The 57,671-nt window shown below is 34.9% G+C and carries 56 protein-coding genes, 3 pseudogenes and 1 riboswitch (1 of these 60 running past the window's edge); of the genes and pseudogenes, 46 read left to right on the top strand and 13 right to left on the bottom strand.

Going from position 1 to position 57,671, the window contains the following annotated elements:
• From U860_RS0111455 to U860_RS0111445, 3 genes are all read right to left on the bottom strand, one after another.
• A protein-coding gene (locus tag U860_RS0111455; RefSeq protein WP_025148642.1) for a serine hydrolase crosses the window boundary here: on the bottom strand, positions 1–963 show its 5' portion. Its footprint begins 297 nt before the window's first position; 963 of the gene's 1,260 nt are visible here — the first part of the coding sequence; it begins with the start codon at positions 961–963; its stop codon lies off the left edge, out of view.
• A 99-nt stretch (positions 964–1,062) separates the two neighbouring features.
• On the bottom strand, positions 1,063–2,262 hold the full coding sequence (locus U860_RS0111450) for an MFS transporter (RefSeq protein ID WP_025148641.1): 1,200 nt from the start codon (positions 2,260–2,262) through the stop codon (positions 1,063–1,065).
• A gap of 15 nt (positions 2,263–2,277) precedes the next feature.
• Entirely contained in the window at positions 2,278–2,697 is a 420-nt protein-coding gene (locus tag U860_RS0111445) for a MarR family transcriptional regulator (protein ID WP_002172648.1), read from the bottom strand.
• A 188-nt stretch (positions 2,698–2,885) separates the two neighbouring features.
• Here U860_RS0111445 and U860_RS0111440 point away from each other — a divergent pair, with 188 nt between their 5' ends.
• From U860_RS0111440 to U860_RS0111415, 7 genes and pseudogenes are all read left to right on the top strand, one after another.
• The gene (locus tag U860_RS0111440; RefSeq protein WP_025148640.1) at positions 2,886–3,785 is read left to right on the top strand and encodes an alpha/beta hydrolase; all 900 of its coding nucleotides are present in this window, start codon (positions 2,886–2,888) and stop codon (positions 3,783–3,785) included.
• 108 nt (positions 3,786–3,893) lie between these two features.
• A complete protein-coding gene (locus U860_RS0111435; RefSeq protein WP_025148639.1) occupies positions 3,894–5,090 on the top strand; it encodes an MFS transporter in 1,197 nt (398 codons plus the stop codon).
• On the top strand, positions 5,074–5,274 hold the full coding sequence (locus U860_RS0111430; protein WP_000166302.1) for an NETI motif-containing protein: 201 nt from the start codon (positions 5,074–5,076) through the stop codon (positions 5,272–5,274). The genes U860_RS0111435 and U860_RS0111430 overlap by 17 nt, the downstream gene beginning before the upstream one ends.
• A gap of 189 nt (positions 5,275–5,463) precedes the next feature.
• Positions 5,464–5,671 (top strand): annotated as a pseudogene (locus tag U860_RS36350) (hypothetical protein); the annotation flags it as partial.
• 324 nt (positions 5,672–5,995) lie between these two features.
• Positions 5,996–7,231 (top strand): CapA family protein, encoded by a 1,236-nt coding sequence (locus tag U860_RS0111425; RefSeq protein WP_025148638.1) that lies wholly within the window; start codon positions 5,996–5,998, stop codon positions 7,229–7,231.
• A gap of 47 nt (positions 7,232–7,278) precedes the next feature.
• Positions 7,279–8,010 (top strand): M15 family metallopeptidase, encoded by a 732-nt coding sequence (locus tag U860_RS0111420; protein ID WP_025148637.1) that lies wholly within the window; start codon positions 7,279–7,281, stop codon positions 8,008–8,010.
• A gap of 711 nt (positions 8,011–8,721) precedes the next feature.
• Positions 8,722–9,048: a DUF3895 domain-containing protein gene (locus tag U860_RS0111415; RefSeq protein ID WP_025148636.1), complete on the top strand. Its 327-nt coding sequence runs from the start codon at positions 8,722–8,724 to the stop codon at positions 9,046–9,048.
• A 98-nt stretch (positions 9,049–9,146) separates the two neighbouring features.
• Here the strand turns inward: U860_RS0111415 and U860_RS0111410 are convergent, their stop codons facing one another.
• Positions 9,147–9,854 (bottom strand): DNA alkylation repair protein, encoded by a 708-nt coding sequence (locus U860_RS0111410; protein WP_025148635.1) that lies wholly within the window; start codon positions 9,852–9,854, stop codon positions 9,147–9,149.
• A 363-nt stretch (positions 9,855–10,217) separates the two neighbouring features.
• On the opposite strand from U860_RS0111410, the gene U860_RS0111405 reads away from it, so the two are divergent.
• A complete protein-coding gene (locus U860_RS0111405) occupies positions 10,218–10,676 on the top strand; it encodes a hypothetical protein (RefSeq protein WP_025148634.1) in 459 nt (152 codons plus the stop codon).
• 223 nt (positions 10,677–10,899) lie between these two features.
• Here U860_RS0111405 and U860_RS0111400 read toward each other — a convergent pair whose 3' ends face one another.
• A complete protein-coding gene (locus U860_RS0111400; RefSeq protein ID WP_025148633.1) occupies positions 10,900–12,132 on the bottom strand; it encodes an MFS transporter in 1,233 nt (410 codons plus the stop codon).
• 224 nt (positions 12,133–12,356) lie between these two features.
• On the opposite strand from U860_RS0111400, the gene U860_RS0111395 reads away from it, so the two are divergent.
• The 14 genes and pseudogenes from U860_RS0111395 to U860_RS0111330 all read left to right on the top strand — a co-directional run bounded on the left by U860_RS0111395 (position 12,357) and on the right by U860_RS0111330 (position 26,643).
• Positions 12,357–12,938: a TetR/AcrR family transcriptional regulator gene (locus U860_RS0111395; RefSeq protein WP_025148632.1), complete on the top strand. Its 582-nt coding sequence runs from the start codon at positions 12,357–12,359 to the stop codon at positions 12,936–12,938.
• A 386-nt stretch (positions 12,939–13,324) separates the two neighbouring features.
• A complete protein-coding gene (locus U860_RS0111390; protein ID WP_115610310.1) occupies positions 13,325–14,176 on the top strand; it encodes a DnaD domain protein in 852 nt (283 codons plus the stop codon).
• Between the two features lie 80 nt (positions 14,177–14,256).
• A complete protein-coding gene (locus tag U860_RS0111385; protein ID WP_025148630.1) occupies positions 14,257–16,647 on the top strand; it encodes a penicillin acylase family protein in 2,391 nt (796 codons plus the stop codon).
• Between the two features lie 137 nt (positions 16,648–16,784).
• Positions 16,785–17,852, top strand: a complete 1,068-nt coding sequence (locus tag U860_RS0111380; RefSeq protein WP_025148629.1) for a hypothetical protein — start codon at positions 16,785–16,787, stop codon at positions 17,850–17,852.
• Between the two features lie 89 nt (positions 17,853–17,941).
• Complete coding sequence (locus U860_RS0111375; protein ID WP_002172636.1) at positions 17,942–18,133, top strand: DUF378 domain-containing protein; 192 nt, start codon at positions 17,942–17,944, stop codon at positions 18,131–18,133.
• A 210-nt stretch (positions 18,134–18,343) separates the two neighbouring features.
• Positions 18,344–19,426: a 3-phosphoserine/phosphohydroxythreonine transaminase gene (serC, locus tag U860_RS0111370; RefSeq protein WP_025148628.1), complete on the top strand. Its 1,083-nt coding sequence runs from the start codon at positions 18,344–18,346 to the stop codon at positions 19,424–19,426.
• Positions 19,427–19,438: 12 nt separating this feature from the next.
• Positions 19,439–20,611, top strand: a complete 1,173-nt coding sequence (locus tag U860_RS0111365; protein WP_025148627.1) for a phosphoglycerate dehydrogenase — start codon at positions 19,439–19,441, stop codon at positions 20,609–20,611.
• A gap of 13 nt (positions 20,612–20,624) precedes the next feature.
• Positions 20,625–21,872 (top strand): DUF1015 family protein, encoded by a 1,248-nt coding sequence (locus U860_RS0111360; RefSeq protein WP_025148626.1) that lies wholly within the window; start codon positions 20,625–20,627, stop codon positions 21,870–21,872.
• Between the two features lie 130 nt (positions 21,873–22,002).
• Positions 22,003–22,380 carry an enoyl-CoA hydratase gene (locus U860_RS0111355; RefSeq protein ID WP_002172632.1) on the top strand — a complete coding sequence of 126 codons (378 nt, stop codon included), beginning with the start codon at positions 22,003–22,005 and terminating at the stop codon, positions 22,378–22,380.
• 15 nt (positions 22,381–22,395) lie between these two features.
• Positions 22,396–22,750, top strand: a pseudogene (locus U860_RS36345) (leucine-rich repeat domain-containing protein); the annotation flags it as partial.
• A gap of 227 nt (positions 22,751–22,977) precedes the next feature.
• Entirely contained in the window at positions 22,978–23,586 is a 609-nt protein-coding gene (locus tag U860_RS0111345; protein WP_025148625.1) for a CPBP family intramembrane glutamic endopeptidase, read from the top strand.
• A gap of 263 nt (positions 23,587–23,849) precedes the next feature.
• Entirely contained in the window at positions 23,850–24,527 is a 678-nt protein-coding gene (locus U860_RS0111340) for a response regulator transcription factor (protein ID WP_025148624.1), read from the top strand.
• Position 24,528: 1 nt separating this feature from the next.
• Positions 24,529–25,905, top strand: coding sequence for a HAMP domain-containing sensor histidine kinase (locus U860_RS0111335; protein WP_002172628.1), 1,377 nt, complete (start codon positions 24,529–24,531; stop codon positions 25,903–25,905).
• Between the two features lie 267 nt (positions 25,906–26,172).
• Positions 26,173–26,643, top strand: coding sequence for a DinB family protein (locus U860_RS0111330; RefSeq protein WP_025148623.1), 471 nt, complete (start codon positions 26,173–26,175; stop codon positions 26,641–26,643).
• Positions 26,644–26,870: 227 nt separating this feature from the next.
• On the opposite strand, the gene U860_RS0111325 is transcribed toward U860_RS0111330, so the two are convergent.
• Positions 26,871–28,130 (bottom strand): MFS transporter, encoded by a 1,260-nt coding sequence (locus U860_RS0111325; RefSeq protein WP_025148622.1) that lies wholly within the window; start codon positions 28,128–28,130, stop codon positions 26,871–26,873.
• Between the two features lie 69 nt (positions 28,131–28,199).
• A complete protein-coding gene (locus tag U860_RS0111320; protein WP_025148621.1) occupies positions 28,200–28,823 on the bottom strand; it encodes a winged helix-turn-helix domain-containing protein in 624 nt (207 codons plus the stop codon).
• Between the two features lie 184 nt (positions 28,824–29,007).
• Here U860_RS0111320 and U860_RS0111315 point away from each other — a divergent pair, with 184 nt between their 5' ends.
• Both U860_RS0111315 and U860_RS0111310 read left to right on the top strand, forming a co-directional pair.
• On the top strand, positions 29,008–30,072 hold the full coding sequence (locus U860_RS0111315; protein ID WP_025148620.1) for an ABC transporter permease: 1,065 nt from the start codon (positions 29,008–29,010) through the stop codon (positions 30,070–30,072).
• Positions 30,072–30,743, top strand: a complete 672-nt coding sequence (locus U860_RS0111310) for an ABC transporter ATP-binding protein (protein WP_025148619.1) — start codon at positions 30,072–30,074, stop codon at positions 30,741–30,743. Before U860_RS0111315 ends, U860_RS0111310 begins: the two co-directional genes overlap by 1 nt.
• Positions 30,744–30,828: 85 nt before the next feature.
• On the opposite strand, the gene U860_RS0111305 is transcribed toward U860_RS0111310, so the two are convergent.
• On the bottom strand, positions 30,829–31,947 hold the full coding sequence (locus U860_RS0111305; protein ID WP_025148618.1) for an LPXTG cell wall anchor domain-containing protein: 1,119 nt from the start codon (positions 31,945–31,947) through the stop codon (positions 30,829–30,831).
• Positions 31,948–32,097: 150 nt separating this feature from the next.
• On the bottom strand, positions 32,098–32,679 hold the full coding sequence (locus U860_RS0111300; RefSeq protein ID WP_025148617.1) for an ATP-binding protein: 582 nt from the start codon (positions 32,677–32,679) through the stop codon (positions 32,098–32,100).
• A 213-nt stretch (positions 32,680–32,892) separates the two neighbouring features.
• Here U860_RS0111300 and U860_RS0111295 point away from each other — a divergent pair, with 213 nt between their 5' ends.
• The 6 genes from U860_RS0111295 to U860_RS0111270 all read left to right on the top strand — a co-directional run bounded on the left by U860_RS0111295 (position 32,893) and on the right by U860_RS0111270 (position 38,117).
• Positions 32,893–33,813 carry a class I SAM-dependent methyltransferase gene (locus tag U860_RS0111295; RefSeq protein ID WP_081806686.1) on the top strand — a complete coding sequence of 307 codons (921 nt, stop codon included), beginning with the start codon at positions 32,893–32,895 and terminating at the stop codon, positions 33,811–33,813.
• 268 nt (positions 33,814–34,081) lie between these two features.
• Positions 34,082–35,077 carry a D-cysteine desulfhydrase gene (locus tag U860_RS0111290; protein WP_025148615.1) on the top strand — a complete coding sequence of 332 codons (996 nt, stop codon included), beginning with the start codon at positions 34,082–34,084 and terminating at the stop codon, positions 35,075–35,077.
• Positions 35,078–35,209: 132 nt separating this feature from the next.
• Entirely contained in the window at positions 35,210–35,854 is a 645-nt protein-coding gene (locus U860_RS0111285) for a class I SAM-dependent methyltransferase (protein ID WP_025148614.1), read from the top strand.
• Between the two features lie 301 nt (positions 35,855–36,155).
• A complete protein-coding gene (locus U860_RS0111280; protein WP_025148613.1) occupies positions 36,156–36,371 on the top strand; it encodes a hypothetical protein in 216 nt (71 codons plus the stop codon).
• Positions 36,372–36,580: 209 nt separating this feature from the next.
• Positions 36,581–37,210 carry a LysE family translocator gene (locus U860_RS0111275; RefSeq protein WP_000274249.1) on the top strand — a complete coding sequence of 210 codons (630 nt, stop codon included), beginning with the start codon at positions 36,581–36,583 and terminating at the stop codon, positions 37,208–37,210.
• 508 nt (positions 37,211–37,718) lie between these two features.
• A complete protein-coding gene (locus tag U860_RS0111270; RefSeq protein ID WP_025148612.1) occupies positions 37,719–38,117 on the top strand; it encodes a DUF1259 domain-containing protein in 399 nt (132 codons plus the stop codon).
• Positions 38,118–38,383: 266 nt separating this feature from the next.
• On the opposite strand, the gene U860_RS0111265 is transcribed toward U860_RS0111270, so the two are convergent.
• Positions 38,384–38,989 carry a hypothetical protein gene (locus tag U860_RS0111265; RefSeq protein WP_025148611.1) on the bottom strand — a complete coding sequence of 202 codons (606 nt, stop codon included), beginning with the start codon at positions 38,987–38,989 and terminating at the stop codon, positions 38,384–38,386.
• Positions 38,990–39,514: 525 nt separating this feature from the next.
• Between U860_RS0111265 and U860_RS0111260 the strand changes: the two genes are divergently transcribed.
• The 5 genes and pseudogenes from U860_RS0111260 to U860_RS0111245 all read left to right on the top strand — a co-directional run bounded on the left by U860_RS0111260 (position 39,515) and on the right by U860_RS0111245 (position 43,315).
• Complete coding sequence (locus tag U860_RS0111260) at positions 39,515–40,993, top strand: DHA2 family efflux MFS transporter permease subunit (RefSeq protein WP_025148610.1); 1,479 nt, start codon at positions 39,515–39,517, stop codon at positions 40,991–40,993.
• Between the two features lie 111 nt (positions 40,994–41,104).
• A pseudogene (locus U860_RS35035) lies at positions 41,105–41,274 on the top strand (YdhR family protein); the annotation flags it as partial.
• 464 nt (positions 41,275–41,738) lie between these two features.
• Positions 41,739–42,158, top strand: coding sequence for a MarR family winged helix-turn-helix transcriptional regulator (locus tag U860_RS0111255; protein WP_002172612.1), 420 nt, complete (start codon positions 41,739–41,741; stop codon positions 42,156–42,158).
• 320 nt (positions 42,159–42,478) lie between these two features.
• Entirely contained in the window at positions 42,479–42,829 is a 351-nt protein-coding gene (locus U860_RS0111250; protein ID WP_025148609.1) for a DoxX family protein, read from the top strand.
• Between the two features lie 180 nt (positions 42,830–43,009).
• Positions 43,010–43,315 (top strand): monooxygenase, encoded by a 306-nt coding sequence (locus U860_RS0111245; RefSeq protein ID WP_002172610.1) that lies wholly within the window; start codon positions 43,010–43,012, stop codon positions 43,313–43,315.
• 499 nt (positions 43,316–43,814) lie between these two features.
• Here the strand turns inward: U860_RS0111245 and U860_RS0111240 are convergent, their stop codons facing one another.
• A complete protein-coding gene (locus tag U860_RS0111240; RefSeq protein ID WP_025148608.1) occupies positions 43,815–44,138 on the bottom strand; it encodes a hypothetical protein in 324 nt (107 codons plus the stop codon).
• Between the two features lie 159 nt (positions 44,139–44,297).
• Positions 44,298–44,690 carry a VOC family protein gene (locus U860_RS0111235; protein ID WP_025148607.1) on the bottom strand — a complete coding sequence of 131 codons (393 nt, stop codon included), beginning with the start codon at positions 44,688–44,690 and terminating at the stop codon, positions 44,298–44,300.
• 113 nt (positions 44,691–44,803) lie between these two features.
• Between U860_RS0111235 and U860_RS0111230 the strand changes: the two genes are divergently transcribed.
• Both U860_RS0111230 and U860_RS0111225 read left to right on the top strand, forming a co-directional pair.
• Positions 44,804–47,113 (top strand): AAA domain-containing protein, encoded by a 2,310-nt coding sequence (locus U860_RS0111230; RefSeq protein WP_025148606.1) that lies wholly within the window; start codon positions 44,804–44,806, stop codon positions 47,111–47,113.
• Between the two features lie 75 nt (positions 47,114–47,188).
• A riboswitch (SAM riboswitch) is annotated at positions 47,189–47,290 on the top strand.
• Positions 47,291–47,378: 88 nt separating this feature from the next.
• On the top strand, positions 47,379–48,584 hold the full coding sequence (locus tag U860_RS0111225) for a M20 family metallopeptidase (RefSeq protein WP_025148605.1): 1,206 nt from the start codon (positions 47,379–47,381) through the stop codon (positions 48,582–48,584).
• Positions 48,585–48,714: 130 nt separating this feature from the next.
• On the opposite strand, the gene U860_RS0111220 is transcribed toward U860_RS0111225, so the two are convergent.
• Positions 48,715–49,155, bottom strand: coding sequence for an Lrp/AsnC family transcriptional regulator (locus tag U860_RS0111220; protein ID WP_025148604.1), 441 nt, complete (start codon positions 49,153–49,155; stop codon positions 48,715–48,717).
• Positions 49,156–49,323: 168 nt separating this feature from the next.
• Between U860_RS0111220 and U860_RS0111215 the strand changes: the two genes are divergently transcribed.
• The 9 genes from U860_RS0111215 to U860_RS0111175 all read left to right on the top strand — a co-directional run bounded on the left by U860_RS0111215 (position 49,324) and on the right by U860_RS0111175 (position 57,529).
• On the top strand, positions 49,324–50,088 hold the full coding sequence (locus U860_RS0111215; RefSeq protein ID WP_025148603.1) for an SDR family oxidoreductase: 765 nt from the start codon (positions 49,324–49,326) through the stop codon (positions 50,086–50,088).
• A 278-nt stretch (positions 50,089–50,366) separates the two neighbouring features.
• Positions 50,367–50,672, top strand: a complete 306-nt coding sequence (gene arsR / locus U860_RS0111210) for an arsenical resistance operon transcriptional regulator ArsR (protein ID WP_025148602.1) — start codon at positions 50,367–50,369, stop codon at positions 50,670–50,672.
• A 60-nt stretch (positions 50,673–50,732) separates the two neighbouring features.
• On the top strand, positions 50,733–51,170 hold the full coding sequence (locus U860_RS0111205) for an ArsI/CadI family heavy metal resistance metalloenzyme (RefSeq protein WP_025148601.1): 438 nt from the start codon (positions 50,733–50,735) through the stop codon (positions 51,168–51,170).
• An 18-nt stretch (positions 51,171–51,188) separates the two neighbouring features.
• Positions 51,189–52,229, top strand: a complete 1,041-nt coding sequence (gene arsB / locus U860_RS0111200) for an ACR3 family arsenite efflux transporter (protein ID WP_025148600.1) — start codon at positions 51,189–51,191, stop codon at positions 52,227–52,229.
• Positions 52,230–52,255: 26 nt separating this feature from the next.
• Positions 52,256–52,660 (top strand): arsenate reductase (thioredoxin), encoded by a 405-nt coding sequence (gene arsC / locus U860_RS0111195; protein WP_025148599.1) that lies wholly within the window; start codon positions 52,256–52,258, stop codon positions 52,658–52,660.
• A 161-nt stretch (positions 52,661–52,821) separates the two neighbouring features.
• Positions 52,822–53,652, top strand: coding sequence for a GNAT family N-acetyltransferase (locus U860_RS0111190; RefSeq protein ID WP_025148598.1), 831 nt, complete (start codon positions 52,822–52,824; stop codon positions 53,650–53,652).
• A 107-nt stretch (positions 53,653–53,759) separates the two neighbouring features.
• Complete coding sequence (locus U860_RS0111185; RefSeq protein WP_025148597.1) at positions 53,760–54,359, top strand: DJ-1/PfpI family protein; 600 nt, start codon at positions 53,760–53,762, stop codon at positions 54,357–54,359.
• A 169-nt stretch (positions 54,360–54,528) separates the two neighbouring features.
• Positions 54,529–55,587: an endonuclease/exonuclease/phosphatase family protein gene (locus tag U860_RS0111180; RefSeq protein WP_025148596.1), complete on the top strand. Its 1,059-nt coding sequence runs from the start codon at positions 54,529–54,531 to the stop codon at positions 55,585–55,587.
• Between the two features lie 427 nt (positions 55,588–56,014).
• Entirely contained in the window at positions 56,015–57,529 is a 1,515-nt protein-coding gene (locus U860_RS0111175; protein ID WP_025148595.1) for an FAD-dependent monooxygenase, read from the top strand.
• Positions 57,530–57,671 lie beyond the last annotated feature (142 nt).

The following is a 57,671-nucleotide window of genomic DNA, read 5'->3' as shown; positions in this document are numbered from 1 at the left end:
GTTATATTGACCGTTATTTAATAGTAGTTGACCGAACTTGGCCATATCTCTAGCAGTTGCATTTAAACCAGCGCTTGCTTGTTCTACTTTTGTTTCATCTGTAACGTAATAAGCGTTTTCTTCCATACCTATTTGAGACCAAATTCGTTCGCTTACATTTTCAGCTAACGATTTACCAGTGATTGTTCGAATAATCCAAGCGAGTGTTTCTGTTGATCCGTTATTGTAAGAAAAAGCTGAACCAGGCGGTGCAGTTTCTTCTGCTTCTAGTAACATATCATAAATTTTCATAGGACCGCTGTAGTTTTTACCTCGGGGTAAAATATTACTAGCTAAATATAGTTGTGCATCTTGATTTTCTAGTCCAGGCTGTACATATCCGTGCGTAGGGTATTCTACAGAAACTTGCATATCCATTAATTGCTGAAGCGTTGCTTTGCCGAACGGTGTATTTTTTAATTCTTTTATGTAAGTATCAGCTGTTTTCTCTATATCAATACGATTTTCTTCAGCGAGAGATTGTATGATTGCACCAGTAAACATCTTTGCTAACGATGCCATACCATGAGGCTCGCTCTCGTTATATCCATTGAAATATCGTTCATAAACAAGTTGTCCATTATGTACAATGACAAAAGCATCTGTTTTGTTTTCGTCTAAAAGCTTCTTTAGAGGGATCGTATTTCCAAATTCACGTTTAACTGCAAAATTGTCTAAGTTTTGTAACGCAGAAGGGAAGTGAGCAATTTGGTCAGGATTGTTTTTTACTTCATTAATTAAAGTGAATTCTTTCATATGTGTATACGACCAACGTAAGTAAGGGTCATTTAACCAGTTTTCTTTCGTGACATTATCTTTAGTTGGAGTCGTTTTATTATGTTTGAAGAAAGTAAACCCAAGCCCTGTAACTACGAATAGTAATACTAATAGCAATAATAGCAAGGGAGATTTCTTTATATTCATGTATGTACCTCCTTTTGTTTCTATTATAAGTATACGCTCGTCTTGAAAGAAATACAAAATAAGGAAAGTAAACGGGGAAGTTTACTTTCCTTATTAACGTTATGCGGATATTTTTCCGTCTGTACGTTGCTTTTTGAATTTTTGTTTTCGTCCGTGTAATCCATAATAAAGAAGTAAAGTGAACGCAACGATAATAGCTGCGATAAAATACATATTATGATAACTTGATTTGGCAGCGACTATACCTAAAATGAAAGAACCAAAGCCGATACCACTATCAAAGAACGAGAAGTAAGTAGCTGTCGCAGAACCACGTCGATGGTTTGGAGCGGCAGAAATTGCAATCGTTTGGAAACTTGGAATTAATGTTCCGTAACCTAAACCGATTAACATACCTGCGCCAAGGAACCAAAATGAAGTTTGCGCTTGGCTTAAAATGAACATTCCAATTGTGAAAATAATAATAGCTGGATAAATAAGTACATTTTCACCGAAACGATCAAAGATTTTTCCTGTGAATGGACGAGAAATTACAACAACAAGTGCGTATAAAATAAAGAAGTAACTAGCAACTTCTCCTAAACCGAGCTCTTTCGCATAAATAGGAATAAAGGATAAAATACCACTATAAGAAAAGGCTAAAACAAATCCTGTCAGAGCAATCGGAATAGAGGATGGTTCAATTAAGTCTTTCCATTTCATTTTTTCGCGTTTGTGTTTACTTACTGGTTTTTCATGTGGAATATTTACTACTAATCCTAATAAAAATGCGAGTAATGAAAATATCGAACAAACGATAAATAGTGCAGTAAATGAAAAATGAGAAATAATTGTTAAACCTAAAAAAGGACCAATTACCATTGGCAGACTCATGAATACGCCGTAATAAGCAAGTGCTTCACCGCGTCTATGAGCTGGTGCAACATCAGTTACAATGGTTCCAGTTGCTGTCGTTGCCATTCCGAAGCCAATACCATGTAAGAAGCGAAGGGCAAGTAATAAAAATAAACTTTGCGCTCCGAAATACATAACAGTAGCGGCTAAAAATAATGAAAGAGAAATAAATAGTATTTTCTTTCGTCCTAAATCATCAAGCCATTTTCCTGTGAATGGTCTGCATAAAACAGATGAAATAAGGAAAACAGTTGCGACTAAGCCAATTTCCTCAGGTTTTCCTTTTAGGCCGTCTATAACATAGACAGGCAGAGTAGTCATAAGCATGTAAAACGTTAAAAAGAGAAACAGACTACTAAAACAAGTTCCGAGGAAATCCTTCGTCCAAAGTCTCTCACTTTGCATCGTCATCCCTCCATATTAATGATCTAAATTTTTGATGATTTGTTGTAACAATTGAAATGCTTGATGTAAGTCTTCTTCTTTAATACCTTCTAGTGTTTTTTCTTCAAAGGCATCCACTTCTTCTTGCCATACTGGAATCATTTCTATTGCCGTTTCCGATAAGGAAATGAGCTTCTCACGGCGATCTTTTCCTTCTGTACGAATAATCCAGCCCATCGTTTCCATACGTGTTAACGTGCGAGTCATCGTTGGTGATTCAACATTTAAATACTGGCATAATTCTGTTTGGGTACAAGATCCAGTTTGATTAATGCGGAAAATAACAGCCCATTGTGCACTAAATAATCCAGTTGGAGATACACGTTCATTAAATTTCTTCGTAAACTTACGAGAAGTTTGACTGACGATGTGAAAAAAATGTTGTTTTTCGTCCATGTAGTTTGATCCTTTCAAATTAGTTACCTAGCTAACTATATACTTTTTTATAATAATTGTCTAGTAATAGACATGTTGTTTTATGTAAAAATTTCGTATAGATTTTATATTGAGAACATACATTCTACATGGTATCCTTGAAATAAGTAAATAGTTTTCTTTCTATTAAAAGAATGGGGGGACTTGTGATGATTAAGCCTGCAACGATGGAGTTTGTTTCATTATCGAATGGAGAAACGATTGCATATCAAGAGGTTGGAAGGCAAAATAAAGAAATACTTGTACTCATTCACGGGAATATGACATCGTCACAACATTGGGATTTAGTTATTGAGCAACTGCAAGATCAATATCATATTTACGCAATTGATTTAAGAGGATTTGGACAATCAACGTATAATAAGTCGATAGATTCATTACAAGACTTTGCAGAAGATGTAAAACTATTTATAGATCAATTAAAGCTAGAGAAATTTTCATTAATGGGATGGTCAATGGGCGGCGGTGTTGCGATGGAGTTTACAGCGAGTCACCCAACTTTTGTAGAGAAACTAATTTTAGTAGAATCGGTAGGAATGAAAGGATATCCAATCTTTAAAAAAGATATTAATGGGCAACCAATTGTATCGAGTTTATTAAAAACGAAAGAAGAAATCGCGCAAGATCCAGTGCAAATCATACCAGTTGTAGATGCGATAAAAAATATGAATAAAGTATATTACCGTACAGTATGGAATCTATTAATATATACACATAATCAACCTGAATCAGAGCGTTATGAAAAGTATTTAGATGACATGTTAACGCAGCGCAATTTCGTTGATGTAAATTATTCGTTAGTTACATTTAATATTTCAGATGAACATAATGGTGTTGTCCAAGGAAATGGGCATATTCATCGTATTCAAGCTCCAACACTCGTTATACAAGGTGACCGCGATTATGTTGTCCCGCAAGTAGTTGGCGAGGACTTGGCAAAACATTTGCCAAACGCGAAATTGACGATATTAGAAGATTGCGGACATTCACCGTTTATTGATTGTTTAGATGTATTTATACAACATGTGGAGAATTGGTTGGAAAATTAAAAAATAGGTATGGCAAAGAAGTTAGATAAAACATATCTAACTTCTTTCTTATTATATAATAAAACGTTTATAATGAGTATGGTGAATTGGAAAAGGGAGAGGTTAGGGATGTCAATACGATTTACATTTTGGATTATGGTTGGGATTGTAGCAATTTCCGGTTTATCACAAGGAATGTTACTACCTGCGATTGCCATGATATTCGAACAAGAAGGAGTCGGATCGAGCGTTAATGGTATTCATGCGACGGCATTATACATTGGGATATTATTTATTTCACCGTTTCTTGAAAAACCGATGCAAAGGTTTGGAATGAAACCAATTATTGTAATTGGTGGTTTTCTCGTTATTATTTCATTATTCTTTTTTACACAAACATTTTCATTTTGGGTATGGTTTATTCTTAGATTCCTAGTTGGCGTTGGAGATCATATGCTTCATGTCGGAACACAAACTTGGATTACGACAACGTCAGATCCGAGTAAAATAGGTAGGCAAGTATCGATATACGGTGTATTTTTCGGAATTGGTTTTGCAGTTGGCCCGTATTTAGCAAGCACTGTTCAGTACGGTCTAGCAACACCATTTATTGTATCTACTATACTTTGCTTAATAGGATGGCTTTTACTACTACCAACGAAAAATGCATTTCCAGCACAAGATGAAACGAAAGCTGAAAGTGAATCATCATTTTCTCGTTATAAACAAGTCGTTGGATTAGCTTGGATTGCATTAATCGGTCCGCTCGCATACGGTGTGCTTGAAGCGATGCTAAATAGTAACTTACCAGTATACGCACTTCGTAAAGGGTGGTCTGTATCAGATGTTTCCTTCTTATTACCAGCATTCGCAGTTGGGGGCATTATTACACAAATTCCGCTCGGCATGTTAAGTGATAAATACGGAAGAGACCGTATTTTAACGTGGACATTTAGCATAAGCACCGGCATTTTCTTACTCGCAGCAGTATTTGATCAATATTATTGGATTGTCTTTGCATGTATGCTTATAGCAGGTATGGTCATTGGATCATGTTTCTCATTAGGTCTTGGATTTATGACAGATTTATTACCGAGACACTTACTACCAGCAGGTAATATATTATGCGGAATCGCCTTTAGTATAGGAAGTATTATGGGGCCTGTATTAGGAGGCGTATTTATAGAAAAAATACAGTATACAAGCTTTTTTATTGCGGTTATGATTATAATGGGAATTCTCGCACTGTTATATATTATTCACATGAAAAATCAATTCGCATCAAGAAAAATAGAAAGTAGGTTAGGGCATGACAAAACAACCTAATAAGAAAAAATTTGAAGTACTAGAAAACGAAACAATTACAGATTGCTTAGCACGTATGGAACAAGAAGGATATGCACCTTCTCGTCGTATGGAAGAGCCAATCTTTCATGAAGTGAAGAAAGACGGGAAAACAGAAGTTGAACCGTGCGGTAGAAAAATTGTTTTTGAGGGGAAATTGAAGTAATACGAATTACAGATTTTCTGTTTTGGTATTGAATAAGCCATCCAATTCTTTGTGAGTTGGATGGCTTATTTTTTACAATTGATCACTGAAGGAAAAGATATTTTCTAGGAAGAACGAAAAGACATTGGTTGTTCTAGCCTCGTTAACATCTTTATCAATTGTACGATAGAGATAACGTCACTTCCTTTTTCATTTCTCCTAATTGGCTTCTTTATATGAATCGCAGAAAATATTGCTACTTTTTTCGGATATTGGTAAAATTAGTTCTTGGGTCTTACTTGTTGTTATCAGTATAATGATTGTCGCTCAACTTAAAGAAATTAGTTACAAAGATTTCGCAATATCTAAAGGGGGTACAGCAACGATTCCCTCTTTTTGGAGCCACTCACAAACGTAAAGCAAGAGAGGAGGCTATATGAACTATTCTCCTCTCTTGTTTAGATTAACCAGCTACTACAATTGGAACAGGTATATCAAATTCAATATCTGGAGGATGCTGATTAGAATCTAGTCGACATCCTGGTGGATAATGTTTTTCTAGCAATCTATCAATTCTGATGGAATCGATAGATTGTTAGAAAGTGGAAAACGATTATCCGCATATTCCGAAGCAGATGTAACAGATTGTCCTTCCATAATTAAGTGTAAAACCAAAATACGCTGTTTTAAAAAGTTATTTGTTAGAACTGGTTATAAGTAATAAAACAGAAAAGAGGATCACATGTTAGATAATTTACAGAGAAGTGAAAAAATTTTTTTATTATGTCTTATTTTTTTAGTGCTTTTAACCGCTTGCGGTAATACAGATGTTAAGACATCTAAAGCTTCATTACCACCGGCTCAATCCAATATAGATAAATCATTAAAAGCACCAAATTGGGTAGATAAAAGTCCTATCCAACAGTCTCCTAATTTTACGGAAGATAAAAAAGTAAAATCGGTTGTGAATTTAATAGCAACGGGTGATAATTTATATCATGACGCAGTAATTAAAGATGGCAAACAAAAAGACGGTTCATATGATTATCACTATATTTATGAAAATATCAAAAAAGCTGTTCAATCAAGTGATCTTGCTATAGTGAACCAGGAGACTCCAATTGCAGGAAATAATCTAAAAGTACAGGGATATCCTACTTTCAATACACCTGAAGAAGTAGGTCAATCTTTAGTGGATACTGGATTCAATATAGTGACTCAAGCGACAAATCATGCTATGGATATGGGTATCAAAGGTGTTATGAATACAAGAGAATACTGGAAGAAATATCCGGATGTTATCCCGGTAGGCATTAATGAGAGTCAAAACGAACGTAATGAAATAAAAACGATTACAAAAAATGGTATTCGTTTTGCGCTACTTAATTATACATATGGTACGAATGGAATTAAAATTCCAGTTGATAAGTCTTGGGCATTAAATTTAATTGATAAAAAAGCGATACAAAATGATGTGGAAAAGGCAAAGAATAGCTCTGATATGGTGATTGTTATGGTGCATTGGGGAGTTGAATATACCTCTACACCTTCAAAGCAACAAAAAGAAGTTGCTCAATATTTAACAGATTTAGGTGTAGATGTAGTAATTGGAAATCATCCACATGTAATTCAACCAATTGAGTGGAAACAAAATAAAGATGGACATCAAACGCTAATCTATTATTCTCTTGGAAATCTTATTTCTGCTCAAGAAAAATTAGAAACATTGGTTGGAGGACTATCTTATATACAATTCGTCAAGTATGAAGATAAAACTTTTGGTATACGACAAGCGGCAGTCGTACCGACAGTAACCGACTATGCTGATGGTAAGAAACATTTTAAAATTCAATTTTTAAAAGATTATTCGGATGAAAATTCTAAAAATCATGGGATTAAAGAATTTGTCGGCCCCGTTTCTTTGAAGGATTTCAAGGATATTCCTAGAGAAGTGTTGGGAAATTGGTATAAAGACTAATAAACAAAAAGGAATGAGATACAATTAAAAAATTTATAATTTTAGCATTGGTATTGGCATTGGGATGGAGCCTTGCTGCTTGTAGTGGAAAACAAACATCTCAGGAAACTACTAATCATAACGATAAAAATAAAGTTGAGATAAATGCGAATAAAAAAGATGTTTTACCTATTTCTGATCTTAATGATTGGAGAATTATTCTTGTAAATAGAGAACATATGTTATCAAAGGAACTAGGGATTGAATTAACAAGTATCACCCAAAATGCTAAGCCAAATATGAAAATAGATAGCAGAATTGCAACTAGCTATCAGGATATGGTAACAGCTGCAAAAAAAGAGGGCATTAACCTTTATTTAAGGTCAGGTTATCGAGCTATAAAATTACAACAAACTTATTATGATGCTTCAGTTAAAAGTTATAAATCTCAAGGTTTGTCGGATACAGAGGCTAGTGCTAAGGCATTGGAATATCTTCAGTATCCTGGCGCAAGTGAACATCATACTGGATTAGCGTTAGACATTATTTCAGTTGAATGGCAGAATACTGTAGAAGACTTAAATGCAAAATTTGAAACTACCGATGCATTCAAATGGTTAGATAAGCATGCTGCAGAGTATGGGTTTACTCTCCGCTATCCAAAAGATAAAGAGAATATTACTGGCATTAAGTATGAGCCATGGCACTATCGTTATGTAGGAAAAGAAGTTGCTATTTATCTAAAAGAAAATGGGTTAACTTTAGAAGAGTATTGCCAAAAAATTAAGTCTGGCAAGTAAAAATACAATTTGATTTTATTAAAAAGCCAGTGGACATTATTCCCTTCCTCAAAGGAAATAAATTATGCACTGCTACCAGAAAAGGCGGATTAGGAGGATGTGTTAATCTTCCTCCTAGTATTGCAAAAACTGTGTATGATAATTTAAGCACGTATGAACCGGTTATCGTGTACTAGTAAATAGCAACCTCGTGTGAAGCGATGTATGTACCAAGAACTTAAATTTATAAAAGAAGCAGTGAAAAAGGATCTGATATGAATATCAGATCCTTTTTCATTAGTAACATAGTATACTTGCTTACTGTATCTGCTTAACTAGACTTTAGAAACTGCTTGCTTTCCAGATGCTACAATATTAACCTCGTCATCTTTTTTGTTTTGTGTGTTCGCTTTTCTTAGCTTGATAGACATGTGGAGGTAGCCCAAACACTGCGATTGGTAGTGTTTTTTTATTTGGTTACATGTTTTATGGCAACTAATAAATAAGATAATGTTCACTACTAATTTCATTTCTGCTATAAAGAATTCTACAATAGATAGTAGAACGTATATTTGGTATAATCGAAACATACTACTTGAAACGATGTGCATAGTTTATGGAATTCATGTAATGAGATAAGGAATTCATGACAATAACTAAATTAAAAAGTTCCAGTACATATAGAATTCAGTTCATGTTATACAAATCCATTGTTAGAAAGGAAAAGATGTAATGAATCAAATTTCATTTGAAGATTTATTTGAAGAAGAAAAAGAAAAGGTGGAGGTAGCTGAGATGCCAGTATCTTTATCGCCACTGCAAAAAGATATATTGGGATTATTTAATTCTGAAGAAATAAGTGCATTAGAGCTATGCGAAGAATTAATACGATCTGGTAAAATATCAGATGAAAGATTTACAACGAATAAGCCGAAAGCATATGGACAAGTATGCTTAATATTAGAAGGCTTTGTGACAGAAGGAAAGCTTACTTTTATCAAAAATGATGAGAAAAGAGATAGGGTATATAAATTGAAAGAAGAAGTTTCTAACATATAAGGTGTACAGAGGAAAATGAATGGTTTTCAGGGAGATAGTTCATTTTCCTCATCAAAAAAAGGTGTCAATCTTTCTTGATTGACACCTTTTTTGATGATCTAACATCTAACATACTTACGTTTGAAACCAAGTCTTCCTCTACCAAGTTCTTTTTGAATACTTTCGTGAGCGTTTAACAAACTGCTTTTTTTGTTGTCACGTTTTACTTCTACTATACCAACTTCTTTTGCTGTCTCGACTGCCTTTTCGTGTAGTGGCACATATGAAATTGCCACAGTGTTTAGAAAATTATTCATAGCGGATTTTGTTCGTTCTGGCGAATCATGAATTGTATTTTTCACAATTTCAAGCATAGCGGAAATTGTGCTTTCGGAAAATTCATTGTCTTTGCGATTCCCTAAAAGCCAGCAGTAACAGCTCCAGCCTGCTGACATTCTCAGCTCGTCCCCACTTGCAATCCATTTATTGGCAACGTCTTGTGCAATATCTGATTCTGATAAAGTTACTGCTACTACATAATCAGAAAGCATATAAAAATAAGCCTCATCTATCCAACGATTAAAATCCGACTCATTCATAGCTTTTGGATCTGCAATAATACCTGCAAAGTACATAGCATCGTAGTTGCCTGTGGCATAAAGTTCCTCAGCTAACTCTTGATTTAATTTTATTTTCTTAGCAATTGGTTTCATAGCACCTGTAGCTACGCCAAAAACCGGCTCGTGCGCGCCATTAGATATGTATATTTTTTTCGTTCTTTCCTTACCGAGGGATTCAAGCTCTTGCATAACTGTTTTGCAATCCATAGTTGTGTACTTCCTTCCTTAATGTAAAGACCATTTTAATTGTAATTATCTAATTTATATTTTTTATCAAGTCTTCCATACTTCTCAATTTTAATACTAATTGTATGTGAGTAGGATGTCTACTTTCTATAATTCCTCGACAATTCAGTTAGTGATTTTGAAAGTCTAGCTATTTATAATTGTGAGGATACAACATGAAAATAAACGGGGGGACAATACAAATGTATAGCTTTCCACATAGATTTTTGAAGTGCCGGAATGTAAAAAAATGTGTTATCTTTGGCTCTTTCTCCGTAGTATCATGTTATTCTTTAATAAGGTAATAAATGGAGTTTTACATTAAGTATGTGAGGTTGGTTATAAATGATAAAGAAATTTACTAGAGTAGTATTAACTGCGGTGATGCCAATCAGTCTTATTACGGGTTGTGGGAATGCTGAAAAAACTGAAGCACAAGAGCCGAAAGCGGTACAAACGGATAAAAAGGACTATATGGATTACTCATATGGTAGCGCGGGTATATTAGTAAGCGGCAAAGCGAAAGAACGTCAACAATACGAGATTGGGTATATTGACGATAACATGTTAATTGGAATTAATGAAAACATTGAGGACTGTATTACTTTGGACAATAAAGAAGAAGCAAGCTTCATTTGGAAACAACTAGAGCGCGGATCTATTATTGAAGTGCAATACGGTAAGGATCGTAATGATATCGTAGGCGTGCAATTCGTAGAAGATCGTGAGCCATACGAAATTAGTGACAAGCTAGATCGAAATACGATAAACGAGATTGTCGGAAAAGTTAAAGGGAATTTGTAATAAATGCATGTCGCTAGTAGAGCGAGGATATGATTTATTGAAAGTCGTAAATGTACCGCGAAATGGTCCAATGAAATGGCGAATCGCATACATAAAAATTGGGAATCAACGGCATTTTTAATATGAAAATGCCGTTGATTTATTTTAAAAAGTAAATACTATTTTATAGTCTTGTAGAAAAACAATTATTAAAAAACGCACAAATGAATTACTCTTCTTTTATTTATGATGATCGTCGTAAGGTCATTGCCCAAAATAATAGAGCACAAGCACTAACGGATGCACCTAATATACATACTCCGTTCCATCCGTAGCTTGCATAAATGTTTGTTGAAAGAATTGCACCTGTAGCACTACCGATAGAATAAAAAATCATGTAACTAGCAGTGAGGCGACTTCTTGCTTCAGGACGCACTGTGAAAAGTATACTTTGGTTCGTGACATGTACAGCTTGCACAGCTAAATCTAAAAGGATAACGCCGATAACTAGTATTAATAGAGAGTGGTTAATAGATTTAATTAGGAACCATGAAAGTAATAATAAAGTTAAAGCTATGCCAGTAGTTCGTTCCCCTAATCCACGATCAGCAAGTTGCCCGGCCTTAGTGGCAGCTAATGCACCAGCAACTCCAGCAAGACCAAATGCTCCGATAGCAGTATGTGATAGATTATATGGTGAAGCACTTAGAGGTAAAACTAATGAAGTCCATAAAATACTGAAGGAAGTAAAAATGAGCAATGCTAATATTCCACGAATACGTAAGATCCTTTCTTCTACAAATAATAAGAGAACGGAACGTAATAAATTACGATAGGTCATAGCTGTTTTTTTATGTTCAAGATTAGGCAAATTACGATACAACAAACCAATTACGAAGAGCATAAGTACAGCAGAGGTAAGATAAACGGAACGCCATCCAGCTAGATCTGTTAATGTTCCGGCAAATGTACGTGCAAGGAGAATTCCTATTACGACACCACTCGTAACGAAACCTACAATTCGCCCACGTTCTGTTGGGTTAGATAAAATGGATGCATGTGCGACGAGTGTCTGTGTAACAGTCGCAAGAATTCCGACTAAGGCCATACCTATAAAAAGTACGGTACTTGAAGGAGCGACTCCGACCACAATTAAAGCGATAACGGATAAAAGCATTTGAACAATAATGAGTCTCTTTGTGTTTAACAAATCACCAAGTGGAACTAATAAAAGTAATCCGAGTGCATAACAAACTTGAGTGATCGTAATAACGACACCGATAGTTGAATGGTTAATTTTAAACTCATTTGATAAAGAATCAAGTAGAGGATGAGCGAAGTATATATTCGCTACAGCCATCCCGCAAGCTATTGAAAATAATAGAGTTATATAGCGAGGCATGATTGTATTGATAGGTGATTGGAACTGATCATTATTCTGAGTAAGAGCAGTTGTCATTTTTCCTTTAGCATTCATAACATCATCTCCTTTTGTATTTTTAAAAATAACGTACCGAACGGTATGTTATTTCGTAAGTAAAATATAATCAGGGAGAAGTTAATATGTCAAGTGAATTGTAAAATGATTTCAGTTTCTTTTGACATATTATTTATAATTTAATACGATATATAATATACTGATTGGTACATAAAATGGTGATTTATAATTTAGAAAACAGTTGAAGAAAGAGGAGAGGTTAAATGGCTCGACTACGCGAATTTGATGAAGAAAAAGCTTTGGATGCTGCTATGCAACTTTTTTGGGAAAAAGGATACGCTGCTACTTCATTAAGTGATCTAACTGCTAAAATGGGAATACAAAAACCGAGTTTATATTCAGCCTTTGGTGATAAAGAGGGTTTGTTTGAAGCTGCATTACGGAGATACACGAATTTACACGCGACTAGTATTCGAACAAAACTTCAAAAAGAACAATCTGTAAAAGAGGCCATTCGTACATTTTTTGAAAATATGGTGGAAGAGGAATATAAAAAAGAATCAAATAAAGGCTGTTTTTGTATTAATACGATGGTGGAGCTTGCTCCTCATAATGAAAAATTTGAAGTGTTGACTAGAGAACATCAAATGTATCTTTCGGTTATATTTCAAGAACTAATCGCTAAAGGTATTCAGTCTGGAGAACTGCAAAGTGATGTGAATGCTAAAGCATTAGCACAAACGCTAGTCACTTCATTAATTGGATTAACAGTGTTAATGAAATCTCGTCCAGAACGTTCAGTTGTAGATAATTCGGTATCTATCTTATTATCGTTACTCAAATAAATGTACTAGAATTGTATTTCAATCGACTGTGTCAATTATAGACACTATTATCTATAAACTTTCAATTTTAAAGCACTGAATTGTCTACGAAGGCAATAAGTGCTTTTTGCTTTCGGGTAAAAATGAGCAGGTGAATAATAATGGTTGACTGCAATGTATGAAGATTGCTCGGGACATATGTAATTAGAAATCAGATAGGAGATTACATTTCAATCTAATCTAGAATTATTAGATGGGAATAACAACACTATATAAGCCCCTTCCAAGCCCCTCATAAGCACCTACCAAGTAATAAATCACTAAGAAAAAACAAAACAAAAACAACTACAAGAACAAAACAAGCGCGAAAAAAATAAAACCGTCGTCGTAGTAGTAAAAAAAATTGAATGCCAAAACCGTTTGCTCATCCCTATATTTATATTGAAGGATTGAAAATTTCCTATTTACTAATAAAGGGAGGAGGGAAACATATGGCGGTGTACCGTAATATGCAGGTGAAGTTTTGGCAAGATGAATTCATCTTAGATTTAACGCCAGAAGAGCGTTATTTTTACATATATTTGTTAACTGGTACGAAAACAAAGCAATGTGGCATTTACATATTACCGAAGCGTTTAGCAGAGTTAGAAACTGGTTACAGTATGGAGACTGTTGAGAAGCTATTAAACCGGTTTGTTGAATACGGGAAGATTTTATATAATGCGGAAACGAAAGAGTTATTCATTATAAATTGGCTACGCTATAATCCTATTTTAAATACGAACGTAGAGAAATGTGTATTACGTGAGCTGAAAACGGTGAAAAGTAAAGAATTCATACATATGTTTTTACGTAAATGTCTTGAAGAAGAATGCAAGATTCCGTTATTACTGCAGCATTTTGGTATGCCAAAAGAAGAGGTTAATAGTAGTTCACAAGCAGTTATTCAAGAGAAGGAAGATGTGGAAGAGGTAGAAAGAATAGAGGAGGCCACTTCACATAGTGAAGTTTACAAGTTTTACGAACAAAATATAAGTAGCATATCTCCATATATCGTGAAGGAATTAAAGGAATGGATACAAAGGATTTCAGGAGATACAGTACTAGAGGCACTTAAAATTGCGTTTGAAAATGATAAAAGAACGCTTGCTTATGTAAAGGGAATTTTGAGGAATTGGTATAGGGAAGGATGTGTAAAGTTCAGTGAAGTAAAGGATGTAGTGCGTAAGAGAGGATTATTCAGTTTGTATGATCCATAGCAGGAGCAAGTAAGGTTTCTTTCTTTTTCTTAAAGGTTCTTACGTAATAGAAGCGAATAGTTTGAGAGAGGAGGGGTTTTATGGAAATCGCCATAAAGAAGAAACGAAATAGGGGAAAAAGGATTTTTATTTGGTCTAGTAGTATCGTTCTTTTTTTGTTTATTTGCGCTGCGATTTTTGTGAACGTATATACGCTGAGATCTATGCCAAAGATAGATGGAACGATAAGCCTTGATGATTTACAACATGCTGTTGCGGTGAAACGAGATAGTAAAGGTGTACCTCATATTAAAGCGGAAAATGCACATGATTTATATTTTTCGCAAGGATATGTACAAGCGCAAGATCGTTTGTTTCAAATGGATTTAAGTAGAAGACAAGCTTCCGGGACGTTAAGTGAAGTTGTTGGTGAAGCGGCTGTTGATAGAGATAAGTTATTTCGAACGCTTGGTTTACGGCGTGCAGCAGAAGCTTCTGTAAGTCAATATGATGGGGAAGCGAAATACGCTTTACAGTCATTTGCTGATGGGGTGAATGCCTTTATACGTGAGGCGAAAGAGGAAAAGAAATTGCCAGTTGAGTTTACTCTATTAGGTTATGAACCTGCTGAATGGTCAATCGTTGATTCTTTAACGATTGGAAAGTATATGGCCTTTGATTTAGGAGGGCATTGGCACGGGCAAGCATTTCGATATTGGGCGTTGAAAAATCTTCCGAAAGAGCAAGCAAATGAGCTATTTCCTACATATCCGAAAGATGCACCTAGATTACTAGCTGAACTAAAAAATACAAATGTGAATGTAGCGCAAAGTTTTTCAAAGACGGTTATTCCGCCAGAGTTTAATGGGAGTAATAACTGGGTTGTGAGTGGTGAGAAGAGCGCTTCCGGTAAGCCGATTTTAGCGGATGATCCGCATCTTTCTCTCGCAACACCGTCCATTTGGTATCAAACAGAGTTAGAAATGAAAGATGTAAATGTGAGTGGAGTTATTTTCGCAGGTGTTCCTGGTGTTATGCTAGGGCATAATAAGGAAATTGCATGGGGCGTTACGAATACAGGACCAGATGTACAAGATTTATATATTGAAAAGCGAAATCCTAATAATGAAAATGAATTTTTGTATAACGATAAGTGGGAAAAGGCTACTGTTGTTGATGAATCTATTAAAGTGAAGGACGGAAAAACAATTCCTTATAACGTTACAATTACGAGGCATGGTCCAGTTATTTCGGAATTTGCGGATAAGGGGAAGGAGAAGACGAAAACAGTATTCGCTCTGAAATGGACTGCTTTAGAACCTTCAGCTGAATTAAAGGCAGTTTTAAATATGAATAAAGCAAAAAACTGGAATGAGTTTGAAGCTGCCCTTCAAGATTTTCACACACCGACTCAAAACTTTTTGTTTGCATCAAACGATGGAACAATTGCGTATAAAGCGAATGGAAATATACCAATTCGGAAAAAAGGTGATGGTAGTCTACCTGTACCTGGATGGACAGATGAATATGAATGGGAAGGGTATATCCCGTTTGACCAGCTTCCGAAAGTAATCAATCCAAAACAAGGGTTTATTTCGACTGCGAACAATAAAATTGTTGATGATAATTACCCGTACCATATTAGTAATACGTGGGCACAGCCATATCGGCAAATGCGTATTCAAGAATTTTTGCAAGAGAAGGATAAGTATACGGTGAAAGATTTAGAAGAATTACAGATGGATCAAAAAAATTTATACGGGAAAGAGTTTGCACCTATATTTTTAAAGGAGTTAAATAAAACAGCTTTAACTGAAGTAGAGAAAGAAGGGGTGAAAGAGTTAACGAAGTGGAATTTTTACGATAGTAAAGATGAAGCAGCCCCATTAATTTTTCATTTGTTAATGAAAGAGATTTCTAATACGTTATTTTCAAAAGAAATACCGAAAGATGTGATGGAGTTATTTGAAGGGAAACAACAAGTTGTCGATGAATTAATTCGTAAGCAAGTAAACGGTGAAAATAGCGCTTGGTTTACGAAGTACGGAGGCTTCACAGAAGTTGTGCATACATCGTACGCAAATGTAATGAAGAAATTACAGAAGGAGTATGGAGCGAATGTAGCGGAGTGGAAGTGGGGCGATTACCATCAACTGGCTTTTACACATCCAGTTTCGAGATCATCTAGCATATTAGCATTACTAGCATTTAATCGTGAGAAACCAGTTCCGATTGGAGGAAGTCAAGTTACGGTTCAAGCAGCGAGTTACGGAGAGAACGGTATTGTATATCATGGGGCTTCTTGGAGATTCGTCATTGATACGACAGATATGTCAAATGGTTATCATATAGTGGGGCCGGGACAATCAGGACATTTTAGAAGTGATTGGTATCATGATCAAATAGATGACTGGGTGAATGGAGAGTATCATACGACTACACTTAATACAGATGGGATTGAAGGAAAAGTGTTAAATTTAGTCCCTAAATAATGTGTGGATATTTTGAGTCGGAATGGTTTGTAAAGGAGCGGGAGAACCGCTCTTTTTTTGAATTGTTTTTCTTATGGAATATATGTGTAATTTTGTATAAAATGATCAAGAAAGCCAAAAATTATAGGGGGGAACTTGTGAAGGAAAGTAAGAGTTTAATAAGTATTTTAGGAGTGTTAATTATGTTGTTTTCTTTTTGTTTTCAAGGAAATGTACAGGCAGATGTAAATACTGTTCAATCCGGAAAAATAAAATCAGGAAACGTAACAGTATGGGAAGTAGGAAATGTAGCGAAAGTGTTAGCAGATGTGGAGCGCTTAAATTTAAATACTGTGAATGTACCTATTCAAGTTGATATTCCGAATGTGAATTCTGCTAATATGGTAATCAATCAGGCGCAAAAGAAACAAGCTATTATTTTAATTCAAGAATTATTAAAGCGTAATATACAAGTTATAGTGGAACCGTTCCCGTATATTCAGCAAGGAAATATTGGAGAAACGGAGTGGAACCCGAGTAATATTAACGATTTCTTCTGGAATTGGAAAACGGTTGTTTTACAAGATATTTTTAATTCAATTACAAGTAAATACAATATTTACGGGTTAAAGATCGCTTCTAATTTCGTCAATATGGAATACGCAGAAGGGTACTGGAATGATACAATCGATTTTGTTCGCCAGCAGTATAAAGGAAATGTTTTGTATCAGATGAACTGGTGGTTAACTGCAAGTTGGGATCCATCTTATGAAGCGAAGTTTATCGGAAAAATCAATCGTCCGTATTTAAAAAAGGTGGACATTGTAAGTATTGATAGTTGGTTTGAAGTTTCAGGAAAAAGAAATCCATCATACGAAGAAGTGAAACAAAGTTTATTTGCGACGACAGTATATAATCGTGGCCAAAACGTCGTTCAGCAACTTGAACAATTACATAAAACAACAGGAAAGCCAGTTTATTTTGGTGGATTTAACGTTCCGGCACGTGAACTTGGACTGCAAAATCCGTGGAATCCAGATGTTACGAATGTATTTTCAAAAGATGTACAACTTAACGGATGGCGTGCTTACCGAGAGGTATTAGAACCGAAGCCATATTTTAAAGGTTTTTCAATTTGGTTTATTGGCTCTAATGACAGTAGTCATTCTTATCAAATACATAGTAAAGAAGCAGATGCAGTTATTAACGGTTGGTATAGAAAATAATTTTTAAAAAATAGGCAAGATTTTAAGTCTACTACATATATTTTTAGTGAAAGGCCTTTCACCATCTTATCACCTAGGGGGCAATCATAATGAAATTTTTGTCTTACCTTACAGTTATATTGGTGATTCTTGGCGGTTTGAATTGGTTATTTGTGGCGTTAGATTATAACGTAGTTGAGAAATGGTTTGGTTCTATGCCGGCGCTTGTGGATACCATTTATTGGCTCTTTGGTCTTTCAGCTATTTATCAAATTTTTGATCGGTTCTTTATGAACGAGTAGCTATTATACTTTTATTACTAGAGTGTTAAGTACGATTATGTACTTAACACTTTTTTGTATGTTTATAAAAAATGCAATGTAACTGCAAGCGATTCCATTGCGTCTTACGCCGTAATAATGGAAAACAAATTGACCGTATATTGTATATGGGTTATAATTCAGAAAGTTTAAAAATTAATAAAAATTAGAAATAGGGAGGTTATCCGGGTGATGGAGAGAGTCTATAATTTTTCAGCAGGACCATCTATACTCCCTTTGCCAGTTTTAGAGAAGGTGCAAAAGGAGCTTGTAAATTATAACGGGACAGGCATGTCTATTATGGAAATGAGTCATCGATCTTCTTATTTTCAAAGTATTATTGATGAAGCGAGTAGTTTGCTTCGTGAATTAATGAACATACCTGATGATTATGAAGTTTTATTTTTACAAGGTGGTGCGTCATTACAGTTCTCTATGATACCGTTAAATTTAATGAGTACGTATAAAAGAGCTGGGTATGTACTGACAGGCTCATGGTCTAAAAAGGCACTGCAAGAGGCAGAGAAAGTAGGGGAAGTGCAAATAATTGCTTCTTCTGAAAAAGAGAAGTTTTCAGCCATTCCTACAATGGATGTTTTAAATAATGATTTAGAACTAGATTATGTACATATTACAACGAATAATACAATTGAAGGGACAAAGTATGTGGAGCTACCGCATGTAGAAATGATTCCGCTCGTTGCGGATATGTCCTCAAATATTTTATCAGAACAATATGATGTTACGAAGTTTGGCCTCATATATGCGGGTGCGCAAAAGAATTTAGGGCCAGCTGGTTTAACGATTGCAATTATAAAAAGAGACTTGATTGGCCGTGCAAATAGCTCTTGTCCTACGATGTTAAACTATGAAACTTACAGTAAAAATAACTCCTTATATAATACGCCGCCATCCTTTAGTATTTACGTAACGAAACTTGTACTAGAGTGGTTGAAAGAACAAGGCGGGGTATCTGCGATTGAAGAACAAAATAGAAAGAAAGCGTCACTTCTTTATAGTTTTTTAGATGAATCCCAATTATTCACTTCACCTGTTGATCCTATGTATCGATCACTTATGAATATTCCATTTACAACACCGTCAGAAGAGCTTAATGAACAGTTTTTACAAAGAGCAAAAGGTCAGGGGCTTGTTACGTTGAAAGGCCACCGATCAGTCGGAGGTATGCGCGCTAGTATTTACAATGCAATGCCAATTGAAGGTGTACAAAAATTAGTAGATTATATGAAGGAATTTGAGCTTGAGAATAGATAGGGAGATGGGGATATGTTTCGTGTTCAAACGTTAAATCAAATTGCGGAAAAGGGTTTGCAAATTTTTGATGGAAATCGCTATGAAATAGGAGATGAAGTAGCGCACCCAGATGGTATGTTACTTCGCAGTTATTCTTTACATCAAGAGGAGTTTTCAGAAGATTTAAAGGCGATTGCAAGAGCTGGTGCAGGTGTAAATAATATTCCTGTAGAGCGTTGTACGGAAAAGGGAATTGTAGTGTTTAACACGCCAGGAGCTAATGCGAATGCAGTAAAGGAACTTATTATCGCAAGTCTTATTATGTCTTCACGTAATATTATAAACGGAGTGAGCTGGACGAAAGGATTAGACGGGGAAGAAGTACCACAACTTGTTGAAGCTGGGAAAAAACAATTCGTTGGATCAGAGATTGCAGGGAAACGTTTAGGGGTTATCGGCCTTGGTGCAATTGGTGCCCTCGTTGCAAATGATGCGTTATCTTTAGGTATGGACGTTGTTGGATTTGATCCATATATATCAGTTGAAACAGCATGGCGCCTTTCTACGCAGGTGCAGAGAGCATTTAGCTTAGATGAAATTTTTGCAACATGTGATTATATTACATTACATATTCCTCTTACGAATCAAACGAAGGGGATTATTGGTGAACACGCTATAGAAACAATGAAAAAAGGGATGCGTTTATTCAATTTCTCAAGAGGAGAACTAGTTGATGAAACAGCTCTTCGAAAAGCGCTAGATGAAGAGATTATTAAACAATACGTAACGGATTTTCCAAATGAAAATGTTATAAAGATGAAAAATGTAATAGCGACTCCTCATCTTGGTGCATCTACGTCTGAGTCTGAAGAAAATTGTGCGGTAATGGCTGCACGCCAATTACGTGAATATTTAGAGACAGGTAATATTCGTAATTCAGTAAATTATCCAAACGTAGAACTTCCGTACATTGGAAAGAAAAGAATTACGATTATGCATGAAAATGTTCCGAACATGGTAGGACAAATTACAGGGTGCTTAGCAGAACATCATATTAATATTGCTGATATGATTAATCGTAGTAAGCATTCATGGGCATACACAATGATTGATATTGATAATGGAATTGATGATATAATAAAAGAAAACATTGTTGAGAATATAAGAAAAATTACAGGTGTTGTAGCCGTTCGAATGATTGTGTAAAGGAGAGATAAACTTGGCAAAAATCCGACCGTTTCGGGCCATCCGTCCAGTAGAAGAAAAAGCAGTGCAAGTTGCAGCTTTACCTTACGATGTATTAAATAGTGAAGAAGCGAGAGAAGTTGTAAAGGGAAATCCATATTCTTTCTTACACATTGATAAAGCAGAAATTGATTTAAACCCGGAGATTTCACCGTATGATAGTAGTGTATATGAAAAAGCGAGCGAGAATTTACAACGCTTTATACGAGAAGAAGTATTCATTCAAGATGAGGAGCCAGCACTGTATATTTATCAACTTACGATGCAAGGTAGAACACAGTCTGGGCTTGTTGTTTGTACATCAATTGATGAGTATGAGGATGATACAATTAAAAAACATGAGCGAACACGCCATGAAAAAGAACAAGATCGTATTCGCCACGTAGATGTGTGTGACGCAAATACGGGTCCTATTTTCTTAACGTATCGTATAAAAGAAGAAGTGACGCAATTTATTGCAAGTTGGAAAGAGGAACATGCACCAATTTATAAATTTACGGCAGAAGACGGAGTCGAGCATGTAGCATGGAAGATTGTAGATGAAGATGCGATTGCGAAATTAGTAGTAGCATTTGAAGAGATTCCTAATCTTTATATTGCGGATGGGCATCATCGCTCAGCATCAGCGGCAAAAGTTGGGCTAATGCGAAGAGAACAATATCCGAATTATACAGGAGAAGAGGAATTTAATTTCTTCCTATCTGTTTTATTCCCTCATGATGAACTATCTATTTGGGATTATAATCGTGTTGTGAAAGATTTAAATGGCTTATCAGTAGAACAATTTTTAAAGCAAATTGCGCAATATTTTTATGTGGAAGAAGCAACTGTTTCTCCATATAAACCAAATGAGCCAAAATCATTTGGAATGTATGTAAACGAGAAATGGTATAAGCTTACTGTGAAAGAGGAAACATTTGATGCGAATGATCTTGTTAGACGTTTAGATGTATCTATTTTACAAGATCATTTATTAAGTCAAGTACTTGAAATACATGATCCACGCTCGGATTCACGCATTGATTTCGTCGGTGGAATACGCGGGTTAGAAGAACTAGAGCGTCTCGTGAATAGCGGTGATTATACAGTAGCATTCGCATTATATCCGACATCAATGGAAGATTTATTAGCGATTGCAGATGCCGGAGAAGTTATGCCGCCGAAATCAACGTGGTTTGAACCGAAACTTCGCAGTGGGTTGTTTATTCATTCGTTAAAGTAAATATAGAAAAATAGACCTCTGTAGTTTTTAAAACCCGAAATGATTTTGAATTTCGGGTTTTCTTATTTACCAAATGAAACATTATTTTAGTTAACTGTGTATTCGAGAATATTTTTGAGGAGGAAGATTGATGGCATTACAAGTAGGCGAAAAAATAACCTTTGAGAGAACTTTTACAAAAGAAGATGTTGTCTTATTTACGGAGGTATCTAAGGATGAGGGAATTCATCATGTTACACCAGATGAACAAGGGCGATTTGTTGTACAAGGTCTTTTAACATCAACACTGCCTACAAAAGTTGGTGGTGATTATAATGTATTGGCTCGTAAAATGGATTTTGAATTTTTACGTCCTGTTTTTAGCGGTGATACGATTCGTTGTGACGTAATGATTGAACAATTTGAACCAGATGAAAAAAATCGTACAAAAATTACTGCGGCGTTTACGTGTATGAACCAAATTGAAAAAGAAGTGTTAAAGGGAAGTTTTTCAGGAATAATTCTTTAATCATTAGGCTGAGGGATCAAAGGAGGTATTTGGAAGACGCTAAAGTTAAATACATTGGAACCGCTAAAACATCTAAGTAATCTGAAGTATCTCTTTTTATCAAATATTAATGCGAAAGATGAATCATTAGAGCCTGTTTCTCAATTAACAGAGCTTCAACAATTAGTAATTTCTAATCAGTTTCCCACAGAAGAATACGCAATGTGAATATTTCCAGCCATTTATTCATTTGTCAAGTCCAATTGATGATAAAGATATAATGGTTATAGGGAAGCGTAAACAGTTTTTAAATTCAAAAGTTGATATGAAAAGACTGAAAAAATATGAAGAACAGTTTAAATTGCTACAAGATAAGTATAGAGATTTATAAGACCGATGAAACCTTATGCCCCTTTCTAATTAACAAGGGGCATATTTTTATCTACATAAATTATATATACGCAACGTAAAGATACGATTAATATTCATTCTTTTAATATTGATAATACGAAAAGATTGTTGCTTTTGAAACAATTATTTATAAATAATATATTTTCTGATAAAATCGTAATATGAGGTATTTTCGTTATTATAGTGTCACAGGGGAGAAGGTAATATATGGGGAATAAAAAAGGAGAAACCAAGAAAATAAAAAAGGATTTTAACCCAAAAGATGCAGCTATAGTATTCGCTTCTTTTACATTTATTTGCGTGGCTGTCATTTTTACTCTTATGTTTTATGATGTACTCACAATTCGAAATTTCCTATTATTTGATAAACCGATTAGAATGATAATGAGTATCTGTATTACTTCGTGTGCTCTACTTTTGTTTGGTGTAATTTTAACACGTTATATTCCTTCGAAATACATTGATGATACAAACAAGAGCTATCAAAATTATTCACTGTTAAGTATGTTTGTTTTTATGTTTTTAGGAGCGTTATTTGAAGAACTTTTGTTTAGAGGAATTATTCAAAATGTACTTTACATATTTATAGAGAATCAATGGATTGCAATTATTACAACTACTTTATTTTTCTTAGGGTTTCATGTCCAATACTTCAAAAAGCCTATAATGTTAATAAATATAAGCGTTCCGAGTTTGACTTTTGGTTGGATATATTTTGAAACAAACAATATTTTAGTACCATTTGTTGTTCATTTTCTAATGAATTTAGGAATAACACTCTTATTTAAATATAATTTAATAAAGGTTAAAAACTAACTTAGTTTACTGATATTTCGACCTCAATCGACTTTTGGTTGAGGTCTTTTTAATGTGCTTTTCAACATGTTAACGGTTGTACCATTTAATTTCTAACACGCTGAATTCTTTATACACATCTTCCTGCATACAAAAACGTCTCCTTATACCGCGTGATATCAATCGTTATACAGTTTAGTCAAAAAAACAACCTTCTTTTTCTTGCAAAAAGTCCAATTCTTTCTTAATGTAAGAATGTAGAAGGATGAACAAGAGAGGGTTTAATGAAGATGATACATATTTTATTAGCTGATGATGACAAACATATTAGAGAGTTATTACATTACCATGTACAAAAAGAGGGGTTTAAAGTTTTTGAGGCTGAAGATGGAAAGGTAGCACAGTCCATATTAGAGAAAGAAAATATTCACCTTGCGATAGTGGATATTATGATGCCGTTTATTGATGGCTATACGTTATGCGAAGAAATTCGAAAGTATCATGATATACCTGTTATTTTATTAACTGCAAAAGATCAGTTAGTTGATAAAGAAAAAGGATTCATTTCTGGTACTGACGATTATATTGTAAAACCATTTGAGCCAGCTGAAGTAATTTTCCGTATGAAAGCTTTATTGCGTCGTTATCAAATGCTTAGTGCCGACATTATTACATTGCACGGAACGACAATTGATCGAAAAGGATTTGAAGTGAAGTGTAACGGTCAGACGATTTTGCTTCCATTAAAGGAATTCGAATTATTATCGCAGCTTGCTAGTTATCCTGGAAGAACATTTTCGAGAGAAGAATTAATTGAGTTAGTGTGGGGAATGGACTTTGAAGGGGATGAACGGACAGTTGACGTTCATGTGAAACGACTTAGAGATCGTTTCTCAAAACGAACAGATGATTTTCAAATTAAAACAGTACGTGGACTCGGTTATAAGTTGGAGTTGAAATAAGATGAAATCACTGTATTCTAGATTTGTTTTTATGACAGTTGGCATTATGCTACTTAGTAGTATAATTGGCTTTTTATTAACGAATGTATATTATCAAGTGAAGTTAAAGCCTTATAATAGTGAAAAGATTTTAAAGTATGCTGAAGAAGTCAAATCATTATATGAAAAGCAAAGTGAAGAAAATAAAGAGGCATACTTACAATCTATTGCGAAATTAGGATATGAAATTTATATTGTAGATGATCAAAAGAATGGAAAGCGTATTGGGAATGCGTTTCGTAAGATAACTATTAGTGATGATACAGTTCATAAAGTATTGCAAGGTGAAACATTTAATGGCGTTTCCACATATCCAACCCGCTTGTTTATTACAGGGTTTTTCGATAATGAATTAATTAATAGTGTAGGTGTCCCATTAAAACATGGTGATAAACAGTATGCTTTATTCATCCGCCCTGACATTCAGCAACAATTTGGTGAGATGAGAATTTTTCTAGCGGTACTACTCGGTTTTATCGTTGTATTAAGTATCATTTTTATAGCGATTGCAGCAGGTTATATCGTTCGTCCAATTCGAACATTTACGAAAGCTACCAAAAAGATTGCAAGTGGTGAATATGATATCGAATTAGATGAAAATCGAAAAGATGAAATTGGTACGCTAGCAACTAACTTTCAAAAGATGACGAAAAGTATAAAAGAATTAGACCAAATGAGACAAGAGTTCGTTTCTAACGTTTCTCATGAATTCCAATCGCCACTTTCTTCGATACAAGGTTTTTCGAAAACGTTACAATCGGAGAATATGAGTGAAGATGAAAGAAAACGTTACTTGAAAATTATTGAGGGCGAAAGTAAGCGAATGTCTAGTCTTTGTAAACAATTGCTGACGCTAGCTTCTTTAGATAAAGAAGAAAAGGTTCTACAAATAAAAGAATTCCATCTACAAAAGCAAATTAAAGACGTCATTTTTATGCTCGAATGGAAGTGGCGTGAGAAAGATATAGCCGTTGAATTTGACGTGCCGGACATCGTCATAAAAGGCGATGAAAACTTACTTCATCAAGTATGGAGCAATATTTTTACGAATAGCATTAAGTTTTCAAACGATGGCGGGACCGTTGAATTTGTTGTAGAAGAATTAGAATCTAGCGTAATGATCTCTATATCAGATAACGGAATCGGTATGGAAAAAGAAGAAATGGACCGTATATTTGATCGTTTTTATAAAGTAGATACAGCAAGGGCAAGAAACGTAGAAGGTAGCGGATTAGGATTATCCATCGTACAGAAAATCGTTGAACTGCATAATGGAAAGGTTTCGGTATATAGTACGAAGGGGGAAGGGACGACTGTTCGGGTTGAGCTTCCTAAATAAATGAAAAGAAAGAGGCTGTTTTTGGAACTGCCTCTTCTTTTTGTTGTTAATTTTTTTCGATTGGTCGATATATTTGAAAAATCACCGATATATTGTCACTTACGTGTAAAGTGACAAAAAGTTGTTTGAAAAATGCGAGTCATTCTATTCCATAATTGAGCCAGTTTGTGGGAATAAGACTAGCAGGAAGTTTATTTGAAAATGTAGAATCCCTACAGAGTTATAAGGATTTTATTGAAACTTTAACTATTTAGGGAGGAGATTACTTTGAAGCGAATTGACTTGTTGTTAAACGTTCTAGATTCAACATTCGATAAAGAGAGTTGGTATGCACCGTTTAAACATGCTATAGAAGGACTTACAGCCGAACAGGCTATCTGGAAACCATCTGGAGAGGGAACGAAAACCATTTGGGAGAACGTTAATCATCTCATTTATTACAAAGAGAGACTTGCTGCAAACTTGGAAGGCCGTGAATGGACACATAATCTCGATGGTGATGAAACCTTTTATCTTACCAATCAATCTAATGGTGATAAGGAATGGAAGAAAGTCGTTGAACGTTCTGAAAATGCTCAACGTAATTTAAGACAGGTATTGAGTGCAATTTCCGAAAAAGAGCTTGAACAAAATTCACTTGAGGGTAAATTACTGGACATCATGCTTCATGATGCTTATCATACAGGCCAAATTATTCAATTAAGGAAAATGCAGGGGTCTTGGCCATCAAATCGTTAACTGAACGTTTTAGTTATTCCATTAAAGGGTGCTATTGTTGAATAAAACTTAGATTTTTAAACGACGTTATTGCTATATTTCTAGTGAAGTACCTTACATCCAAAATTAAATAACTATATTTTTAACCCCGTCCCAAATTTAGAACGGGGTTATGCTTGTTTGAGCTTTTAAAATAAAATAATTTTACTATCTCGACACATTACTGCTTAGATAATATTGTCTTTCCGCTATAAAGCCGCACCTCTCCCACGTTCTTCCTTAAACCGAACCCCAAAAGTATCCGCCGTAATTTCATTAGCTTTCGGTAATGAACGTAATTTCGGATGAAGTAGCCATACGAGAGAAATAAATAAAATCCCGATGCTAGCGAGTGCGAAAATGAGTTGGCTACTAAATATATTTGCGGTGTATCCACCAATTAAAGAACCAAATGGCATAGCGATTGTACCCATACTTCGCATGACTGAATTGATGCGTCCAATATATTGATTTGGAATTACAATTTGACTAATTGTCGCAAATAATATGTTGGTGGCACCAATTGGAATCCAAGCTAGGCCGAATAAGAAAATAGACAGCCATTGAAACGGTACGATTGTAGAGAGAAACCAAAAAACAGCGCCAGTCGCAAAGCTAATAATGGAGACACGGCCAACATTACGTTTGCCGACCCATGAACTGAATAATGCACCGATGAGACTACCTGCTGATATAGCAGCTAAGAAGAAGCCATATGATTTCACGCCTCCTAAAGAATCAGCGAAAGAAGGGAGTATTGCCATCGTCATACCGATAGAAAAATTGGCAACAACTGAACCGATTAGGAATACTCTCATTAAAGAACGAAAGACGATTGAAAAGCCTTCTTTTAATTCAGAGAAATATTGTTTAGGTGAAAGTGATGTGCTGGCTTCAGTTTGTTTCGGCATTTTTAATGAAATAAATAAAAGGGCAGTAATCGCGAATGTAAAGGAGTCGATTACATATAAAGTAATTGCGCCAAGTAGTGCTACTAATATTCCAGAAAGAGTTGTACAAATTAAATCAATTCCTTGATAAGCAAATGAGAAGAGTGAATTTCCTTTTAATAATTGTGTTTTATTCAGTAGAAGTGGTAAAGCTTTCGATTGTGCGGGATAGGCGAATTGTTCGATAAAGGATACGATGGGCATAATGATGAGTAGTAATTGAACTGTTAGTAGATCGAAGTAGTGTGTAATAGGAATGATTAATATAAGGATGCATTGCAAAACTTGTGTGATTACGAGGGTGTTTTTTATTGACCATCTATCAACGAATGGACCGGTAAGAAATTGTAATGCAGAAGGTAATAACGTAAGGAAACCAGCCAATCCAGAATAAAAAGGATTGCCACTCAGTTTATATACGAGCCACATCGCGGCTACATAATACAAGCTATCTCCTATGTTTGTAAAAATTCTCCCTAAAAATAGTAAGAGGAAATTCCGGTTCTTTAATACGTCCACTTTATCTACTCCTTTATAATAAATTTATTCGGTAAAATAAATTTGACCGTTAGTGTAAAAAAAATCGTATTACGATTTTTCTTCTTTTTTAACAAATCGCTGCATTGCTCGTTCGTCGATTTGTAGTGCAGTAGTAGAAATGTAATAAGATTTACTATTTGGATCTTTATCCACGTCTTTTGCGATCTCGTTTAATTCAGCCATCAATTCATAAAACTTTTTCACCCACACTTGAAATTGTTCTGGCGTGGCATCAAACTCCCAGCAGGATGAAACGTAATTCCACTCAGCTGGATCTTCGCTTACTTTTCGTAATGTAAAAGCTTCTTCTGGTGCAGCGAGAATATGGCTTTTCGTTCTTTCTGTCATTTGTAAAAAGATTTGGCGACCTGATTCGCTTAATATTTCTAAATGAGGTAATAGGTCCGCGGCAGGGGTGAAGCCTCTAGCGACAGATTGATAAAACTTTTGAACGATGCCATTCTTTTCTTCTGTATAAACAATCTCTATAAAACCATTCTTTTCTAATTCTTTTAAATGATAATGAATTTTCGCCCTTGGAATGCCGAATTTCTCAGATAGTAGTTGTCCTGTATAAGGACGTTCGCATAGACGCATCATCATTTCGACACGTAGTGGATCGCTTATTGCTTTTAGTTGGCTATAAGTAGTTAGTGTTAACATGGGCTTCAAAATGATCAACTCCTCAAATTAAATTACTCGGTCAATATTATTTGACTGAATTGTATCAAGGATTCCATTTGTTTTCAATACTTTCTGAAAATTTAATTTTCACTCTGTAATCTTCTGTTCATATTCCGTTCATATTTCTTTTTTATTATAAGTGCATAGAAAGAAAGAGGAAGGAGCGAGCGAAATGTTTTTAGCTCTGCGTGAATTAAAACAATCAAAATTAAGATACGGATTAATCGGACTTATTATGGTGTTATTATCATTTTTAGTCCTTGTAATTTCAGGATTAGCAAATGGGTTGTCGTATGATAATGCATCGTCAATTCAAAGTATGGATGCGAATAAGTTTGTATTAGCAGATGATGCGGAAAATAAATTACTTCGTTCACAAATTAAGAAAGAAGATGTAGATAACGTAGTAAATCAAGCAGGCGAGAAAGAGGCAGTTCCGTTTCGCGTGAAAGTTTCAACTTATGAAAAGAAAGATAGCTCGAAAAAAGTTGATGTCGCTATTTTCTCAAGTGAACGTGATTCATTTTTAGAACCGAAAATTGTAAAAGGTGAGAAATTAGGTACAGCAAATAACGAAATGGTTGCTGACGAATCAATTAAAGAAAAAGGAGTCGATATTGGGGATACAATTATCGATCCTGTTTCAAAGAAAGAATTTAAAATCGTTGGATTTACGAAAGATCAAATGTTTAGCCATACACCAGTCGTTTATGTAAATGAAGATGTATGGGGAAATATCGCACAACCAAACCAAAAAGATTATAGTGCAATTGCGCTTAATACAGATAAAGAAATTAAAAATGCACATGTTATCGACAAAAAAGAAGTATTACAAAGCATTCCAGGATTTAAAGAAGAGCAAGGAACATTAACGATGATCATTGCATTCTTACTTGTTATCGCTGCGTTACTAATCGGTGTATTCTTCTACGTAATTACACTACAAAAAACACAGCAATTAGGTGTATTAAAAGCAATCGGTACGAAAAATTCTTATTTAGCAAATAGCTTAGTCGTGCAGGCGTTATTCTTATCAGTTGTTGCGATGGTAATCAGTATTGTTCTTGTACAAGGATTAGAAACAATTTTACCAGCGGGTATGCCGTTCTTATTAACAACACCGATGATTGCACAATATGCAGCAATCTTTATCGTAATTAGTATTTTAGGAACACTTATTTCGTTATATCAAGTATTAAAAGTTGATGCATTAGAAGCAATTGGAGGCGGGATGTAATGACTTCATTATTAAAATTAGACAAAGTAAGTAAAGTATACGGAGAAGGGAATACTGAAGTAACAGCCCTTCATCCGATGTCGCTTGATGTGAAAGCTGGAGAGTTTATCGGAATCGTTGGTCCTTCTGGATCAGGAAAAAGTACATTATTATCAATCGCGGGTGCATTACTATCACCTTCAAAAGGGGATATTTACATTCGTGAGCAAAATATTACGAAGTTATCAGAAAAGGAAATGACAGACATTCGTTTGAAAAAAATCGGCTTCATTTTCCAGTTCGCAAATCTTGTTCCATATTTAAATGTAAAAGAACAACTGCTTTACATTGCAAAACTAAAAAAAGAAAACAAAAAAGAATCTGAAAAACGTGCGGATCACTTACTAGCGGCATTTGGATTAGCGGAAAGAAAAAATCATTATCCAAATCAACTATCTGGTGGAGAAAAACAAAGGGTAGCAATCGCTCGTGCTTTCATGAACAACCCAGATTTAATATTAGCTGATGAACCAACTGCAAGCTTAGACTCAAAACGCGCACGTGAAGTCGTTGAAATGATGAAACGTGAAGTGAAAGAAAGTCAAAAAGCAGCAATTATGATTACGCATGATGAAAGAATGCTTGATGTATGTGATCGTATATTGACGCTTAGAGATGGACAGTTAATATAAAAGTTAATACAAAGAAAAAATGACAACCGTACATATATGCGCGGTTGTCATTTTCATAGATTATTTTAAAATAGTTATAATTGCTTTATTTTGAGAAAAACATTTTAATTTTATTGCGTGTTAATAATAAAAGTCCACCAATGATGGATAACATTCCTAGTGGCACGTTACTTGATTGTTCACTACCAGCTTTAGGAAGTTCTCTAGCGTTATTGTTTGCATTTGTAGTACCAGTATTTGTCTCTGTTTGTTTCGATTGTGATACTTCATTAATTTTTTTATCTACATTTTGCTTCGTTGCATGTAACTCAGCTAATTTGTCGTCAATTTTTTTCTCAGTATGTTTAAAATCGTTTATTTTAATATCTAAGTCTTGTTTTTTCTTTGTTAAATCATCTGAAACAGTTTGTTTCGCTTGTTTAATTTCGTTCAATTTATTTATTAAGTTCTGTCTAGCCTCTTGTAACTCAGCTAGTTTATTTTTTACATCTTGTTTAGCTAGTTCTAAGTTAGATGAAAGACTATCTAAATTTTGTTTGATTTTCTTAAGTTCCTCTAACGTGTTACCGGTATTTGGCTTATTTTCTTTTAGCTCAGCAAGTTTCTCCTCAGCAGTTTGTTTCGCTTTCTTTAACTCAGCTAATTTTTCATCTACCTGTTTTTTTACTTCCTTAAGTTCATTAACCTTCTGATCGATGTTCTCTTTATGCTGCTTAATTTCATTCACTTTTTCATCGACTGTTTGTTTATGATCTTTAAGTTCATTAACCTTTTCATCGATATTTTGCTTATGCTCTTTAATTTCAGCAACTTTGTCATCTACTTGTTTTTTATGCTCTTTAATTTCAGCGATTTTCTCATCGGCGATTTGTTTGTCTTGCTGAAGTTTTGCATCTAACTCTTGTTTATGTTGTTTAATTTCGCCGATTTTTTCCTCAGCAACTTGTTTATGCTGCTTAATTTCGTTTACTTTTTCATCAGCATTTTTCTTAACTTGGTTAAGTTCATTTAACGTTTGATCCACATTTTCTTTGTGTTGCTGAAGTTTTGCATCTAATTCTTCTCTATGTTGCTTAATTTCAGCTAATCGATCTCCAGTACTTTGCTGAGCAGTAGTATCATTTACTTCCGCATGAGCTGAGTTAGAGCCAGCAATCATTGCTAAAGCTAGTGTAGACGCAGCAATCGTTTGTTTTGTCTTCATATTTTTGTACCTCTTTTCTTTCATATGCGTGAGCTATTTTGTGTAAACTTGAGCATATAGAAGTAGATTATTTTATCATTATATACCATGTGCGACGCCAAGAGGAAGTATTTGCATAATAATCTATGATTATCTAATTTTTTAAATCTATTATTTTGAGGCAGGGGACAAATCTTCAGCAAGATGAACAATTTCTTCTATAGTAGAGTTTACATCCTTACTATTGCGAATAACAAACAAATAATCGGCTTCATTTTCAACAGGATCTACTACATCCTCATGCAGTGATTCATCCTGTTGACGATTAAGCACTTCTTTGAAACTGGAATAGTTACCTCTAAAAATATTTGTATTTCGTTTGCTTCGATTCACTCTTTCATAAAGTACATCATCTGGAATAGCAAAATGAATTAATATGCGCACATATTCTTCTTTCCTAAACAATTCATTCAGCAAATACATTCTTCCATTTCGGCTTCTATTTGAGTTGCAAATAATAAGGTGTAAATTTGTATACTCTTTTGCATAATCAGCAATGAATTTTGAAAGACCATGCTTCAATGTATTCGGTCCTTCTATTGGCTGCAATTTTTCATAATATGTGTTAATAAATTCAGCTTGGTTGTCTTGATCCATAACGAAAGAGTTAGGTAACTCTTTTTCTAGTTCTCTTGCAAATGTAGTTTTCCCGCTGTGTGTTTTTCCTACTGTAATAATGACTAATCTTTTCATAATGGCCTCCATTTATATTGTTATAAACAGGAATATTCTGTGTAGGATGTAATCTTCCTGCTAGAGAATATGCAAATTGTTGGAGTGGTGGCGGGCTGAAAAGTTGACAAAAAAACTTATTTATGCTATAATTTACCAATATAAAAATAAGGTGTATAATAGGGTTCTCCTGGCCAGGGGAACCCTATTTTTGTTGTGAAAATGAAGGAGTGTATGTGTGTGAAAAAAGGTGAAGCAAGTATAACGTCGTTAGTATCAGCTTTCGGAAGGGCGTATCATAGTGAGTTTGATACCCCTAAAATTTTTGATGATTATGTAGCTAAAGATTTAATTTCAAAAAAAGAACGTAATGATATTGAAATGAACATGGTTCAAGGGATACATTTTTTCAACAAAGACATTGCAGAGCGGTTTCGAGACAATCCGAAAGAAATATTAAAATGGATTACACAAGTTCAGTTGTCACCAACACCTTTGGCACGTGCGGCATATTGTGAAAGAGTATTGTTACATGAAGTTACACTAGGAGCAAAACAATACGTCATACTTGGTGCAGGGCTGGACACTTTCAGTTTCAGACACCGAGAATTAGAAAACAGTATTGAGATATTTGAAGTGGATCATCCTTCTACGCAGGAGTTTAAGAAGCAAAGAGTGAAAGAAGCAGAACTTGAAGTTCCAAATAATCTTCATTTTGTTTCGATGGATTTCACTAAGGGCTTCTCTAAGCAAGAATTAGTAAATGAAGGATTTGAAAATAAGAAGACTTTCTTTAGTCTTTTAGGTGTTGCTTATTACTTAACGAAAGAGGAACTTTCTAGTTTAATAGACTGTTTATTTGCGATGGTTCCAGCAGGGAGTTCTATCGTTTTCGATTACCCTGATGAAAACTTATTTACGGAAAAAGGGTTGTCCAATCGAGTTGAAAACATGGTGAAAATGGCAGGGGTAGGCGGAGAGCCGATGAAATCATGTTTTTCTTACGGAGAAATGGAAGCACTGTTAGAGAAATCGGGCTTACTCATTTATGAGCACTTATCACCAGAGGACATTAATAAATTATATTTTGAGGGACGAAACGATTATTTAGAAGCTTTTGAGACGGTGCATTATGTTCATGCGGTGAAGAGGTAGAAAACTAAGTAGGCATGGAGAGAAATCTCTATGTCTCTTTTTGATTGATGAGAAATTGGTTTCTGTTTGTCGTTTATTGTCGATAAATCGATATATTAAGAAAAACGTTGATATATTTCGAGTTACGAACGATATATTGAGAAAATCGTTGATATATTTCAAGCTACGAACGATATATTTTTAAACAGGAAAGGTGACTTCATCATTTTTCCATGTAATAATAGTATGGTTACATTTACTGTGAAAGAGTATAAAAGGAGCGTTATTGATGAATTTAGCTAAATTCCCGAGAAAAAAATATACAGAATCATATACACCAATTGAAAAGTTAAACAATTTTTCTGAAGCACTTGGTGGACCGACTATTTATTTTAAACGAGATGATTTACTTGGTTTAACAGCAGGCGGTAATAAGACGAGAAAGTTAGAATTTTTAGTTGCGGATGCACAGGAAAAAGGTGCAGATACGTTAATTACAGCAGGTGGCATCCAGTCAAACCATTGCCGTCTAACACTTGCAGCTGCGGTAAAAGAAAAAATGAAATGTATCCTTGTATTAGAAGAAGGGCTTGAGCCAGAAGAAAAGCCAGACTTTAACGGAAACTATTTCTTATATCACTTACTAGGTGCTGAAAACGTAATTGTTGTACCAAACGGAGCAGACCTTATGGAAGAGATGCATAAAGTAGCGAAAGAAGTAAGTGAAAAAGGTAATACACCATATGTAATACCAGTTGGTGGATCAAATCCTACTGGTGCAATGGGATACGTTGCTTGTGCGCAAGAAATTATGGCACAATCATTTAATCAAGGGATTGATTTCAGTTCAGTTGTTTGCGTAAGTGGTAGTGCTGGTATGCATGCAGGTTTAATTACTGGTTTTTCTGGAACACAAAGTAACATCCCTGTAATCGGAATAAACGTAAGTAGAGGAAAAGCGGAACAAGAAGAGAAAGTAGCAAAACTTGTAGATGAAACTTCAGCTCACGTTGGTATTCCAAACTTTATTCCGCGCGAAGCAGTTACATGTTTTGATGAATATGTAGGACCAGGTTACGCGTTACCAACGCCAGAAATGGTTGAAGCAGTTCAGTTACTTGCGAAAACAGAAGGTATTTTACTTGATCCAGTGTATACAGGTAAAGCAGTAGCGGGATTAATCGACTTAATTAGAAAAGGTAAATTTAATAAAGAAGACAACATTTTATTCGTGCATTCAGGTGGTTCACCAGCTTTATATGCGAATACGTCTTTATTTGCGTAAGTGTGAAAAAGCATTGGATACCCAATGCTTTTTGTTTTGAATTAATGTTGAAATTTGATACAATTTCGTGAATATGCGATGATTTTTCAACATTCAACGGTAAACAACGATATATATGAAGGAGATTGATGTATGACAGAATTTTGGGAAGCAAGTTTTATAGAAAATCAAATGATGTGGGGATTTGAAGCTTCAGATTCCGCAATTTTGACGAAGGACTTTTTCCTTGAAAAGAAAGTGAAGGATATATTGATTCCTGGTATTGGATATGGCAGAAATGCAAAGGTTTTTATTGATAACGGAATACATGTAACAGGTATTGAAATTTCAAAAACGGCGATTGAATTGGCAAGACAAAATGAGCTTAATGCTGATTTCTTCCATGGTTCAGTTACGGATATGCCTTTTGATAACAAACTGTATGACGGTATATTTTGTTATGCACTTATTCATTTATTGAATAAGGATGAGAGAGAGGAGTTTATTCAAGATTGCTATAGTCAACTAAAACCAAACGGATATATGATTTTTACTACTATTTCAAAAGATGCCCCAATGTTTGGGAAGGGTAAACAACTGGGGAAAGACTACTTCGAGATAATGGAAGGGGTAAAAATGTATTTCTATGATATTGACTCGGTAAAACAAGACTTTGGAAAATATGGACTGATAGAAACTACGGAAATTGTTGAGCCGCATAAAAATATGGAAAGTAAACCTCCATTTAAATTTATAATGATCAAATGTCAAAAAACACCTCTTGAATTCGCATACTAAGTATGCAAATTTAATGGAGGTGTTTTTCGTTAGAAGACAAGAGCTCATTACCCAGAAGAAACAAAGTGGAAAGAGATTGAGATGAAAAGAATAGTTATTCAAACCATTCCAGTATGAGACGATTGGAATTAAAATAGTCAATAAAATTGACAATGAATATCATTTTCACTTACTATAGAATCGTCACATTTAATTAGACATGACTTTTTTATTAATGTAATAGATTTCTATTAAGATGTCACTTTCAAGGACTATCACTAAATCTTTTAAGAATTTAAACGTAAGAAAGGGTAAAATAAAAATGAACTGGAAAAAAGGCGGATTATGGATTATTATTTTTTTCATTGTAAAAGGTACGATTTCTACACTTTTAATTGTTACAGGTGCTAAATATTTTGATTTATCATTTATGCAATTTTTAGTACTAATAATGATTTTATTACTGATTTCTCTAACAGGTCGAAAATTCCTTTATAGACATAAACAAAACAAAAAACAAAAAGAGATAGATATATAATGATGCCCCAGAGACCTTTGGATTTCTGGGGTTCTACTTATTCAATAGTGAGTTTTGGGTCCGCAATACGAATGATATGCTCCATCAGTATTATTGGTTGTAAATCAAAAAGTCACTGATTTTATTGAATAAATAGAAAACACTTTTCTTTTTCTTTTATTTAATTTAATATCAATAAGGGCACCAAAAAAATAGATAGAGGTGCTAGAATGTACGGTATTATTAATTATGAAGTGTTTTTACTAACAGGGATTTTATTAAATCTAATTCCTGGCGCAGACACCATGTATATTGTGGGGAGAAGTATTTCACAAGGTAGAAAAGCAGGTGTGTATTCTGTTTTTGGTATTATTACTGGTTCTTTAGTTCATACGTTATTGGTTGCTTTTGGTTTATCTATTATACTTACAAAATCCATTGTGTTATTTAACACCATTAAGGTTATAGGTGTTATCTATCTTGTATATTTAGGGATTAAAATGATACTTGATAAGACAAATGTAGCTTTCCAAGCCTCATCCAATAAATTGAACATTAGAAAGATATATTTACAAGGACTCTTAACAAGTCTTACGAATCCAAAAGTCTCTTTATTCTTTATTGCGTTTCTTCCGCAATTTATAGATACAAAGGCTTCAGGTCCTATGCCTTTTATCATTTTAGGAATTACTTTTACAGTAACTGGACTATTGTGGTGTTTATTTGTTGCTTATTTCTCTTCATATGTCACAAAAAAATTAAGAGGAAATCAAAAGGTAGGAATGATTCTAAATAAAGTAACAGGAATGATTTTTATTGGTATGGGGTTAAAGTTGCTTCAAACGAAGGCTCCTCAATAAACCTGAATAATATAAAAATGCCCCCTTTCAAGAGATGTTATCTTTGATTTAAGCTAATTTCTATATACTAAAAAGCCCCTTCAAATTTGAAGGGGCTTTTGCTTGTTATTTTGGTTTATCTAAAAATTTATTTCATAGTTCATGATCTATGTGCCCTCCAATGATAAGGTCAAATCTTTTCAGTATTACATTTAGAAAACAAGAATAGAGGAATCTAGTTATACCAACTACATGCAGTCTAAGACATTTTTCAACTGAACATTTGGGGAAGAATGTGTTTCTTAACTTAATAGCGATGGAGTAGCACCCCATACCCATCAAGCTAAAAAGGAAAAACATCTCATAACAAAAAATTCTGCATCATTTAAACTCCGGTAACAATTCATATGATCAAGAATGATTGAGCTAATAGATTTTGTTAGATTGCCATCATCTTTTTTGTAACAGAATAGATTCATTACCGTTTCAGACCTATGTATGAATTCATAACCTAACAGTAAAAGGGGGGATGATTAAAGGTATGGCGATTAATGAGGAATCAATTTGTCAACAGTTTGCAAGAATTATCGGCGGCCAAAAAGGATTCGCCGGTGGAAAATGCGTGGCAACAATAAATCGGGATGAAATACAAGCAACAATCTTAGGAAAACGTTTTAGAGTAACAACTTCCTTCTCATTCGAATCAAGAGATAATAAAACTGGACGGGCATTATGTCTAGGCCGGGTAGCACTCTTACAAAAGGAAGTTACTGAATTTGTTGCTACAATTATTAAACAAGGAATAATTGTTTCGTCTATACACAATGAGTGGTTATGTGATGATCCAAATTTAATTTACGTTAATATCGAAGACGTTGATGATCCGCTAAGTTTCGCAAGGAAAGTTAGAAGAGCTTTATGCAATTAACAAGTATCTTTCGTTAAATGAGTGAAGTATGTTGATTAGAATATTTCAGATTGTTGAATGGTTTTATACAGTGAAAGAAGACGTTCCATATTTGGAATGTCTTTTCTTGATGTTTTTATAATTTGAAAGACGAGGGAACGAACTTGGAGGGAGTATGGGAAGCATACAATAAATACATTGAGGGGCATGTTTGAGAAGATTAAATCAATGGAAAAGGAAATGTTTTTTTATTCTGGGCTATGGACCTATCCGCCTGTTCTAATTAACTAAAAAAAGAACTTTCCCATACCGATTAGACTACTAAGCATTCCGATTCCATTCATGGTGCCTTTTCCTACTGTCAGTAAGTTTCCAAGCATTCCGGGCTGACCGTTACCTCCGTTATTCCCCCATCCCATGGGACTTACCTGTCCTCCCCATCCTGGAGGATTTCCAAAAATACCCCAGTTATTATTGGTATTAAAATTAAAAGCTTTGGCTGGTGGCGATAGTAAAGCGGCAAGATGACCTTGTGCGAACATCCCTGTATGATTGAATGGTTGGGCCCAAGGAAAGGGAGGTTTTTGAAAATTAAAACCTGCATGGCCTGGTAATGGAGTCCAATTAGCAGGATGTCCTTGGGGCATCATCCCTGCATAATGAATTGGCTGACCTAAAGAGAAGGGAGGGGGCTGGGGATTGAAACCCGTATAATTGGTTGGTGAATCCCAACCAAATGGATAGACTCGATAACTCCAATCCTCAGGAATCTTCAGACCATTCATTCCCTCAGCTTTAGTTATTTGGGGCTGTAAATATAATGCTGACGTTGAAATTTGGTTACTATATTGCTCCCCGTTTCCCTGTGAATTCAAATACCAATATTGGCTCATAAGCTTATTCCCCTCACTTTAAAAATGTAATGTTAGACTTAGCCTATGTAAAATTCCTTTTTATGGATGGTTACATAACTAGATTTACAAGCCCGTATTTAAAGGAATGGGTGTGTGGTCTTGTTGATTTATCCCGCTATTTGCGGGCAGTAAGACACCTCCACCTCAAAATTCAGCGAAAGCAAAGCAGCTAGATGGGGGGCTGCCTGTAAAACTCCCACTAATTAAAGTTTCACTTTATTTTAGAAGGGTATGTTCAGTTGCTCCTTTTATTTATTTCAGCCTAATTTAATTTTGGTTAACAAACGTGTTTAAATATTCATTCAAAATCTTATTTAAATGTTTATAAAGGTTTAATCAATAAAAAAGATATTAAAATGTTATGTTGAGCAAGTAGAATTGCTAGAAAGAGAATATCCATTCGAAGAGTTTGGCAAAATACTGCAAGGACAATGTATTCTTGTGCAGATATGCAAACGATTTAAACTAATCAATGGAATTTATAATGAAGGGGCAAATGAATATATGAGTGAAACATTACATAAAAGAAAACCACCATATTTAATGCTTGTAATCCTTTTTATTGGGGCATTTGTTTCATTTCTAAATAACTCGCTTTTAAATGTAGCCTTGCCATCAATAATGAAGGATTTAGACATTAAAGATTATTCAACGATCCAGTGGCTTTCTACAGGGTATATGCTTGTAAGTGGTATATTAATTCCGGCATCAGCATTTTTAATAACCCGCTTCTCCAATAGGAGCTTATTTATTACATCTATGGTGATTTTTATTCTTGGTACGGCCTTAGCGGCTTTAGCACCGAACTTTGGTTTATTACTTACTGGCCGGATGGTCCAAGCAGCAGGTTCTTCAGTCATGGGGCCTTTGTTAATGAATATTATGCTAGTAAGCTTTCCAAGAGAAAAAAGGGGAACAGCAATGGGGATTTTTGGATTAGTTATGATTACAGCTCCAGCAATTGGACCGACACTATCGGGTTATATTGTAGAGTATTATGACTGGCGTTTGCTTTTTGAAATGATTTTACCGTTAGCAATCATTAGCTTACTGTTAGGGATTTGGAAATCGGAGAATGTCATGAAACAAAACAAAAATGCAAAACTTGATTATCTCTCATTACTATTATCTTCTGTCGGTTTTGGCGGTTTGTTATATGGATTCAGTTCTGCAAGCTCCGATGGTTGGACGAATAAAGTTGTCTTAACAACCTTAATCATAGGCGCTATTGCCCTAATTACTTTCATTATCCGTCAATTAAAAATGAATGAACCGTTATTGGATTTACGTGTTTACAAGTACCCAATGTTTGCACTTGCGTCTGTAATTGCAATTGTCAACGCAGTGGCCATGTTTTCGGGTATGATTTTAACACCAGCTTATGTACAAAACGTCCGCGGCATTTCGCCGCTGAGCTCTGGGCTGATGATGCTTCCAGGTGCGGTAATAATGGGGGTTATGTCACCAATTACAGGTAAACTATTTGATAAATATGGCCCTCGGATTCTTGGTATAGTAGGACTTTCCATTACAGCTGTTTCAACTTATATGCTGGCAAACCTGCAAATCGACTCTAGTCACATACATATTATTCTTATTTACACACTGCGGATGTTTGGGATGGCGATGGTGATGATGCCACTTATGACAAATGGTCTTAATCAATTACCAACTCGCTTAAATCCGCACGGTACAGCTGTTAATAATACAGCTCAACAAGTGTCCGGTTCAATTGGTACTGCTATTCTTGTTACGATTATGAATTCTGTAACAAAAACAAAAGCTGAAAGTCTAATAGCTAATGTAGATCCAACAACCTTCACTGAAACTACGAAGGCAATATTAACTCAGAAGGCTTTATTATCCGGAATTCAATATTCATTCTATGTAGCGCTTGGCATGAATGTTGTTGCACTACTATTAGTTTTTTTCGTTAAACGTGTAGATACAAGCGCGGAAGCTGTCGAGAGGTTAAATCGGTAGAGCAAAATAAAACTTTAGATAATGATGCCTACAAGTTTTTTTGCTGATTAGTTAGATAAGGAAGCTTTTATCTGGGCGTTATCAAATCAAAGAAACTTCCAGTGAAATTCACATTGGAAAATATGGACAGAGAATCAAGAAACAAAAGAAGCTGGAGGCATCTATGTATTTGAAGAAAAATAAGCGGAAATGCACAAGAACAGACTTCAAGCATCTGGTGTTAAAGAATTTTTAATACCAATGAAAAGCTAACTCAATTGAATCGTGGCTATGTTACATAATAAGGGATACGCAATCCGGGCAGTCATAAAAAGAGGGGGATTATTGCCCTCTTTTTTAAAATTCTAATTTGGTGTAACTAATAAAGCTATTAGGAGCAATAGTAATAGCAATAGCACATATTGAATTAGCTTTAAATGGAATCTAATTTTAAGGCAATCTAGCTAAGCCGATAATTAAAAGAATTTGAATTTAGTTAACGTCGTACTTAGAGTAGCACGCCATACAGAACAAGAACGCTACAATAAATGAAGAAATATCACTGGAGGAATTTATCAAATTAGATATTTCTTCTATAATGTATGGAATGAATTTTGCCGTAGAAAAATAATAGGTAATTCATTTGACAATTAAAATGACCTACTTTAATATATATGCCATAGCATATAATTAGTAAAACAAGCAAATTCACTGTGAATAATTGATATGTTATACCCTTTTATATCTTAATTTATCGAGGTGATATATGAATTTACATGATTTAATAGGCTATCTTGTTCATCGTACTGATGTGAAAATGTCCAATTATTTTACCAAGAGATTAAAGCCTTATGGAGTTACACCAGAGCAGTGGGGGATTATTAGTGTACTTTGTAGCCAAAGGGGGACTACTCAAAAAGAGTTAGCAGAAGCTATTGATAAAGATCAAACTACTGTCGTAAGAATGATACAGTCAATGGAGAGAAAAGGGATTGTAAAGAAGGCTTTGAATGACCAAGATAGACGTTCACACAACCTTTTTTTAACTGAAAAAGGTGACGAGTTAAAGAAAACAATCTTGCCTGTAGTGAAAGACGCTCACCATTTGGTTACGAGTAATTTGAGTGAAGAAGAGATCAAATTATTACAATCATTATTAAACAAATTGTATGATACACGCTATTAATACTTGTTCCTTATTGATGCTATGTTATTTATAAGGAACAAACTCCGTTTTATATATGCTATAGCATATAATTTTGTTTGAAGGAATGGGTAGATAGCTTTATTTTGTATGATATGTGATTTAAGATCAATTTTTTGTCTAGTACTAGTCGAATTTCTATATTATATATGCTATAGCATATAATTTTTATCCCTTTAATATTGGAAAGGGGAATTTAAATTGAATCAACCTCAATAAGGTTAATCTCAGGAAATAGGGTAAAGGCAGTGGCTTCTATCTGAACAATACTGAGTTTTTATCAAATAAATAAGAAAGATGTGATTACTATTTTAATATTAATTAATATTGTAAAAGTTGTGTTGTTTCTGTTCTTTTTAATGACAGGTACGAAAATTATATCTGGGAAAATGGCAGATGAGTTCAAACGATTTGGTTTACCTTCGTTTTTTAATTTCTTAACTGGGGCTTTTGAGATTGTAGGAGCAATTGGAATGTTGATAGGAATTTGGTTCCCAATAGCAGCTTTATTGGCAGGGTTTTTGTTAGGCGGTACGATGCTTGCAGCTGCCTTAACTCTTATTGTATTAGCGAGAGATCCCTTTAAGAAAGCGATACCTGCGCTTGTTTTATTTGTCCTTAGTTTAGGGATAAGTTTGTATCATATTTTTTAAACACAGCCTAAAGCCGTTAAACTATATGCGTTCAAGTTGCTATCATTTTGTAATTATTTTATAAAAGGGTTTGTGAAAATGCGGGTGAAATTTCAAATGAGTGCAGGAATAATAGCAGCATTCATTTAAGGTATTACCTGCATTCGAATTGAAAAATATTGAAAATAGGAGTGAGTGAAAATGGCATATTTATTACAAATTGATTTTCCGTTTGAAGGTCCTTTTGGTGAAGAAATGGAAAAAGCATTTTGGGATTTAGCAAAAAGTATTAATGAAGAAGAAGGATTTCATTGGAAAATATGGACGGAAAATCAAGAAACAAAAGAAGCTGGAGGCATCTATGTATTTGAAGAAAAACAAGATGCTGAAAAATATGGAGAAATGCACAAAAACAGACTTCAAGCATCTGGTGTTAAAGATATTAGAGTAAGAATTTTTCACATCAATGAAAAGTTAACTAAACTGAATCATGGTTATAGTAAATAATAAGGGACATGGAATTCAAAAAAGAAGGGGATAATCCCTTCTTTTTTGAATTCTTCCTTTATGTCTTATTATGCTTAATAAAAAAATCCCTATATAGATAGGGATTCGTGTATTGGCATATAGTTCCTTGGAAAAGGTTGTACTAAGTCTAACATATGAGAGTTCTTACATTTGTGAAATTGACGTGAAAGTACTGTGAAAAAAGTTGTATTAAAATAGTTATTTGTAAAAGGGTACGCCCCTTACTGGGAGGTAAGGGGCACAGGAAATGCAAATTTATTTGTAATTTGCTAAGTTGATTATAACGCATATACCCATCTGTACATGTTACAAAATTATGAACAAAACTATAATTTTGTAACTAGGAGTAGTGAAGATTGTATGATTTAAGCTATTTTTAAATGAGTATAACAGAGAAAATGCAAGAAAATCCCTGATAACAGGTCCGTTTTTCTCATCAATTTGGGCCAAGGTGAAAGAAAAAAACAGGAGAACTACCTTATTTCTTTTTATTAATATAATAAAATGTAATTGCTAAATCTAAAGTAATGATAATAATTAGAAGTAATAAGTGTATAAGCGCATCAGTTTTCCCATGTTGCAAAGACTTTATAAAAAAATCCCATTCTGTTTCATAGGGAGGCTCTACCCAATTTCGTTGCAGTCCTAACACCATTCCATTTATGAAAAAGATAACACTTAATAGGATTCTTCCAACAAATACGGCAACTATTTTTAAATTCCAATGTTTTATCTTGATTATATAAAGGATTGGAAAGAGTATAAGTATCCAAAAAATAATAATATAGATTGTATTTACCATTCTCTACTCTCTACTCCTAACAAAATGATTGTTTTTAATATAGGTGAGTTTTCGGGTTGAAGGTATGTTTTATTGCTACTGATTGCGTACTTGCAAAAAAAGAGCCGGAATTCCGGCTCTTTTTCTATCCCGCAAAAGCCTTCTAATTAAAGTCTTACTTTATCTCTCCGTCTCAAAAAACTCAATCCACTCTCCATCAGGACCAGCGAAGAATATGTAACGTGTTCCATCGGGTAATGTTTCAATTTCTTCTCCTAGTAAAAAGGTTACTTTGTGTTTCTTTAGTCTTTCGATTTCATCTTCTAATGAATCCACTTTAAAGCAAATGTGATGTACTTTTCCTTCTGCCGGAAGAGAAGAGTTGTAACCCTCAATTAGTTCGAGTATCGTTTCTTTTGATTCTTCTACGCCTAAAAAAGCGAGTTTTAAGTCTGGATTTGGGTGCCCCATACGTTTAATGAGCTGTAAGCCGACTACTTCTTCATAAAATGAGATGGATGTTTCTAAGTTTGTAACCATAAGTCCGACGTGTTCAATTCTTCTGACTGGCATGTAGATTCCTTCTTTCTGAAAATTATATACATTACATAATATTGAAAATTAAGAAAATAAGCAAGGTATAATTGTTACAAATTTTAGAGCGTTATATGGTATAGTGAGAAAGTATGTTTGGGGAGAAGGAAGGAGATTATTTTATGAATACAACTACTCAAACTCCTTCATTAACGGAAACGATGAAAGAGTGGCATTATGCATTAGCATATGAAATTAAACATTGGAAAACGATAGGTGGTAGTAAAATCTCTATCATTAACGGTCGTTTCTTATATACAGATTATGAAAGTACAGTATACGTATTTCAGCTTATTTCGGAAGTAAGCTTACCTGAAGGGTCACCAATTCGAATTGAGTTCGATGGTGAGGAAGCAACGGGGGAAGTATTATCTGTACATGGATTAGAAATAGAACTGAAATTAAATGATTATATACAAGGTGAAATAAGAGAAGCTGTTTTATACAGTGAACCGTGGCAATTGTTAGAACAACTGCAAGAGAGATTGAAAGAAGCGCGTAAAGATAAGCTGAAACGAAATCGTATAAAGCGTCTTGTAGATGGAACGAGCAGTCCGAAGCATATCGAGAAGATGAAAAATACGAAAAATGAATTGGCGTATCGCTCATTTTACAATCCGACAACGTACGTTTGGGGACCGCCCGGAACAGGGAAGTCTTACAATTTATCACGTATTATTTCGGCTCATTATCAAAAAGGAAAATCGGTACTTGTGTTAGCTCATAGTAATGCGGCAGTAGACGTATTAATGAGTGAAGTAACGAAGCAAATTGAGAAGAAAAAGAAATGGACACCTGGAGAAATCGTTCGTTACGGCTTTAGCCAACATGAACATATACGAAATCATGAAACGTTACTTGCATCGAGGCTAGTAGAAACGACGAATGGATCATGGGGAGAGGAAAGGCTTTATTTAGAAGAAACACGCCAAGATCTTCGTGAAAAAATTCTATCGTATAAGGCGACGTCTTCTGATAAAAAGCGTATGCAAGAAATAGAAAGTGAACTTCGAAAACAAAAAGCGAAAATTAAAGAAGTAGAAAAAGAATATATTGAAAATGCGAAAGTAATCGGTGCGACTTTATCGAAATGTGCAATTGATGCGCTTATTTATGAGCGCACATTTGATTTAGTTGTCGTAGATGAAGTGAGTATGGCATATGTTCCGCAAATCGCATTAGCTGCTTCTCTTGGAAAACGTATTGTCGTTTGTGGCGACTTTTTACAATTGCCTCCTATTGCGATGGCAAACCATGAACTCGTTCGAAAATGGCTCGGTGAAGATATGTTTTATCACGCTGGGATTGTTGAGTCTGTAAATAAATCAGAAGCACATCCCAACCTTTTTATGTTGCAGGAACAAAGACGTATGCATGCGGATATATCTAAGTTTACAAACTCATTTATTTATAAAAATAGAGTGTACGACCATCCATCTGTTTCAGAGCGCAAGGAACTCGCGAAACTACAACCGTTCGCAAATGAAGCCAGTGTTTTATTTGATACGAGCTTAATGGGAGCCTTTTCTTTAAAAGACGCTGCTTCTGGTTCTCGTTTTAATATTATGTCTGGCTTAGTAGCGATGCAAATGATTTTAATTGGACTGTTAGACGGTGTTCAATCTATCGGTGTTGTTACGCCGTACCGAGCACAGTCCCGCTTTTTATCAACGTGTATTAGAGAACTGTTGCAGAGAACGAAATATCAACATGTACCAGTTTTAGCCGCAACAGTTCATAAGTTTCAAGGTTCCGAAAGAGATATGATGATATTTGATACGGTGGATAGTTATCCGCAAGAACGCCCTGGCGTGTTATTCTTTGATCATAAAAACCATCGTCTCGTCAATGTAGCAGTAACGAGGGCGAGAGGGAAGTTCATTCAATTATCAGATTGTCACTACATGCGTAAAAATCTTTCGAGAAAACAAGCGTTATCACAATTAACAGCCCATATAGAACGGCACGGTGATGTGTATGATCGTACGACATCGAGACAAGTGTGGGAGCGGAAAATTTCGAAACGTTTACGCTGGTTTATGGAAATGAATCTTGAGGAACCGAAAGGGCTCTTAAAAGATATTTTAGCGGCGAAACGTAAAATTATCATTTCACTTCCAAGCACAAGGCAAGTTGATAAACGAGTATGGCAAGCGTTAATGCGTACGAATGCACAAATAACAGTTTACAGTGATGGACCAGTTCCGTTAAAAAATGTAAAGTTACAAAGGCAAAACAAAGCGTTTCCGTTTATATTAATCGATGATGAAATCTTTTGGGCGGGAGCACCGTTAACATCTCAAATGATGTTTGAAGGTAGTACGGAATTTCCGTACATATGTGCAAGACTACAAGCACCTGAAACAATTGGTGTATTAAAAGGATTTTTAGATATTCGGTAAATTCGGATAGGAATTCCTTGACTTTTAATCGGAATAAACTTAGAATGAAAATAATTTAATACAATTTTATGAAAATTCTTATCACGAGAGGTTGAGGGACTGGCCCTATGACACCTCGGCAGCGGATTCTTTATGAATACTGTGCCAATTCCAGCAAGGTAACTTGAAAGATAAGAAAGAAGCTCATTTTGACTGTATATGCCAAAGCCTCTTTCTATCTTTTAGAAAGAGGTTTTTTTACGTGAAAATAAAAGGAGGAAGAAAAATGGGAGCGACAGGAATAACGTCACAAAGAAAAACAATTGAAGAGAGTATAGAAAGAAATAAGGAAAAGTACATAGAAACAAGTCATAAGATTCATGCGAATCCTGAAATCGGTAACCAAGAGTTTTATGCATCAAGAACGTTAAGTTTGTTGTTAGGAAGCGCAGGATTTCAATTACAGCATAATATAGCTGGGCATGAAACAGGTTTTATTGCGCGAAAAAGTTCAGGGAAACAAGGACCAGTAATCGCCTTTTTAGCCGAATATGATGCTTTACCAGGACTAGGTCATGCGTGTGGTCACAATTTAATCGGAACAATTAGCGTTGCGGCAGCAATCGCATTATCGGAAACACTTGAAGAAATCGGCGGAGAAGTTGTAGTGTTCGGAACACCAGCTGAAGAAGGGGGACCAAATGGCAGTGCGAAAGCAAGTTATGTAAAGGCAGGTTTATTTAAAAACATTGATGCGGCGCTTATGATTCACCCAAGCGGAAAAACAGCTTCAACGAGTCCATCACTAGCAGTTGATCCACTTGATTTTCATTTTTACGGGAAAACAGCTCATGCAGCTGCGTCACCTGAAGAAGGGATTAACGCATTAGATGCGATTATCCAGCTGTATAACAGTATTAATGCACTTCGCCAACAACTTCCGTCAGATGTGAAGATCCATGGTGTCATTACAGAAGGCGGAAAAGCACCTAATATTATTCCGGACTACGCATCAGCAAGGTTCTTCATCCGTGCAGCAACGCGAAAAAGATGTGCGGAAGTAACGGAGAAAGTAAGAAACATCGCGCAAGGAGCAGCATTAGCAACAGGTACGAAAGTGAAAATTCATCAATTCCAAAATGAAATCGATGAACTACTCGTAACAAAAACATTTAATGACGTCGTAGCCGAAGAACTAGAATTACTAGGTGAAGATGTGAACCGTAAAGAAAGAGTAGGCATCGGCTCAACCGACGCAGGAAACGTAAGCCAAGTCGTACCGACAATTCATCCATACATTAAAATTGGTCCAGACGATTTAATTGCGCATACGAATGAATTTAGAGAAGCAGCCCGTTCAGAACTAGGCGATAAAGCGTTAATTACATCCGCAAAAGCACTAGCAAATACAGCGTATCGATTAATTACGGAAGAAGGGTTGTTAGAGAAGGTGAAAGAGGAGTTTAGAGAGGCGCAGAGGAATCAGGGGTAGGTGAGAAGGAGTAGCCGGGATTTTTTAGTAGGGAATTGAATGAAAAAAGAACCAGCCTATGGCTGGTTTTATTATATTATAAAAGAATTTTTCCACATACATTTGATATTTCTACCTTAGTACCATCTTATTAGAACGACAATTTCTCCTCAAACTCACTCTTTAAAACAATTAAAGGAGACGATAATCCAAATTGCATTAAAGAGTCTAAAAATGCAGCGAGGGAATCCATCGAATCGCTCATGACCTTCATCATATAATTGAATTCCCCGCTAATTCGATACAAATCTGTTACTTCAGAAGCGGCATTACAAAATCGGATAAAATCAGAGCATTGACTCGTTTTAAACATAATGAAAGCTTGAATGTTTTTATTAATTTTGGAAGGCTCAAATTTTGTTCGGTAAGCCGCTATAACTCCTTGATCTTCAAGTTTGTTAATTCGTTCTTTTACAGCAGGCTGCGTCATGGATATAATCCGTCCTATTTCTGAAACGGAAATTCTCGCATTTTCATACAATAAGTTCATAATTTTATGATCGATTTCATCCAATTTTACTGCGTTTTGCATTGTGTAGCCTCCTCGTTTTGTTTTCTAAAGTAAATTACAACTTATAACTATAATATCATAAGTTAACTAACTGAATTACCTATAAAAATACATTTAAAATTATTGGAATTTAAATGAAAATATAAGTATAGAATTTTATCAATCGAAAGTTTGGGAAGGATGGAAAAAATGAAGAACCTTGATGGGAAAGTAGCGTTAGTAACAGGGGCGAGTCGCGGCATTGGCCGTGCCATTGCAATGAGATTGGCGAAAGACGGTGCATTAGTTGCGATTCACTATGGACGAAATAAAACAGCTGCAGACGAAACGATTAGAGAGATTGAATCTAATGGAGGAAAAGCTTTCTTAATTGAAGCTGAACTTAATTCAATTGATGGTGTCAAAAGGCTAGTAGAACAATTAAAGAATGAATTACAAACAAGAGTTGGTATATCAGAGATTGATATTTTAGTTAACAATGCAGGTATAGGTACGCAAGGGACAATTGAAGATACGACAGAAGAAGTTTTTGATGAAATTATGGCCGTAAATATGAAGGCACCGTTCTTCTTAATTCAGCAAACATTACCATTACTACGAGCAGAAGGGCGCATTATTAACATTTCATCAGCCGAAGTACGACTTGGTTTTACAGGATCAATTGCATACGGTTTAAGTAAAGGTGCACTAAATACGATGACACTTCCTCTAGCTAAACATCTTGGAGAAAGAGGTATAACTGTTAATACAATTATGCCCGGATATACGAAGACAGATATTAATGCGAAATTGCTAGATAATCCAGAAATACGAAGTTTTGCTACGAATTCATCTGTTTTTGGACGAATAGGGCAAGTTGAAGATATTGCAGATGCAGTAGCATTCCTTGCTTCTTCTGATAGTCGTTGGGTAACGGGACAGATTTTAGATGTTTCTGGAGGGTTTTGTCTATAGAAAAGGGGGTGCGCTTCATAACCATCAGCTTTAGATTTCGCATTTTATTAGTTTGATAGTTATGGAGCACTACCGTTTGGAAATAGATCAAATTACGATATGAACCATAATTTTTCCATTTCGGGAAGGCTACGGTTCTTTTTATTTGCAGAAAATTTATGATAGGAGAAAAGGTTTGTATATTAAACAAAAAAAATTGATTAATCAGTTGCATAAAGAACTCACCAGCGTATATACTATAAACATCAAAAAAAATTGATGAAGGGAAGTGAATTGTGTTGGTACAAGATTTTCAGCTATATGAGAAAAAGTTTAAAGCGTTGGCTGATCAGAAGCGTTTAGAGATTATGTATGAACTTTGTCAGCGAGGACAGACGTGTGTATGTGATTTAACAGAGGTTTTTGAAATGACGCAATCTAAGTTGTCATATCATTTGAAAATTTTATTAGATGCAGGTTTAATTGTAAAAGAAACAAAAGGTACGTGGAGTTATTATGATTTAAATGATGCGGCAGTAAATAATTTATTATCAGAAGAATTGTGCTGTATCTTTAGAAAAACAGGCAAAGGTAGCTGTTGTTAAAATTTTGCGCTATTAAACAAAAAAAATTGATTAATAGCATTTTAAGGGGAGGAATAAGCTATGAGATATGTTCATGTTGGTATAAATATTACTAATCTAGAGAAGTCTGTTGAATTTTACGAAAAGGTATTTGGTGTATCACCAGTTAAAGTGAAAACAGATTATGCAAAATTTTTATTAGAGACGCCAGGACTTAATTTCACGCTGAATGTACGAGATGAAGTGAATGGAAATCAGGTAAATCATTTTGGTTTCCAAGTGGATACAGCTGAAGAAATTACATTTCATAAAAAAAGATTAGAGAAAGAAGGTTTCTTTGCACGTGATGAAATGGATACTACTTGTTGCTATGCGGTACAAGATAAGTTTTGGGTAACGGATCCTGATGGTAATGAGTGGGAGTTCTTTTATACAAAAGCAGATAGTGATGCTCATAAAATAGAAGATTCATCGTGTTGTACGACTTCTAACGTAGTAGATAAAAATTCGTGTTGTTAATGAGAGAAGGGGGATAAAATGAAACGTTTATCTTTTCTAGATCGATATTTAACACTATGGATCTTTCTAGCTATGGCTGTTGGAATTGGTATAGGATTTATGTTTCCTAGTGTAGTAGACGGACTGAATACATTACAAGTTGGAACGACGTCTATTCCGCTTGCTGTTGGTTTAATTTTAATGATGTATCCACCATTGGCGAAGGTTCGTTATGAAGAAATGGGCCGGGTATTTAAAGATGTAAAAGTGTTAGTTCTATCATTAGTACAAAACTGGATTATTGGGCCTGTACTTATGTTTGTTTTAGCAATTATTTTTCTTCCTGATAAACCAGAATACATGGTCGGGCTCATTATGATTGGTTTAGCACGTTGTATTGCAATGGTAATTGTTTGGAACGATCTTGCTGATGGTGATAAAGAATATGCAGCAGGTTTAGTTGCTTTTAATTCGGTATTTCAAATGTTATTTTTCTCGATTTATGCATACGTATTTGTAACAGTAATCCCAGAATGGTTAGGAATTGAAGGGGCTATTGTTAGTATTACAATGGTAGAAGTTGCGAAATCAGTATTTATCTATTTGGGAATTCCTTTTATTGCAGGTATGTTGACACGCTTTGTACTAGTGAAGCTAAAAGGAAGACAGTGGTATGAAAAGGTGTTTATACCTAAGATTAGTCCAATTACATTAATTGCATTGCTATTTACGATCATCGTTATGTTCTCTTTAAAAGGAGAAATGATTGTTAGCGTACCACTAGATGTAGTAAGAATAGCAATTCCGTTATTCATTTATTTTATCGTGATGTTTTTCGTTTCTTTCTTTATGGGAAGAAAAATTGGTGCAAATTATCCGGTAACAACAACGTTAGCATTTACAGCAGGTAGTAATAACTTTGAATTAGCGATTGCTGTAGCAGTTGGTGTGTTTGGTATTCATTCAGGTGCGGCATTTGCAGCCGTCATCGGACCGTTAGTTGAAGTACCTGTAATGATTGCACTTGTAAATGTCGCTTTTTGGTTTAAGCGTAAATATTTTAATGATCAACCAGTATGAAATTAAAAACAAAGGTGGAAAACAACATGGAAAACAAAAAGACGATCTACTTTTTATGCACAGGAAATTCATGCCGAAGCCAAATGGCAGAAGCTTGGGGCAAACAATACTTAGGAGATAAGTGGAATGTATACTCTGCTGGGATTGAAGCGCATGGAGTAAATCCAAATGCTATTAAAGCGATGAATGAAGTAAATATCGACATAACAAATCAAACATCAGATATGATTGATTCAAACATTTTAAATAATGCTGATTTAGTTGTTACTCTTTGTAGTCATGCTGATTCTGTGTGTCCTTCTACACCTCCGCATGTGAATCGTGTTCATTGGGGATTTGATGATCCGGCAGGAAAAGAGTGGTCTGAGTTTCAACGTGTTCGTAATGAAATCGGTGAACGGATTAAACGATTTTCTGAAACCGGTGAATAAATAAAGTAAAGAGCCAATCTTCTATTGTATAGGAGATTGGCTCTTTTTACTATACATAGTCACTACTGCATTGGTTTACACAAACTATCGAAAAAAATAGAGAATATTCTGTTGGGATGATAAAGTTAGAATAGAAAGATTTCAGAAAGGCGGTTTAACTTATGATTTCTGAATTGAGCAAAAATATTTTTTGTAAATGTAGCGGTTTAGTAAATGAACAAGGGCAATTAGAAGTAAAAGCTGTAATTGCAGGGATTAATCCTGGTCGTATATTTGTAGATAACATTTCGTCTCCTAATTCAGGACTTATTTGGTTAGGAAATAATGATAGCTTCTTTTTTATTGGAAATGCAGAAAATGAAGAGTTTAATAAAGAAATTAATAGTTTTATTGATAATGTAATAGTACCTGAAGCGAGAAAGGTTGGACTAAATTGCTTTGAAGGAATCGGTAATCATTCAGAGTGGAATAAAACAATTGAAAGAATATTTCAGCATCGTCAATTAAAAAGTTGGGATCAAAGAGTGTATACGCTAAAAAAAGAGGATTATAAAGATAATTATGAACCTAAAACTGAACAAGGGTATACAGTATTGAAAGTGAGTAAAACTCTCTATGAAAATAATGAAAATTCATTTAAGAACATTGAATTTTTACAATCAAAAATTTTAGAGTTTTGGTCTTCACCGGAACGCTTTTTCAATGAGGGAATTGGCTATTGTATTGTTTATGACAATATGATTGTAAGTATTTGTTTTTCAGGATTTATCTTTGAAAATATACACTGTATAGATATTGAAACGATAGAAGGTCATCAGGGGAGAAAATTAGCTCAAAAAATAGCTCATAGTTTTGTAAAAGAGTGTTTGGAGAATGATATCATTCCATATTGGGACTGTATGGAATCGAATAGGCCTTCTGTTGCCGTGGTGGAAAATATAGGGTTTACAAATGTGTTTAATTATGTAGGATATTATTTTTTATTAGAATAATTTAGGCGTACCTTACAAGTTTCACTTTGATTTAGGAGTACAATAAATCGCTGAATCGTTATATATGTCTACGATTCACAAAAGAAAGCATATGAGGTGTTCTAAAAATGAAAATACAAATTGTATTGTTTGACGGCTTCGGAGAGCTTGTCTCTTTCGCACCTTTTGAGGTACTTAAAAGAGCGATAGAAGAAGGGGCTCCATTTACGGTTGAACTAATATCAAGTGAACCAAAACAAGAAATTACTACTTCGTTTGGAGTTACGGTCAAACTAAATGATTTTTTACGAATGGATAATCGTCCAGATTTGTTAATTGTACCTGGTGGTGGCTGGAATCATAAAGCTGAACATGGGGCACGAAAGCAAGCAGAGCTTGGAATCTTGACTGAAATGATTAGAGAGATGCACGACGAAGGAACGATCGTTGCTGGCGTTTGTACAGGAGGTATGCTACTAGCTGCTTCCGGTATATTGAATGGTCGAAAGGCGACGATGCACCATTTGGCGCAGAATGAAATAAGTGAATACGGGGCAGAGCTTCTTCGTTACAGAATTGTGGATCAAGGGAATATTATCACCGCAAGAGGAGTCACTTCAGGACTTGATTTGGGACTTTGGATCACGGAAAGGTTCGCAAGCTCCAAAATTGCGGCTGCCGTTGAATATAGAATGGAATACGAGAGGCGAGGTGTTGTTTGGGGTTAATTTGAATTCTTTTTTAGACCTGAACGTATAATATGCATCTTCAGTCAATCGCTTCAATCCCTTTTATCGTACTTGAAGCCTTTAGAGTTACGTTATATATTTTAAACATAGAAACAAATTAAAATATCACATATACAAACTATAAAAAGAGAATAAAGGAGTCATGAGATTGAAGAAGACAATGAAAGGTTTATTATGGGGGACAGGCTCGGTATTTGGTGCTTTCACAGCATTTATTACTTATGTGGCGATTAAGAATGTGAAGCATAAGGATGTTGAGAAATTGATGGTGACCAATAATAATGAGCGCGTTCTTAAAGTCGGGAAAGAGTTTAAGGTGACAACGTTTAATATTGGCTTCGGCGGTTTAGATAAAGATCAAGATTTCTTCTTAGACGGAGGAAAGGGTTCGCGCTCTAGTAGTAAAGAGCAAACAGAAAAGAATATCAGCAATATGCTGTCTTTCTTACAAAAGGAAGATTCTGATTTTATATTAACGCAAGAGATGGATGAGAAGTCACTTCGTTCATTTGATGTGAATCAGTATAAGGCGTTTCAAGATGGACTGAAAGATCATGCGTCTACGTTTGGTGATAACTTTAATGTGCAGTGGGTGCCGGTACCAATTAAGAAGCCACACGGATATACGAACAGTGGACTTGGTTCGTTTTCAAAATATAAAGTAGAAGAAGTGACGAGATATCAGCTTCCTGGAAGAGAAATGTGGCTTCGTCAATTATTCGACGTAGATCGAGCGATTGTTGAGCATAAGGTTCCAGTTGATAACGGAAAATATTTACGAATGGTGAACGTTCATTTATCTGCATATGATAAGGGTGGAAACATTCGAAAGCAACAAGTTGAGTTTTTGAAAGAGTATATGAATAAACATTACATAAATGGCGATTATATTGTGCTTGGTGGAGACTGGAATCAACTATTATCTGATGTGCAGTTAAAGGATTCGAGGTTTAAAGAAGACTGGCCAGAGTGGTTAGTACAGTTACCAGAAGATTTCACTGATGGTGGGTTCCAGTGGGCTGTTGATGATACTGTTTGGACAGTTCGTGACAATGTGAAGAGCTATGTTGAAGGTGAGAACTTTGTTACGATTATTGATGGTTTTTTAGTCTCTCCAAATGTGGAGATTGTAAGCGTACAAGGGCATGATTTGAAGTTTGAAAACAGTGATCATAATCCGGTTAGTGCAGTGTTGAAGTTAAATTAGCAAGGGAAGAAACGGGTTATGTGTAAGAAGAGTGTAACCATATGTTTTCTGAAGTTTATACAATATAAATATTCTTGGCTCATTCATTTCATTAACCGGTTCTTGACGTATAAGGTACCGGTTAATTTGCGTCACAGTTTCCTGAAATGATAGGGTGACCCTTCACGGTATAGTTGCTTTTTCTTCCATCAATTCCACAAAGGCATCTCGGATGGCTTCTTTTGTACGAACGACTCGTAAATCGCTATATATATTACGCAAGCAATATTCCATCTGAATTTTTTCAACACATTAAGAGTATATGTCGGATATACGACACATCCATCATTTTTGATTATTGTTAGGAGTTTTATTCAAGATTATAATTTGAAATAAAATAAAACAACACGTTGTTCGTTATTTCGCTTAGAAATGGGGAGGGAAGTTTATGAAGAATCAATTGTTAATTGTTGGAGCTGGACCAACTGGATTAGTTTTAGCTATTGGACTTACAAAACAAGGAATCCCTTTTAGAATTATCGATAAAAATAAAGGCCCGGGAGAAACTTCAAGAGCTATGGGTGTGCAAGCAAGAACATTAGAGTTCTATCGTCAGTTTGGGTTTGCAGATCAGGTCGTACAAAAAGGAATTAAATTTGTTAATATGCAATTTTATAGGAATACAACATTGAAGGCTAAATTCAACTTTGAGAATATGGGGAAAGGCCAAAGTCGTTATCCCTTTATGCTAAGCTTCCCACAAGATGAACATGAAAAGTTTTTAATTGAACAGTTAGAAGCTAAAGGGGTCCATGTAGAATGGGATACTGAGCTTGTATCATTTAATCAGAAAGATGACCATGTGAACGTCGTTACAATACAGAATGGTGTTGAAGAAAAAAATGTTTATAGTTATTTGTGTGGATGTGATGGTGCACATAGTTCAGTAAGAAAGGGATTAGACTTGACTTTTCCTGGTGGCACATACAAACAAACCTTTTATGTAGCAGATGTACAAACTGAAAACAGAGAAAATATTGGTTTTCAAATGAGGCTTTTTGAAGACGGATTGATGATTGTTATGCCGATTCGTACTTCTGGATCTTTACGTTTAATTGGAATAATACCTGAGGATTTAATGAAAGAAGAAAACAAAGAATCCGGTTTTTCTTTAATTGAACCATATATAAAGAAAAACACGGAGTTAAAGATTACGAAATTGAATTGGTATTCAACATACAAAGTACACCATAGGGTAAGTGAACATTTTAGAAAAGGACGTGTTTTTATTGCAGGAGACGCTGGACATATACATAGTCCAGCAGGGGGACAAGGAATGAATACGGGTATTGGTGATGCAGTAAATTTATCATGGAAACTTGGGGCTGTGATTCAAGGAAAAGCTGATGAATCTATTCTAGATTCTTATGAACAAGAAAGAATACAATTTGCCAAAACTTTAGTCGCAACGACAGATAGAGTATTTACTTCTATTGTTGGTAACGGCGTATGTAAAAAGTTCAATCGCCAATACTTAATTCCAGTTATTATCCCTAAGATGACTAAGTTTTCAATAGTTAGGAAAACGATGTTTAAAGTTGTTTCGCAAATACGGATTAACTATCGAAACAGTAAGCTCGCTAAAGGGAATGTAGGTAAAATTCATGGAGGCGATCGTTTACCATGGATCCCTTTTGATGATACAGATAATTTTGCACCACTTGAATCTTTTGATTGGCAGTTACATGTATATGGAGATGTAACTCCTGATTTAAGTAACTTTGCAAAAGAAAATAATCTTCTTTTGCATACATTCCCGTATAGTCAAGGAGTACAGAAAGCAGGTATTAAATTTGGTTCTGCTTTTCTGATTAGACCTGATGGTTATATCGCATTGGCAGATGAAACTCAAAATATAAGTAGTATGGAAGAGTACCTTAGAAAAAATAAATTAAAATTTTAATATAATATTTCAAGGTAATACGAAAATGTATTGCCGTTTAGTTAAAAGAAACTAGTTATCATTATTTTAGTTTAACAAGCCATTATAAAATTTTGCTTAGCGTATGAAATCTGCGTTTTGATGGTGCTACCCCACATCCATC

Source organism: Bacillus sp. H1a (assembly GCF_000633475.1).
Lineage (GTDB): Bacteria > Bacillota > Bacilli > Bacillales > Bacillaceae_G > Bacillus_A > Bacillus_A paramycoides.
Note: the sequence above shows the minus strand (reverse complement) of the source record. Positions and strands in the feature narration are given on the sequence as shown.

What these genes read in the sequence shown, in the direction of transcription:
- U860_RS0111255 (WP_002172612.1), top strand. Translation starts at nt 41,739, where the DNA reads ATGAATTTACATGATTTAATAGGCTATCTTGTTCATCGTACTGATGTG.
- U860_RS0111335 (WP_002172628.1), top strand. Translation starts at nt 24,529, where the DNA reads ATGAAATCACTGTATTCTAGATTTGTTTTTATGACAGTTGGCATTATG.
- U860_RS0111435 (WP_025148639.1), top strand. Translation starts at nt 3,894, where the DNA reads ATGTCAATACGATTTACATTTTGGATTATGGTTGGGATTGTAGCAATT.
- U860_RS0111280 (WP_025148613.1), top strand. Translation starts at nt 36,156, where the DNA reads ATGAACTGGAAAAAAGGCGGATTATGGATTATTATTTTTTTCATTGTA.
- U860_RS0111295 (WP_081806686.1), top strand. Translation starts at nt 32,893, where the DNA reads ATGTGTGTGAAAAAAGGTGAAGCAAGTATAACGTCGTTAGTATCAGCT.
- U860_RS0111410 (WP_025148635.1), bottom strand. Translation starts at nt 9,854, where the DNA reads ATGGATTGCAAAACAGTTATGCAAGAGCTTGAATCCCTCGGTAAGGAA.
- U860_RS0111340 (WP_025148624.1), top strand. Translation starts at nt 23,850, where the DNA reads ATGAAGATGATACATATTTTATTAGCTGATGATGACAAACATATTAGA.
- U860_RS0111375 (WP_002172636.1), top strand. Translation starts at nt 17,942, where the DNA reads ATGAAATTTTTGTCTTACCTTACAGTTATATTGGTGATTCTTGGCGGT.
- U860_RS0111215 (WP_025148603.1), top strand. Translation starts at nt 49,324, where the DNA reads ATGAAGAACCTTGATGGGAAAGTAGCGTTAGTAACAGGGGCGAGTCGC.
- U860_RS0111175 (WP_025148595.1), top strand. Translation starts at nt 56,015, where the DNA reads ATGAAGAATCAATTGTTAATTGTTGGAGCTGGACCAACTGGATTAGTT.
- U860_RS0111235 (WP_025148607.1), bottom strand. Translation starts at nt 44,690, where the DNA reads ATGCCAGTCAGAAGAATTGAACACGTCGGACTTATGGTTACAAACTTA.
- U860_RS0111445 (WP_002172648.1), bottom strand. Translation starts at nt 2,697, where the DNA reads ATGGACGAAAAACAACATTTTTTTCACATCGTCAGTCAAACTTCTCGT.
- U860_RS0111300 (WP_025148617.1), bottom strand. Translation starts at nt 32,679, where the DNA reads ATGAAAAGATTAGTCATTATTACAGTAGGAAAAACACACAGCGGGAAA.
- U860_RS0111230 (WP_025148606.1), top strand. Translation starts at nt 44,804, where the DNA reads ATGTTTGGGGAGAAGGAAGGAGATTATTTTATGAATACAACTACTCAA.
- U860_RS0111415 (WP_025148636.1), top strand. Translation starts at nt 8,722, where the DNA reads ATGAATCAAATTTCATTTGAAGATTTATTTGAAGAAGAAAAAGAAAAG.
- U860_RS0111385 (WP_025148630.1), top strand. Translation starts at nt 14,257, where the DNA reads ATGGAAATCGCCATAAAGAAGAAACGAAATAGGGGAAAAAGGATTTTT.
- U860_RS0111265 (WP_025148611.1), bottom strand. Translation starts at nt 38,989, where the DNA reads ATGAGCCAATATTGGTATTTGAATTCACAGGGAAACGGGGAGCAATAT.
- U860_RS0111240 (WP_025148608.1), bottom strand. Translation starts at nt 44,138, where the DNA reads ATGGTAAATACAATCTATATTATTATTTTTTGGATACTTATACTCTTT.
- U860_RS0111220 (WP_025148604.1), bottom strand. Translation starts at nt 49,155, where the DNA reads ATGCAAAACGCAGTAAAATTGGATGAAATCGATCATAAAATTATGAAC.
- serC (WP_025148628.1), top strand. Translation starts at nt 18,344, where the DNA reads ATGGAGAGAGTCTATAATTTTTCAGCAGGACCATCTATACTCCCTTTG.
- U860_RS0111205 (WP_025148601.1), top strand. Translation starts at nt 50,733, where the DNA reads ATGAGATATGTTCATGTTGGTATAAATATTACTAATCTAGAGAAGTCT.
- U860_RS0111305 (WP_025148618.1), bottom strand. Translation starts at nt 31,947, where the DNA reads ATGAAGACAAAACAAACGATTGCTGCGTCTACACTAGCTTTAGCAATG.
- U860_RS0111225 (WP_025148605.1), top strand. Translation starts at nt 47,379, where the DNA reads ATGGGAGCGACAGGAATAACGTCACAAAGAAAAACAATTGAAGAGAGT.
- U860_RS0111405 (WP_025148634.1), top strand. Translation starts at nt 10,218, where the DNA reads ATGATAAAGAAATTTACTAGAGTAGTATTAACTGCGGTGATGCCAATC.
- U860_RS0111355 (WP_002172632.1), top strand. Translation starts at nt 22,003, where the DNA reads ATGGCATTACAAGTAGGCGAAAAAATAACCTTTGAGAGAACTTTTACA.
- arsB (WP_025148600.1), top strand. Translation starts at nt 51,189, where the DNA reads ATGAAACGTTTATCTTTTCTAGATCGATATTTAACACTATGGATCTTT.
- U860_RS0111365 (WP_025148627.1), top strand. Translation starts at nt 19,439, where the DNA reads ATGTTTCGTGTTCAAACGTTAAATCAAATTGCGGAAAAGGGTTTGCAA.
- U860_RS0111315 (WP_025148620.1), top strand. Translation starts at nt 29,008, where the DNA reads ATGTTTTTAGCTCTGCGTGAATTAAAACAATCAAAATTAAGATACGGA.
- U860_RS0111425 (WP_025148638.1), top strand. Translation starts at nt 5,996, where the DNA reads ATGTTAGATAATTTACAGAGAAGTGAAAAAATTTTTTTATTATGTCTT.
- U860_RS0111400 (WP_025148633.1), bottom strand. Translation starts at nt 12,132, where the DNA reads ATGAATGCTAAAGGAAAAATGACAACTGCTCTTACTCAGAATAATGAT.
- U860_RS0111345 (WP_025148625.1), top strand. Translation starts at nt 22,978, where the DNA reads ATGGGGAATAAAAAAGGAGAAACCAAGAAAATAAAAAAGGATTTTAAC.
- U860_RS0111395 (WP_025148632.1), top strand. Translation starts at nt 12,357, where the DNA reads ATGGCTCGACTACGCGAATTTGATGAAGAAAAAGCTTTGGATGCTGCT.
- U860_RS0111185 (WP_025148597.1), top strand. Translation starts at nt 53,760, where the DNA reads ATGAAAATACAAATTGTATTGTTTGACGGCTTCGGAGAGCTTGTCTCT.
- U860_RS0111440 (WP_025148640.1), top strand. Translation starts at nt 2,886, where the DNA reads ATGATTAAGCCTGCAACGATGGAGTTTGTTTCATTATCGAATGGAGAA.
- U860_RS0111270 (WP_025148612.1), top strand. Translation starts at nt 37,719, where the DNA reads ATGATTAAAGGTATGGCGATTAATGAGGAATCAATTTGTCAACAGTTT.
- U860_RS0111275 (WP_000274249.1), top strand. Translation starts at nt 36,581, where the DNA reads ATGTACGGTATTATTAATTATGAAGTGTTTTTACTAACAGGGATTTTA.
- U860_RS0111390 (WP_115610310.1), top strand. Translation starts at nt 13,325, where the DNA reads ATGCCAAAACCGTTTGCTCATCCCTATATTTATATTGAAGGATTGAAA.
- U860_RS0111285 (WP_025148614.1), top strand. Translation starts at nt 35,210, where the DNA reads ATGACAGAATTTTGGGAAGCAAGTTTTATAGAAAATCAAATGATGTGG.
- U860_RS0111310 (WP_025148619.1), top strand. Translation starts at nt 30,072, where the DNA reads ATGACTTCATTATTAAAATTAGACAAAGTAAGTAAAGTATACGGAGAA.
- U860_RS0111245 (WP_002172610.1), top strand. Translation starts at nt 43,010, where the DNA reads ATGGCATATTTATTACAAATTGATTTTCCGTTTGAAGGTCCTTTTGGT.
- U860_RS0111260 (WP_025148610.1), top strand. Translation starts at nt 39,515, where the DNA reads ATGAGTGAAACATTACATAAAAGAAAACCACCATATTTAATGCTTGTA.
- U860_RS0111190 (WP_025148598.1), top strand. Translation starts at nt 52,822, where the DNA reads ATGATTTCTGAATTGAGCAAAAATATTTTTTGTAAATGTAGCGGTTTA.
- U860_RS0111430 (WP_000166302.1), top strand. Translation starts at nt 5,074, where the DNA reads ATGACAAAACAACCTAATAAGAAAAAATTTGAAGTACTAGAAAACGAA.
- arsC (WP_025148599.1), top strand. Translation starts at nt 52,256, where the DNA reads ATGGAAAACAAAAAGACGATCTACTTTTTATGCACAGGAAATTCATGC.
- U860_RS0111450 (WP_025148641.1), bottom strand. Translation starts at nt 2,262, where the DNA reads ATGCAAAGTGAGAGACTTTGGACGAAGGATTTCCTCGGAACTTGTTTT.
- U860_RS0111290 (WP_025148615.1), top strand. Translation starts at nt 34,082, where the DNA reads ATGAATTTAGCTAAATTCCCGAGAAAAAAATATACAGAATCATATACA.